Source organism: Terrabacter sp. MAHUQ-38, assembly GCF_014518425.1.
In the GTDB taxonomy this organism is placed as follows: domain Bacteria; phylum Actinomycetota; class Actinomycetes; order Actinomycetales; family Dermatophilaceae; genus Terrabacter.
On sequence record NZ_JACVCU010000003.1, the window covers coordinates 629874 to 687544 of the forward strand.

Annotated in this window: 48 protein-coding genes (3 of these 48 running past the window's edge); 16 read left to right on the plus strand and 32 right to left on the minus strand. The window is 71.3% G+C overall.

What is annotated here, in order from left to right; all coding sequences use genetic code 11:
* The 6 genes from H9I49_RS13960 to H9I49_RS13985 all read right to left on the minus strand — a co-directional run.
* Positions 1-158, minus strand: partial view of an alpha/beta hydrolase gene (locus H9I49_RS13960; RefSeq protein ID WP_188030953.1) — the 5' portion only. The gene continues 1576 nt to the left of window position 1, outside the view; the window shows 158 of its 1734 coding nt (coding positions 1-158); its start codon is at positions 156-158; the stop codon falls past the left edge of the window.
* Positions 152-1708, minus strand: a complete 1557-nt coding sequence (locus H9I49_RS13965) for an alpha/beta hydrolase (RefSeq protein ID WP_188030954.1) — start codon at positions 1706-1708, stop codon at positions 152-154. Before H9I49_RS13965 ends, H9I49_RS13960 begins: the two co-directional genes overlap by 7 nt.
* 130 nt (positions 1709-1838) lie before the next feature.
* Positions 1839-2999, minus strand: a complete 1161-nt coding sequence (locus H9I49_RS13970) for a DNA polymerase III subunit delta' (protein WP_188030955.1) — start codon at positions 2997-2999, stop codon at positions 1839-1841.
* Positions 2996-3655, minus strand: a complete 660-nt coding sequence (tmk, locus tag H9I49_RS13975; protein ID WP_188030956.1) for a dTMP kinase — start codon at positions 3653-3655, stop codon at positions 2996-2998. The genes H9I49_RS13970 and tmk overlap by 4 nt, the downstream gene beginning before the upstream one ends.
* Positions 3656-3801: 146 nt before the next feature.
* Complete coding sequence (locus tag H9I49_RS13980; RefSeq protein WP_188030957.1) at positions 3802-4836, minus strand: aspartate-semialdehyde dehydrogenase; 1035 nt, start codon at positions 4834-4836, stop codon at positions 3802-3804.
* Between the two features lie 70 nt (positions 4837-4906).
* Positions 4907-5668 (minus strand): MerR family transcriptional regulator, encoded by a 762-nt coding sequence (locus H9I49_RS13985; protein ID WP_188030958.1) that lies wholly within the window; start codon positions 5666-5668, stop codon positions 4907-4909.
* A 146-nt stretch (positions 5669-5814) separates the two neighbouring features.
* On the opposite strand from H9I49_RS13985, the gene ddaH reads away from it, so the two are divergent.
* The gene (gene ddaH, locus H9I49_RS13990; protein ID WP_188030959.1) at positions 5815-6585 is read left to right on the plus strand and encodes a dimethylargininase; all 771 of its coding nucleotides are present in this window, start codon (positions 5815-5817) and stop codon (positions 6583-6585) included.
* Positions 6586-6739: 154 nt separating this feature from the next.
* The gene (locus H9I49_RS13995; protein WP_188030960.1) at positions 6740-7987 is read left to right on the plus strand and encodes an NAD(P)/FAD-dependent oxidoreductase; all 1248 of its coding nucleotides are present in this window, start codon (positions 6740-6742) and stop codon (positions 7985-7987) included.
* Positions 7988-8023: 36 nt separating this feature from the next.
* Here H9I49_RS13995 and H9I49_RS14000 read toward each other — a convergent pair whose 3' ends face one another.
* Positions 8024-9583, minus strand: coding sequence for an MFS transporter (locus H9I49_RS14000; RefSeq protein ID WP_188030961.1), 1560 nt, complete (start codon positions 9581-9583; stop codon positions 8024-8026).
* Positions 9584-9686: 103 nt separating this feature from the next.
* Here H9I49_RS14000 and H9I49_RS14005 point away from each other — a divergent pair, with 103 nt between their 5' ends.
* The gene (locus tag H9I49_RS14005; protein WP_188030962.1) at positions 9687-10472 is read left to right on the plus strand and encodes a TetR/AcrR family transcriptional regulator; all 786 of its coding nucleotides are present in this window, start codon (positions 9687-9689) and stop codon (positions 10470-10472) included.
* Here the strand turns inward: H9I49_RS14005 and H9I49_RS14010 are convergent.
* On the minus strand, positions 10396-11184 hold the full coding sequence (locus tag H9I49_RS14010; protein ID WP_188030963.1) for a TetR/AcrR family transcriptional regulator: 789 nt from the start codon (positions 11182-11184) through the stop codon (positions 10396-10398). The two genes, H9I49_RS14005 and H9I49_RS14010, sit on opposite strands and share 77 nt — an antisense overlap.
* A 123-nt stretch (positions 11185-11307) precedes the next feature.
* Between H9I49_RS14010 and H9I49_RS14015 the strand changes: the two genes are divergently transcribed.
* Positions 11308-12768 carry an MFS transporter gene (locus H9I49_RS14015; RefSeq protein WP_188030964.1) on the plus strand — a complete coding sequence of 487 codons (1461 nt, stop codon included), beginning with the start codon at positions 11308-11310 and terminating at the stop codon, positions 12766-12768.
* Positions 12769-12898: 130 nt separating this feature from the next.
* On the opposite strand, the gene H9I49_RS14020 is transcribed toward H9I49_RS14015, so the two are convergent.
* A complete protein-coding gene (locus H9I49_RS14020) occupies positions 12899-13495 on the minus strand; it encodes a GNAT family N-acetyltransferase (protein WP_188030965.1) in 597 nt (198 codons plus the stop codon).
* The gene (locus H9I49_RS14025; protein WP_188030966.1) at positions 13495-14868 is read right to left on the minus strand and encodes a serine hydrolase; all 1374 of its coding nucleotides are present in this window, start codon (positions 14866-14868) and stop codon (positions 13495-13497) included. Before H9I49_RS14025 ends, H9I49_RS14020 begins: the two co-directional genes overlap by 1 nt.
* A gap of 141 nt (positions 14869-15009) precedes the next feature.
* On the opposite strand from H9I49_RS14025, the gene H9I49_RS24480 reads away from it, so the two are divergent.
* Positions 15010-16593 carry a Rieske 2Fe-2S domain-containing protein gene (locus H9I49_RS24480; RefSeq protein ID WP_188030967.1) on the plus strand — a complete coding sequence of 528 codons (1584 nt, stop codon included), beginning with the start codon at positions 15010-15012 and terminating at the stop codon, positions 16591-16593.
* On the opposite strand, the gene H9I49_RS14035 is transcribed toward H9I49_RS24480, so the two are convergent.
* From H9I49_RS14035 to H9I49_RS14110, 16 genes are all read right to left on the minus strand, one after another.
* Complete coding sequence (locus H9I49_RS14035) at positions 16559-17227, minus strand: sugar transferase (RefSeq protein ID WP_223128677.1); 669 nt, start codon at positions 17225-17227, stop codon at positions 16559-16561. The genes H9I49_RS24480 and H9I49_RS14035 overlap by 35 nt on opposite strands.
* 4 nt (positions 17228-17231) lie before the next feature.
* Positions 17232-18260: a hypothetical protein gene (locus tag H9I49_RS14040; protein ID WP_188030968.1), complete on the minus strand. Its 1029-nt coding sequence runs from the start codon at positions 18258-18260 to the stop codon at positions 17232-17234.
* Entirely contained in the window at positions 18260-19675 is a 1416-nt protein-coding gene (locus tag H9I49_RS14045) for a lipopolysaccharide biosynthesis protein (RefSeq protein ID WP_188030969.1), read from the minus strand. The genes H9I49_RS14040 and H9I49_RS14045 overlap by 1 nt, the downstream gene beginning before the upstream one ends.
* Positions 19663-20988, minus strand: coding sequence for an O-antigen ligase family protein (locus H9I49_RS14050; RefSeq protein ID WP_223128678.1), 1326 nt, complete (start codon positions 20986-20988; stop codon positions 19663-19665). Before H9I49_RS14050 ends, H9I49_RS14045 begins: the two co-directional genes overlap by 13 nt.
* Positions 20985-22046 (minus strand): phosphotransferase family protein, encoded by a 1062-nt coding sequence (locus tag H9I49_RS14055; RefSeq protein WP_188030971.1) that lies wholly within the window; start codon positions 22044-22046, stop codon positions 20985-20987. Before H9I49_RS14055 ends, H9I49_RS14050 begins: the two co-directional genes overlap by 4 nt.
* Entirely contained in the window at positions 22043-22483 is a 441-nt protein-coding gene (locus H9I49_RS14060; RefSeq protein WP_188030972.1) for a hypothetical protein, read from the minus strand. The genes H9I49_RS14055 and H9I49_RS14060 overlap by 4 nt, the downstream gene beginning before the upstream one ends.
* Positions 22480-23655: a glycosyltransferase gene (locus tag H9I49_RS14065; RefSeq protein WP_188030973.1), complete on the minus strand. Its 1176-nt coding sequence runs from the start codon at positions 23653-23655 to the stop codon at positions 22480-22482. Before H9I49_RS14065 ends, H9I49_RS14060 begins: the two co-directional genes overlap by 4 nt.
* Positions 23652-24659 carry a hypothetical protein gene (locus tag H9I49_RS14070; RefSeq protein WP_188030974.1) on the minus strand — a complete coding sequence of 336 codons (1008 nt, stop codon included), beginning with the start codon at positions 24657-24659 and terminating at the stop codon, positions 23652-23654. The genes H9I49_RS14065 and H9I49_RS14070 overlap by 4 nt, the downstream gene beginning before the upstream one ends.
* Positions 24656-26089: a hypothetical protein gene (locus H9I49_RS14075; protein ID WP_188030975.1), complete on the minus strand. Its 1434-nt coding sequence runs from the start codon at positions 26087-26089 to the stop codon at positions 24656-24658. The genes H9I49_RS14070 and H9I49_RS14075 overlap by 4 nt, the downstream gene beginning before the upstream one ends.
* 269 nt (positions 26090-26358) lie before the next feature.
* Entirely contained in the window at positions 26359-31122 is a 4764-nt protein-coding gene (locus tag H9I49_RS14080; RefSeq protein ID WP_188030976.1) for a PKD domain-containing protein, read from the minus strand.
* Between the two features lie 117 nt (positions 31123-31239).
* Positions 31240-32700, minus strand: a complete 1461-nt coding sequence (locus tag H9I49_RS14085) for an RtcB family protein (protein ID WP_370587575.1) — start codon at positions 32698-32700, stop codon at positions 31240-31242.
* Between the two features lie 82 nt (positions 32701-32782).
* Positions 32783-34291 (minus strand): polysaccharide biosynthesis protein, encoded by a 1509-nt coding sequence (locus H9I49_RS14090; protein ID WP_188030977.1) that lies wholly within the window; start codon positions 34289-34291, stop codon positions 32783-32785.
* Positions 34288-35499 carry a DegT/DnrJ/EryC1/StrS aminotransferase family protein gene (locus H9I49_RS14095; RefSeq protein ID WP_188030978.1) on the minus strand — a complete coding sequence of 404 codons (1212 nt, stop codon included), beginning with the start codon at positions 35497-35499 and terminating at the stop codon, positions 34288-34290. The genes H9I49_RS14090 and H9I49_RS14095 overlap by 4 nt, the downstream gene beginning before the upstream one ends.
* Entirely contained in the window at positions 35492-36139 is a 648-nt protein-coding gene (locus tag H9I49_RS14100) for a DNA-binding response regulator (RefSeq protein ID WP_188030979.1), read from the minus strand. The genes H9I49_RS14095 and H9I49_RS14100 overlap by 8 nt, the downstream gene beginning before the upstream one ends.
* A 63-nt stretch (positions 36140-36202) precedes the next feature.
* Positions 36203-36862, minus strand: a complete 660-nt coding sequence (locus H9I49_RS14105; RefSeq protein WP_188030980.1) for a response regulator transcription factor — start codon at positions 36860-36862, stop codon at positions 36203-36205.
* 11 nt (positions 36863-36873) lie between these two features.
* Positions 36874-37479: a sensor histidine kinase KdpD gene (locus H9I49_RS14110; RefSeq protein WP_188030981.1), complete on the minus strand. Its 606-nt coding sequence runs from the start codon at positions 37477-37479 to the stop codon at positions 36874-36876.
* A 386-nt stretch (positions 37480-37865) separates the two neighbouring features.
* On the opposite strand from H9I49_RS14110, the gene H9I49_RS14115 reads away from it, so the two are divergent.
* On the plus strand, positions 37866-40088 hold the full coding sequence (locus H9I49_RS14115) for an NADP-dependent isocitrate dehydrogenase (RefSeq protein WP_188030982.1): 2223 nt from the start codon (positions 37866-37868) through the stop codon (positions 40086-40088).
* 128 nt (positions 40089-40216) lie between these two features.
* Here H9I49_RS14115 and H9I49_RS14120 read toward each other — a convergent pair whose 3' ends face one another.
* Entirely contained in the window at positions 40217-40957 is a 741-nt protein-coding gene (locus H9I49_RS14120; RefSeq protein WP_188030983.1) for a FadR/GntR family transcriptional regulator, read from the minus strand.
* 157 nt (positions 40958-41114) lie between these two features.
* Between H9I49_RS14120 and H9I49_RS14125 the strand changes: the two genes are divergently transcribed.
* Both H9I49_RS14125 and H9I49_RS14130 read left to right on the plus strand, forming a co-directional pair.
* Positions 41115-41675 (plus strand): gluconokinase, encoded by a 561-nt coding sequence (locus H9I49_RS14125; protein ID WP_188030984.1) that lies wholly within the window; start codon positions 41115-41117, stop codon positions 41673-41675.
* Entirely contained in the window at positions 41672-43081 is a 1410-nt protein-coding gene (locus H9I49_RS14130) for a GntP family permease (protein ID WP_188030985.1), read from the plus strand. Before H9I49_RS14125 ends, H9I49_RS14130 begins: the two co-directional genes overlap by 4 nt.
* 93 nt (positions 43082-43174) lie before the next feature.
* Here the strand turns inward: H9I49_RS14130 and H9I49_RS14135 are convergent, their stop codons facing one another.
* From H9I49_RS14135 to topA, 5 genes are all read right to left on the minus strand, one after another.
* Positions 43175-44389, minus strand: a complete 1215-nt coding sequence (locus H9I49_RS14135; protein WP_188030986.1) for an acyl-CoA dehydrogenase family protein — start codon at positions 44387-44389, stop codon at positions 43175-43177.
* Between the two features lie 10 nt (positions 44390-44399).
* Positions 44400-44867, minus strand: a complete 468-nt coding sequence (locus H9I49_RS14140) for an SCP2 sterol-binding domain-containing protein (protein ID WP_188030987.1) — start codon at positions 44865-44867, stop codon at positions 44400-44402.
* Between the two features lie 51 nt (positions 44868-44918).
* Positions 44919-45710, minus strand: coding sequence for a PIG-L family deacetylase (locus tag H9I49_RS14145; protein ID WP_188030988.1), 792 nt, complete (start codon positions 45708-45710; stop codon positions 44919-44921).
* A gap of 29 nt (positions 45711-45739) precedes the next feature.
* Entirely contained in the window at positions 45740-46174 is a 435-nt protein-coding gene (locus H9I49_RS14150) for a GNAT family N-acetyltransferase (protein WP_188030989.1), read from the minus strand.
* Positions 46175-46312: 138 nt separating this feature from the next.
* Complete coding sequence (gene topA, locus H9I49_RS14155; RefSeq protein WP_188030990.1) at positions 46313-49099, minus strand: type I DNA topoisomerase; 2787 nt, start codon at positions 49097-49099, stop codon at positions 46313-46315.
* 215 nt (positions 49100-49314) lie between these two features.
* Between topA and H9I49_RS14160 the strand changes: the two genes are divergently transcribed.
* Positions 49315-50094, plus strand: a complete 780-nt coding sequence (locus H9I49_RS14160) for a class III extradiol ring-cleavage dioxygenase (protein ID WP_188030991.1) — start codon at positions 49315-49317, stop codon at positions 50092-50094.
* A gap of 387 nt (positions 50095-50481) precedes the next feature.
* Positions 50482-51753: a toxic anion resistance protein gene (locus H9I49_RS14165; protein ID WP_188030992.1), complete on the plus strand. Its 1272-nt coding sequence runs from the start codon at positions 50482-50484 to the stop codon at positions 51751-51753.
* Positions 51754-51911: 158 nt separating this feature from the next.
* The gene (locus H9I49_RS14170; protein WP_370587576.1) at positions 51912-52508 is read left to right on the plus strand and encodes a hypothetical protein; all 597 of its coding nucleotides are present in this window, start codon (positions 51912-51914) and stop codon (positions 52506-52508) included.
* A 15-nt stretch (positions 52509-52523) separates the two neighbouring features.
* Positions 52524-54134, plus strand: a complete 1611-nt coding sequence (locus H9I49_RS14175; RefSeq protein WP_188030993.1) for an AAA family ATPase — start codon at positions 52524-52526, stop codon at positions 54132-54134.
* Positions 54131-55462, plus strand: coding sequence for a hypothetical protein (locus tag H9I49_RS14180; protein ID WP_188030994.1), 1332 nt, complete (start codon positions 54131-54133; stop codon positions 55460-55462). Before H9I49_RS14175 ends, H9I49_RS14180 begins: the two co-directional genes overlap by 4 nt.
* Entirely contained in the window at positions 55459-56451 is a 993-nt protein-coding gene (locus tag H9I49_RS14185; RefSeq protein ID WP_188030995.1) for a glutamate ABC transporter substrate-binding protein, read from the plus strand. The genes H9I49_RS14180 and H9I49_RS14185 overlap by 4 nt, the downstream gene beginning before the upstream one ends.
* Positions 56448-57671: the 5' portion of a hypothetical protein gene (locus H9I49_RS14190; protein WP_223128680.1), read on the plus strand. The gene runs 3 nt beyond the window's last position; only the first 1224 of its 1227 coding nucleotides appear in the window; it begins with the start codon at positions 56448-56450; the stop codon falls past the right edge of the window. Before H9I49_RS14185 ends, H9I49_RS14190 begins: the two co-directional genes overlap by 4 nt.
* A protein-coding gene (locus H9I49_RS14195; protein WP_188030996.1) for a serine/threonine-protein kinase crosses the window boundary here: on the plus strand, position 57671 shows a 1-nt sliver of it. The gene runs 2450 nt beyond the window's last position; just 1 of its 2451 coding nucleotides falls inside the window; its start codon straddles the right edge of the window (only 1 of its three bases is visible, at position 57671); its stop codon lies off the right edge, out of view. Before H9I49_RS14190 ends, H9I49_RS14195 begins: the two co-directional genes overlap by 4 nt.

Consider the following 57671-nt stretch of genomic DNA (forward strand, 5'->3'; position numbering starts at 1 on the left):
GCGAGCACCGTACGCAGCGGCGACCGCGGTCGCGCGGCATACGCGCCCGGATGGGGCGGCTGCGCGCCCGGGGCCGGCGGCGGGTAGTCCGACGGCAGGGCGGCATACCCTGTTGGGCCGTCAGGGAGGTCCTCGGGCCGTGGGGGGTCGTTCAGCACTTGAGGCCGTCCTTGGGCACGCGACCCTGCACGTAGTAGGCGTCGATGGCGCTGTTGACGCACGTGTTGCTCCGACCGTATGCCGTGTGCCCGTCGCCGTCGAAGGACACGAGGACCGCGTTGTCGAGCTGGTCGCGCAGGCGCACGGACCACTCGTAGATCGTCGCGGGGTCACGGGTCGTGCCGACGACGACGATCGGGTCGCTGCCGGCCGCTTTGACGGTGTGCGGCCCGACGGCCGATTTCACCGGCCACACGCCGCATGGAAGAGCACTCCAGGCGAGGTTCGCACCCCATGTCGGCGCCTTGGTGGAGAAGTCCTTGGCGTACCTCTCGTATGCCGAAAGGTCGGGGCTGTCGGGTCGGTCGAGGCAGTTGACGGCGAAGATCGACTCCAGGAGGTTGCCGTCGTACCCGCCGCCGGGACGGCGGTGGGCGTAGGAGTCGGCCAGCGCCATGAGGGCCTGTCCGTTGCCCGACTGCGCCTCCTTGAGCGCGTCGGTGAGGAACCCCCATGCCGCTTGGTCGTAGAGGGCGATGGCGACGCCCAGGCGGGCCCAGCCCTCGGTCAGCCTCGGCGCGCTCGGGTCGCCGGTGGGGAGGGGGTTGCGGTCGACCTGCCGGAAGAACTCGTCGAGTCTCTTGCGCGCCTCGTCAGGCGTGCTGCCGAGCGGACACGTCGCCTCGGTGACGCAGTCCTCGAGGTAGGCCTGCGTCGCGATCTGGAAGCCGCGGGCCTGGCCCTCCCCCAGCTCGGCGCTCGTCAGGTCGGGAGGCACGACCCCGTCGAGGACGACTCGCCCGACGCGCTGCGGGAAGAGGTCGGCGTAGGTGGACCCGAGGAACGTGCCGTAGGACTTGCCGAGGTAGTTGAGCTGGGAGTCGCCGAGCGCGGCGCGCAGGATGTCCATGTCGCGGGCGGCGTCGGTGGTCGAGAGGTGCTTGACGAGGTCGGGGTTGTCGGCCTCGCAGCCGGCCGCCATCGCCTTGGCCTGCGTCAGCAGGGCCTGCTCCTCGCTCGGGTCGTCAGGTGTCGGGTCGGTCGACAGGAACCGGTCGAGAGCCCGGTCGTCGAGGCAGTCGATCGGGTCGGAGCTCGCAACACCGCGCGGGTCGAAGCCGACCAGGTCGTAGTAGCGGCGCACCTCCGGGCCGCCGATGGTCTCGGCACCGCCGCGGACGTAGTCGATGCCGGACGCGCCGGGCCCGCCGGGGTTGACGAGGAGCGAGCCCAGGCGCTTCGACTGGTCGCGCGCCTTGACCCGCGCGACCTTGATCGTGAGGTCCTTCGACGGGTCGGGGGCGGCGTGGTCGAGCGGGACGCGGAGGCCGGCGCACTCGAGGTTGCCGCACTTCTTCCACTCGAGCTTCTGGGCGTAGTAGGGCGCAAGGGCCTGTGTGGGCGGCGCCGTCACCGGAGGAAGGCCCGTCTTCGAGGCCGGCGCGACGGGGGGCTCGGAGGTCGTGCACGCCGCGGTGGCCAGCACCAGAGCCGTCATCGCCAGGGTCGCGGTGAGGGCACGGGCGATGGCGGCAGGGCGTGTCGTCATGTCCGAAACCGTAGCTGGTCGACCTGTATGCGACGGCGCCCGAGTCCGGGTCGTGACCGCATCGAGCCCGGGCTCGGGGTCTGGACCCTTGGACGGGGGGACGTCCGGAACCGGCCGAGGGCGCGTGCCCTCAGACGCCGAGGTCGCGCGGCACCCGCAGCTGCAGCGCCATCGCCTCGAGGGCCAGCAGCGGTGACACGTTGGCGTTGATGCGCTCACGCGCCTCGTTGATGGCGTCCATGGCCGCGAGCAGCTGTTCGGGGGCGAAGACGCCGGCGAGAGCGCGCACCTTGTCGACGGCGTCGGGGTTGACGAGGTCGACGTCGGAGCGCAGCCGAAGGACGAGTGCGTCGCGGTAGACCGACGTGAGGTCGACGAGCGCCCGGTCGACGACGTCACGGGCGTAGCGCGTGGCCCGCGTCTTCTGCTCGCGCTCGAGGGCGGCCAGCTGCGAGCGGATGTGTGGCGGCTGGGTGCGGGCCGTCGGGTCGGCACCGAGCGTCTCCATGAGTCGGGCGCGCTCGGCGGCGTCGCGTTCGGCACCGGACGCGCTCGACTCCTCGTCGGCGATCTGGGCGAGGTCGGCGGCCGCGCCGATGGCGTCACCGACGCCGAGGATCTTCGTCGCCATGGCGATGACGTCGCGCCGGCGGATGCGGGCCTGCTCGTCGCGGGCCAGGCGGCGGGCCAGGCCGACGTGAGACTGTGCGGCGCGGGCGGCATACAACGCCATGGCGGGGTCGATCCCGTCGCGGCGCTGGAGCAGCTCGGCGACGGCCTCGACCGGCGGCGTGCGCAGACGCACGTGGCGCGAGCGCGAACGGATCGTGACGATGACGTCCTCGAGGCTCGGCGCGCACAGCATCCAGACGGTGCGCGGCGTGGGCTCCTCGAGCGCCTTGAGCAGGGCGTCGGCGGGGGCGTCGGTGTAGGCGGTGAGGCGGTCGGCGTCCTCGATGATGATGATGCGCCAGCGGCCCACCGACGGGCGCAGGGCAGCCTCCTGCACCAGAGCCCGGGCCTCGGCGACCTTGATCGACAGCCCCTCGGTGGCCACGACCTTGACGTCGGCGTGGCTGCCGTCGAGGGCCGTGCGGCACTCGCGGCACTCGCCGCACCCGCCGTCAGGGCACTGCAGCGCGGCGGCGAACGCGCGGGCCGCCGTCGAGCGGCCGGAGCCGGGCGGTCCGGTGAAGAGCCAGGCGTGGGTCATGGCGGACTCGTCGCGCACCGCGCGCGAGAGCGTCTCGATGGTGGGCTCCTGCCCGACGAGGTCGTCCCAGACGGTCATGCCCGGCCCGTCGTCACGCGGTCGACGCCGTCGACGACGGCGGCGTGGAGGTGCTCGACGGACCTGCTGGCGTCGAGGACGAGGTAGCGCTCGGGGTCCTGCGCGGCGAGCTCGAGGTAGCCGCGGCGGACGGCGGCGTGGAAGGCGTCGGCCTCGGACTCGAGCCGGTCGTGCACGTCGCCGCGACGCTCGCGACCGACCTCGGGCGTGACGTCGAGGACGATCGTCAGGTCCGGGAGGAGGCCCCCGACGGCCCAGTGCTGGAGGTCGGTGATCTCACTCGGGCCGAGCTCGCGGCCGGCGCCCTGGTAGGTGATCGAGCTGTCGACGTAGCGGTCGGTGATGACCACCTTGCCCTCGGCCAGCGCCGGGCGGATGAGCTGGTCGACGTGGTGGGCCTTGTCGGCCGCGAAGAGCAGGGCCTCGGCCCGCGCCGACACGTGGTCGCCGTGCAGCACGAGCTCGCGGATCTGTGCGCCCAGGGGTGTGCCGCCAGGCTGGCGGGTCACGACCACCTCGCGCCCGCGTTGCTCGAGCGCGTCGGTGAGCAGGCGCACCTGGGTCGACTTGCCCGCGCCGTCACCGCCCTCGAAGCACACGAAGAGCCCGGGGGCGGTGTCGACTCGGGGGGTCGCGGCCGCGAGGTTCTCCGTCACGCCCCGAGCCTATGCCAGCATCCCGACACGAGCCCCCGCACCGCCCCTCCCGCAACACACCGAGAAAGGTCACAGCGCACCGGGATCGGACCGCGGTGAGCTGTGACCTTCTCGGTCTGTTTCCAGGAAAGGCGGAAGGGGTCGGATCAGCGGCGAGCGATGAGCTCCTCGGCGATCTGGACCGCGTTGAGGGCGGCACCCTTGCGCAGGTTGTCGCCGACGACGAAGAGCACGAGGCCCTTGCCCTCCGGGGCGGCCTGGTCGGCACGGACCCGACCGACGTAGACGTCGTCGCGGCCCGTCGCCTCGAGCGGGTTGGGCACGTCGGTGACGACCACTCCGGGGGCGTTCTTCAGCAGGTCGAGCGCCTCGTCCGGCGTGATGTCGCCCTCGAACTCGGCGTGGATCGCGAGGCTGTGGCCGGTGAAGACGGGGACGCGCACGCACGTGCCCGACACCCGCAGCTCGGGGATGTGCAGGATCTTGCGCGACTCGTTGCGCAGCTTCTGCTCCTCGTCGGTCTCGAGCGATCCGTCGTCAACGAGGGAGCCGGCGAGGGGCACGACGTTGAAGGCCACCGGCACGGCATACACGGCGGGGTCGGGCACGGTGACCGCGCGCCCGTCGAGCGCGAGACCAGCGGGGTCACCAGCGGCATACGTGCCGCGCAGCTGGCCGTCGAGCTCTTGGACGCCCTTGCCGCCGGAGCCGCTCACGGCCTGGTAGCTCGAGACGTGCAGCCGGACGAGGCCGGCCTTGTCGTGCAGCGGCTTGAGCACCGGCATGGCGGCCATCGTCGTGCAGTTGGGGTTGGCGACGATGCCCTTGGGGATGTCGTCGAGGTCGGCCGCGTTGACCTCGGAGACGACGAGCGGGACCTCGGAGTCCTTGCGCCAGGCGCTGGAGTTGTCGATGACGGTCGCGCCCGCCGCGGCGACCTTCGGCGCGAGCTCCTTGGAAGCCGCACCGCCGTTGGAGAAGAGGGCGATGTCGATGCCGGAGAAGTCGGCAGTGGCCGAGTCCTCGACCGTGACGTCCTTGCCCTTGAACGGCAGCGTCGTGCCCGCCGAGCGCGCCGACGCGAAGAACCGCACCTCGTCGACCGGGAAGTCGCGCTCCTCGAGGAGGGCACGCATGACCCCGCCGACCTGACCCGTTGCTCCGAAGACTCCAACTCGCATGTCACAAGGTTACGGCCCGGGGCAGGGTGCCCCGGGCCGCGTTCATTCCTCGGTCAGGCGGGTCAGCTGCTCACTCGGCGTGCCGGTCGGCGTTGGCGTGGATGGCGTCGCGGACGTATGCCGCGAGCCCCGGCTCCTGGTCGTCGTACGTCTTCGTGAACCGCGGGTCTGCGACGTACATGTCGGCGAGCCCGCGGTGGAAGTCGTGGTCGATGTCGTAGAAGCGGTCGTTGATGTGCCGGCGGTGCTGCTCGGCGGCATCCATCGCAGCCTCGCTCGTCGCGGGCTCACCGGACCGTTTGGCCGCGACGAAGGCCGCTCCGACCGCCTCCATCTCGGCCTTGACCTCGGCCCAGTCGGCCTTGGTGTAGCGCTTGACGCGCGCGGCCGACTGCTTCCACGCGTCGGTGTGACCCCAGCGCTCGTGGGCCTCCTGCTGGTACTCGTCCTCGAAGCCGTCGCCGAAGAGCTCCTTGAGGTCTTCGGGGGTGGCGGGTTCGTTGCTCATCTCTCTCTCCAGTGCTCGGTCGATGGCCACGACGATGTCGGTGAGCTCGTCGAGCCGGGTCATGACCGCTTCACGTTGCCGACGCAGGTGGGCCACCGCGTCCTCGCCGTTGTCGAGCAGCGTCGCGATCTCCTCCAGCGGCATCTCGAGCCGCCGGTAGACCACGATCTGCTGCAACCGCGTGAGGTCCTCGTCGGTGTAGAGCCGATAGCCCGCCCGCGAGCGCTCGCTCGGGGTGAGCAGGCCGATCTCGTCGTAGTGGTGCAACGTGCGCACCGTCACGCCGAACACGTCGGCCACCTGCCCCACCGTCCAGGTGGTCATCTCCTGCGTCCTTCCGGTCATGCCACGAGGTTCACGCCTCACGTCGCGTGAGGGTCAAGTCCCTTTCGCAGAGGGCGTCCCCGGAGCCCGCGAGGGCGGTCGACACCGAGCCCTCCCAGCGTATGCCGGGCGCCTAGAGTGAGCGCGTGCACCGTCGCCTCGCGCTCGTCCGCCGACCCTCCCCCCGGCTCGCGGACGGGCTCGTGACGCACATCGAGCGCTCGCGCTCCGTCGACGCCGGGCTGGCCCTGCGTCAGTGGCAGGAGTACGTCGACGTGCTACGGCGGCGCGGCTGGTCGGTGGTCGAGGCGCCGCCGGTCGACGACTGTCCCGACGGCGTCTTCATCGAGGACCAGGTCGTCGTGCACGGCGACGTGGCAGTGCTGTGCCGGTCCGGTGCGCCGGAGCGCCGCGGCGAGGCGGTGGGGGTCCGGGAGGCCGTCGAGGCGCTCGGCTACCGAACGGTCGAGGTCGAGGCCCCCGGGACGCTCGACGGCGGCGACGTCCTCAAGCACGGCCGCTTCGTGTGGGTCGGGGTCGGCGGCCGCACCAACCCGTCTGGCGTCGAGCAGCTGCGCCAGGCGTTCGTCGGGCACCGCGTCGAGGTCGTCCCGGTGCCGGTGTCGAAGGTGCTGCACCTGAAGTCGGCCGTGACGGCGCTGCCCGACGGCACCGTCATCGGCCACCCACCCCTCGTCGACGACCCCAGCGTCTGGGACCAGTTCCTCGCTGTTCCAGAAGATTCCGGCGCTCACGTCGTGCTGCTCGGCGGCACGTCGGTGCTCATGTCGGCCGCTGCGCCGCGCACGGCCCACCTGCTGACCATGCGCGGGCTCGACGTGACGGTGGTCGACATCTCCGAGTTCGAGAAGCTCGAGGGCTGCGTCACCTGCCTGTCGGTCCGACTGCGCGGCTGACGGCGCGGCTGACGGCGCGGCTGACGGCGCGGCTGACGGCGCGGCTGATGGGTCGGTCGTACCGCGAGATGACTCGTCGTCGGCCGCAGCGGATGGTCTCGGCGAGGTCTAGGCTCGCGACGGGGCCGAGTCGATCAGTGGGGTGAAACCTCTCGTGGACGCTGACGTCGTCATCGTGGGTGCTGGGCTGGCAGGACTGAGGTGTGCGAGGCGCCTGACCGAGCTCGGTCACGAGGTGCTCGTCCTCGAGTCCTCCGACGGGGTCGGGGGGCGCATCCGCACCGACGTCGTCGACGGGTTCCGTTGTGACCGTGGCTTCCAGGTGCTCAACCCGGCCTATCCGGCGGTCCGGCGCTGGGTCGACATCGGCAGGCTCGACCTCAAGCCGTTCGGCTCCGGAGTCCTGGTGCGCCGCTCCGACGGCCTCCAGGTCCTCGCAGACCCGGTGCGCGAGCCCCGGCTGCTGGCGCGGACGATGCGCAGCGGCTACCTCCACCCACGCGAGCTCGCCGGCGTCACACGATGGACGGCTCGCGCGATCGCCGACCCGAAAACCATTCTGGGCCAACCGGACTCGAAGCTCTCACAGTCGTTCGACGACGCCGGCGTCACGGGTCGGCTGAGACGTGAGGTGCTCGACCCGCTCCTCGCGGGCGTGCTCGTGGACAGCCACGGCCAGTCGTCGGCCAACTTCACGAAGCTGCTCGTGCGGATGTTCGCCCTCGGTCGGCCGGCCGTGCCGGCGACCGGCATGCAGGCCCTGCCCGAGCAGGTGGCCGGCCCCCTCGGTGACCGGGTGCGGCTGGGCAGCCGCGTCGAGTCGATCACGCCTGACGGCAAGGCCGTCCACGTGGGCGTCGACGGTCAGCGGGTCACGGCCAGGGCCGTGGTCGTCGCCACCGACCCGGTCGGCGCCGCGCACCTCACCCCCCTTCCGGAACCTCCGACCCGGGGGCTGGTCACGTGGTGGTTCGACGCCCCCGAGCCCCCGCACACGCTGCCCCTCGTCGCGGTGGACGGGCGGCGCCACGACTCGACGCCACCCGGGCCAGTCTGGAACACCGCGGTGATGACGGCCGCCGCACCGAGCTACGCGCCCCCGACCAAGCACCTCGTCGAGGCGACCTGCCTGCTCGACCGTCCCGATGGCGACGCGTCCGAGGCGGACGTGCTGCGGCACGTGGGCGAGATCTACGGGCGCGACACGTCGACGTGGCAGGTCGTGACCCGACACCGTGTCGAGGCGGCCCTGCCCGCCATGACGCCGCCCCTCGAGGTCCGGGCGCCCGTCAGCCTGGGAGACGGCGTCTTCGTGTGCGGAGACCACCGTGACACCGCCTCGATCCAGGGGGCGCTCGTCTCCGGACAACGCGCGGCCGAGGCCGTCAACGCCCACCTCTGACCACCGCTGCCGGGCCCACACGGGTGCCGGCCCGGCTCACCGGCTCGAGAGCACCGCCTGGTCTGCGGACCGGTGCCCTGCCGAGCGGTGCCGTGGCAGTGCGACGAGCGCCACGGCGGCACCGACGAGGAGCAGCGCGGCGGCCGCGAGGTCGCTCACGTGCATCCCGTCGACGTATGCCGTCCGCGCCGCCTCGAGCACCGCCTCGCCACGGGCGCCGCCGAGCCGGCCCGCGACGACGACGGCCTCTCCGAGTGTCTGCGTCGCAGCCTCGTGCACCTTCGCCGGCAGCCCTGCCGGCAGCAGGGCGTCGAGCCGAGCCGCGTAGACGGCGCCGAGGATGCTGCCGAGGACGGCCATGCCGAGCGCCCCACCGAGCTCGCCGGCCGTCTCGACGAGGGCCGACACGGAGCCCGCACGGTCTGCCGGGGCCACGCCGATGGCGTACTCCGTGACGAGCGTTGCGACGGAGACCAGACCGATGGCCACGAAGGATGCGCACGCGAGGGCGACCCAGATCGTCGAGTCGGCCCCGGCCAAGCGCATGGACGCGAATCCTGCTGCGGCCACGACGAATCCGGAGGCCATGACGACGGGCCGGCCGATGCGGAGCGACAGTGCGGCTGCCGTCGGTGCTGCGGCCCCGACCGCGACGGACGGCAGCAGGCTCCACAGCGCGGACGCGAGCGGGCTGTACCCGAGCACCGACTGGAGGTACTGCGTCATGAGGATCGCGTTGCCCATGACCCCGAACATCCCGATCACCTGGACGACGACGGAGCCGCCGAAACCGCGCACCGCGAAGAGGGCCGGGTCGACCATGGGAGAGGAGATGCGCGACTGGCGGCGCGCGAAGGCCACGGACGCGCCGGCTCCGACGACGGCATACGGCAGGAGGGACAGAGAGCACCCGTCAGCAGCCAGTGACTTGAGGACGTGGATGACGGGCAGGATCGCGAGGAGCGACAGCGCGGAGCTCAGCAGGTCGACCCGGCTCATGACCGACCGCGACTCGGGCAGCAGGAAGGGGGCGACGGCGAGCAGCGCGAGCATGACGGGCACGTTGATGAGGAACACCGAACCCCACCAGAAGTGCTCGAGGAGCACGCCGGAGATGACCGGGCCGATGCCGACGCCGCCGGCCATGACGGCCGACCAGACGCCGACCGCCTTCGCGCGTTCACCGTCGTCGCTGAAGAGGTTGCGCACGATGGCGAGGGTGCTGGGCATGAGGGTCGCCCCGCCGATCCCGAGCAGTGCGCGCGCCGTGATGAGCCAGCCCGCGCTCGGGGCGTAGGCCGCCAACCCGGAGGCGAGCCCGAACGCGACTGCGCCGAGGAGCAGGAGCCGACGTCGCCCGATGCGGTCGGCGACGCCGCCCATGGTGAGGAGCAGGCCGGCCAGCACGAAGCCGTAGACGTCGAACATCCACAGCTGCTGGGTCGCGGTGGGAGCGAGCGACTCGGCGATGTGCGGCACGGCGAAGAAGAGGACGGAGACGTCCATGGAGACGACGAGCAGCGGCAGGCAGAGGACCGCAAGCGCAGTCCACTCGCGGCGGCCCGCGGTCCGCGGACGGGTGGAGGTCTGGGACATCATGACGGCCTTTCGATCTGTGTACGCAACATAGTGTTTATCTCGTACACGGAAGGTACGCCACATCTGCGTATGGCGCAAGCAGTTGGCTAGGATGAGCGCCATGACCGAGCTTCCGCGCTACCTCCAGCTCCTCTGGGACCGCGAGCCGGAGGGGCGTCGAGGCCCGAAGCCGGGACGGAACATCCAGGAGATCGGCGCCGCGGCCGTCGCCATCGCCGACGCCGAGGGACTCGACGCCGTCTCGATGAAGAGCGTCGCGGGAGCGATCGGCCTCACGACGATGTCGCTGTACCGCTACGTCGACAGCAAGGACGAGCTGCATGCCGTCATGCTGGACGTGGCCTACGGCCCACCGGGCCTCGCCTACGGCGACGACGAGGGGTGGCGCGAGCGCATCACGCGATGGTCCCGGACCATCACCGAGCGCCGGGTCAGCCACCCGTGGACCACCGAGACGCCCCAGGTCTCACCGCCGCTCACCCCGAACGCGATCGCCTGGATGGAGTCCGGGCTCGAGGCGCTCGAGGGCGCTCCGCTGACCAACCAGCAGCGCCTCTCGTCCATGCTCGCCATCGACGGCTGGGCGCAGAACCATGTGCGACAGGCCCAGCAGATGGGGCTCGTCGGCCCCGTCGACCCCGACGGGCCGCAGGGCACCTACCTGCAGATCATCGGCCAGCTCATCGACCCGGCGAGCTTCCCCCACCTGGCGAGCGCCGGCCCCGAGGCGCTCGACGACGACGACGAGGACTTCTTCGCCGAGGAGTTCGCCCGCGGCCTCGACCTGCTGCTCGACGGCATCGAGGCGCTCATCGAGCGCTCCGGCTCGGACGGCCCGGCCGCTGGTGCGGCTGGCTCGGCACCTGGCTCGCGATCCCCGCGATGAACATGTCGATGCCGAAGAGGAAGCGTTCCTCGCCGTCGCCCTCCATCATCTCCGTGAGGTGCGAGGTCATGGTCGGGAAGCGGTCCCTGGGCAGCGAGGCGAAGAACTCGCCGACCTGGTCGAAGTAGGCACGACCGAGCTCCTCGGACTCCTCGGGCGTCGAGCCGCCGAAGCGCTGCTGCATGATCCAGCCCTCGTAGGCGTCGGCGGCGATGTAGAGCGAGAGCCGGTCGAGCGCCCAGGCAGCGACGTGCACCGGCACGCCCCCTTGCAGCATCGCCGCGAGCATGGCCTCGGCGCCCGCCAGGGAGGGCTCGGTCGTCGGGATGTCGGCGAAGCTCAGCAGGGCGATGTCGGCGTGCCGGCGGTAGACCTCATGGCAGCTGAGGGCGAACTGCCGCACGCCCTCCTCCCACCCAAGGTCGGCGAAGTCGGGGAACGCGACCTCCGCGATGACGCGCTCGTGCACGCGCTGGAGCAGCTCCTCGCGCGAGTCCACGTACGCGTAGAGCGAGGCAGGGCCGGTACCCAGCTCGCTCGCGACGCGCCGCATGGTGACGCCGTCCGTCCCTTCGACATCGATGATGGCGAGCGCCACGTCGACGATGCGCTCCAGCGAGATCGGGGTGCGCGCGCGGATCTCCCGTGGCTGGGGTCGCCACGGGGGCACCGGGATCGGGCCCGCCGCCCCTGCGGCTTCCGGGTTCGTCATGCCTGCCTCCTCGTCGCCGTCCGTTGACGAACATCGTACTTGACGCGAACGTTGTTCGTGAGTAGAACAGTGTTCGTCAACCCTGTCGAACACTGTTCGCCACCGACCGGATGGAGTCCGCGAATGTCCACCCAGCTCTCCCCCAGCCCGTCCCGGGCCACGACCCCGCACCCCTGGCGCTGGGCCGCTCTCTTCGTCATCCTCGCCGCCGAGGTGATGGACCTGCTCGACGCGCTCGTCACCGTCATCGCCGGCCCCTCCGTGGTCCGCGACATCGGCGGCACGTCGACCTCGATCCAGTGGTTCACCGCCGCCTACACCGTCGCCATGGCGGCCGGCCTGCTCCTCGGCGGGCGTCTCGGCGACATCCACGGCCGCCGCCGGATGTTCCTCGTCGGCATGGCCGGCTTCACCATCGCATCGCTCGTGTGCGCCGCCGCACAGTCACCCGAGATGCTCCTCGCGACGCGCGTCGTCCAGGGCTTCTTCGGGGCCGCGATGATCCCCCAGGGCCTCGGCATGATCAAGGAGATGTTCCCGCCCGAGGAGCTGGGCCGGGCCTTCGGCGCCTTCGGACCCGTCATGGGCCTGTCGTCGGTGGGCGGTCCCGTTCTCGCCGGCTGGCTCGTCTCGTCCGACTTCTTCGGGCTCGGCTGGAGGATGATCTTCGCCATCAACGTGCCGATCGGCGTCGCCGGCCTCGTCGCGGGCCTCCGGTACCTGCCCGCCTCGGCACCGCGCCGCGACCTGCACGTCGACGTCCCGGGTTCGCTGCTCGCCACCCTCGGCATGACTTCGCTCATCGTCCCCCTCATCCAGGGACGCGAGCTCGGTTGGCCCGCTTGGTGTCTCGCTCTGCTGGCACTCTCGCTCGGGGCGTTCACGTCCTTCGCCGTCGTCGAGCGCCGCCGCGACCGGTCCGGCCTGCCCACCCTCGTCGTGCCCTCCCTCTTCGGCCGACGCGCCTTCACCTCGGGCCTGCTCACCGGCCTGGCGTTCTTCGGGTCGCTCATGGGCAGCTCGCTCGTCTTCACCCTCTTCGTCCAGCTCGGCCTCGGTTTCGACGCCCTCCACGCCGGTCTCGCCGGCCTGCCCCAGGCCCTGGGCATGACGGTCGGCTTCGGTCTCGCCCAGGCGTTCAACGCGCGCCTCGGTCGCCGCCTCATGCACATCGGCGGGGCGCTGGTCGTCGCCGGCATGGCCGGGCTCGTCGCGACCATCGGGGCTGCCGGCGCCTCGGTCGGCATCTGGACCATGGCACCGGCGCTCCTCGTCATGGGTGCGGGCATGGGTCTGACGATGGCGCCGTTCTTCGACATCGTGCTCGCGGGCGTCTCACCCGAGGAGTCGGGCTCTGCCTCCGGCACGCTGACGTCGGTCCAGCAGGTCGGTGGCGCCCTCGGCATCGCGATCCTCGGAACGGTGTTCTTCAGCCAGGTCGAGGCGGACGCGGGCCCGCCGCGCCCCGGCGCGTTCGAGTCGGCCACGCAGTCGAGCCTCTGGGTCGCTGCCGGGATGGTCGCCGTCGGCTGGTTGCTCACCTTCCTCCTGCCGAGGAGGGCCGAGCACTACGACGCACCCTGACCCTGGGCAACCACCTACCCACCCTTCGGCACCGAACGCCGCGTTCGAGCTCGAAATCACCGGTACACCACCGCGTTCGGCAGCGAACGCGGCGTTCGACGGGAAGGGGCGGAACGGCATACGCGGTCGGTCAGCCGGGCCACTCCTCGCGGAGCAGGGCCCACGTGTTGTCGTCGAGCCAGGTGCCCTCCTTGCCCAGAGACTTCGCCCGGATCGTTGCCTCGTGGCGCATGCCGATGCGGCGCAGGACGCGGTTGGAGGCGATGTTGTCGGCGTACGCGTCAGCGGCGATCCGCCGCAGACCGAGGTCGCGGAAGCCGATGACGAGCAGCTCGGCCGCGGCCTCGGCCGCGAGGCCGCGGCCGTGCACGTCGGGGTGCAGCGCGTAGCCGATCGTGCCCTCCCACTCGTCGGTCGGCGTGCGCGCGATGCTGTGGCAGGGCTCGAGCCGGAGCATCACGTCACCGACGACGCGGCCCGTGCCGGCCTCCTCGACGGCGAGGCCGAGCAGGGGCTCGGTCGCCCCCGGCAGTCCGCGCGCCATGCGGTCGCGGATCCGGGCCTCGACCTCGCCACGCGTCAGCACGTCGTGGCTGAGGTGGGCGACGACCTCGGGAAGGCTGCGAAAGGCGAGGATCGCGCCGACGTCGTCGAGGCGCAGCGGCCGCAGCACCAGCCGGGCGGTCCGCCTCGGCCACGGCAGCCGTGCGAGGTCTGGACGGGGCACTAGCGCCAGCCGCCCTCGTCGACACCGCCCGGGACGTCGGCCTCGGGGTCGTAGGGCGTGCGGGTGAACCGGAACGACGCGAGGTCGAGGTGCGAGGCGGTGCCGTCGGGGCGCCGGACCACGCGCAGCGGCTCGCCCGTGAAGTAGCCGTCGAGCCCGACCCATTCGTCCTCACCGGCCGGGGCGAAGCGTGAGCCGCGCGCCTGGCCCGGCTCGCCGAGGACGAGGTGGTCCCCGACGGCCTTGGCCACGGTGACCGACGGGCCCCAGTGCCACGTGCCGACGAGCTCGAGCACGCCGGTGTCGCCGTCTGCGTGCCACGGCTCGGGCGTACGCGGCTCCCTCTCCAGGAAGGCCTTGAGCAGCTCGGGCGCGACCAGACCCATCCCGCTCGTCGTGTTGGTGAGGATGACGACGCCGTCGCCCGTCTCCACGCCGACCCGCAGCCCCGCGAGGAAGCCGGGCATCGAACCACCGTGCCCGGCATACCTCGTGCCCTCGACGTTCCACACCTGCCAGCCGAGGCCGTGCGCCGTCGTCCACGGCTGGCCGGGGTTGTCGGCGATGGTGTGCGGCTCGTACATCTCCGCGAGGGTGTCGGCCGAGAGCACGCCGGCCGTGTCCCCGCCGGCGAAGGCGGCCCACCGAGCCAGGTCCTGCACCGTGGTCCACAGCTGGCCCGCGGGCGCCATGGCCCCGGCGTCGTGCTCGGGCTCGGGCAGCAGGACGTCGGCGAACGGGTGGACGGCCAGGCCCTGCGCCGCCTTGCCGTCGGGACGCATCGTCGTGCGCCCCATGCCGAGCGGTTCGAGCAGGTCACGGCGCAGGACGTCGAACCAGTGAACGCCGTGGGCGCGGGCCACGAGCTCGCCCAGCGCCGCGAAGCCGACGTTCGTGTAGTGGAAGCGGCGGCCGGCCCGGAAGCGTTGTCCCACCGGCGATGCGGCGAGCGCATCCCAGTCGCCCCCCGGCGTGCGCTCCCACCACGGGCCGTTCGTCTCCGCCTGGACTCCGGCACCGTGCGAGAGGAGCTGCGCGATCGTCGACGCACCGAGCCGAGAGCCGGGCACGTGCATGTCGAGCTGGTCGAGCAGGTCGAGCCGGCCGGCATCGCGCAGCCGCATCACGGCGACCGCCACGAACGTCTTCGTGATCGAGCCCATCCGGTACTGCGTGTCGATGTCGGCGACGACGCCGTCAGCCCGGCCGTCGAGGGTGCCGATGGCGTCGGACCACGCGAGCCCGCCGTCGCGCACGATGCCCGCCGCGACCGACGGCAGGCGTCCGCGACGCTGCTCCGTCGCGAGCAGGTGGTGCAGGTGACGGGCCGTCGTGGCGTCGGCGGACGAGCCGCGAGGTGCGGTGCTGGGCATGCCGCCAGAGTAGTGAGCGGACCGGCAGAGCCACCCGGCGAGCCTGCGTCGGACGACGCGTCTCACGTACAGCATCTGTTGTAGGCAGGACTCCGCCCTGCGCCGGTGGCCGGGCCCGAGGGCGGCGCGGATGCTGAGGGAGTGAACACGCCCATCGTCACCTCGCTCGGACACGCCGGCCTTCGCATCGACGCACCGGGACTTGCCATGCTCTGCGACCCGTGGATGTCTCCCGGCGGGGCGTTCATGGGGTCGTGGTTCCCCTTCCCCGACAACTCGCACCTCCGGACGGCCCACGTCCTCGACGCCGACTGGGTCGCCATCTCCCACGAGCACCTCGACCACCTCGACCTCCAGCTGCTGCGTGGGCTGCCGGAGCGCGTACGGATCATCATCCCGAGGTACCCGGCGCCGGAGATGTACAACCGCATCCGCGAGGGGGGCATCCACAACGTCGTCATCGAGCTCGACAGCTGGGAGCGGTTCCCGCTCAACGACCACGGCGACTGGGTCACCGTGGTCCAGGAGCAGTCGCCCATGTGCCACGACTCCGCCATCCTCATCGTGGCGGCGGGACACAGCATCCTGCACACGAACGACGCCCGCCTCTCGGTCGCGCAGCTGCGGCGCGTGGCAGCCGAGGCCGGGCGCCCGCCCGACCTGATGGGGGTGCAGATGTCAGGCGCCTCGTGGCACCCCATCTGTTACACCTACCCGCCCGACGTCATGCAGTCGATGAGCGCTGACAAGCGCATCGGCAAGTTCAAGGCCGTCAGCCGTCTGCTGCGGTCCGCGCCGCCCCGGATCGCCATGCCGTATGCCGGACCGCCGTGCTTCCTGGACCCCTCGCTGCAGCGGCACAACGTCCACCTGCGACCGCCCGGCATCTTCCCGGACCAGGCGCAGGCGACCGCGTTCCTGCGTGAGCGGCTGCCGAACCAGGAGGTGGCCATGCTGCTTCCCGGTGACCGGATCCACGTCGGCACCGGACTGGTCGAACGCGACCACCGTTGGGACGGCTTCTCGTTCGACAACGCGGACGGTTACCTGGCGGACTACGCAGACCGCCGACGTCACGAGATCGCGGCCGTCTACGAGGCGTACCCCGACCCGCCCCGCGGCAGCGGCCTGGCGACGCGGTTCAGCGACCACTTCGCCGCCCTGGGCGCCATGTCCGACTACTTCCTGCACCGGATCGACATGATCGTGCGGTTCGTCGTCGACGGCGCCGACGGCGGGGTGTGGGACGTGGAGCTGGGCCCGTCACGATGCCGGATCGACCTCACGGGCAGCTCGGCCCACCCCGGGTACGAGCTGCGCGTCGAGGCCCGCTGGCTCGACGCGGTGCTCACCGGGAGGATGCGGTGGGAGGACCTCTTCCTGTCGCTGCGCATCAGCGCCTCTCGCGATCCCGACCGCTACAACGACTACCTCGTCGGCCTGCTCAAGCACGCCGACGCCGGGGCGCTGGAGGCCGTCGAGAGGTACGAGACCGAACGGGATCCTCACGACACGGTCATGGTGACTGGCGAGGACGGCGCGTGGGAGGTGAGCCGTTACTGTCCCCACGCCGGTGAGGACCTGTCCCACGGAGCGATCATCCGCGACGGCGTGCTGCGCTGCCTCGGGCACAACTTCGACTTCGACCTCGCGACCGGCGAGTGCCTGAACGCGCGCTGCGACCCTCTGGTCAGCCGCCCTGTGGCACCCATCGTCGTCCCGTGACCAGGTAGCGGACGGTCCGGGCGAGCACGAGGACCGTCGCCCGGACCGAGGGGTCCGCCAGGAACATCTGGTCGACGGCGATGCGGCGCGGGACGAGGTTCTCGACGTACCACCGCTCGATGTCGACCGCCGAGTCCTCGAGGCTCACGTCGTCGCGCAGGCTGATCTGTGCGGGCCCGGTCAGGCCCGGCGTCTGGTCCAGGATCCACCTCAGCTCGTTCGGGTAGTAGGCCGCGAGCGCCGGAGTCTCCGGTCGGGGACCGACGAGCGTCATGTCGCCGCGCAGCACGTTGAGCAGCTGGGGCAGCTCGTCCAGGCTCGTCCGGCGCAGCACCCGACCGGGGCCCGTCACCCGCGCGTCACCGGACCGGGTCAGGTCGGGCCCCTCGCGGTCGGTGCGCATCGTCCGGAACTTGTACATGGTGAACTCGCGGCGCCCCGTCGTGATCCGGCGCTGCCGGAAGATGACAGGTCCGGGGCTGGTCAGGCGTATGAGCACCGCCACCACGAGCAGGACGGGCGAGAGCAGAAGCAGCGCCGTGCCGGCGACGAGGACGTCGATCGCCCGTCGCCCCTGCGACACCCCACGGGGGGTCGAGGAGCCTCCGTTGGTCGGGTAGGTCTGCGGCATCATGAGGTCATCCGGCTCCCGAGGCGACGAAGATCGTCGAGAAGATGGCAGTGGCGGCGGCGACGTCGGGGGCCAGGCCCACCTGGAGGGCGGACGGCGTCATGTGGGTCCACAGGTCGACGTCCTTGGAACGCCGCTCCCGCAGCTGCTGGACGAGCGCGTTCGACGTGAGCCCGGGGTCGGTCAGGGTGTAGGTCCCGCCTTTGTACGGCTGGCCCCACGTCCAGATGTCGACGGCCTGTGCGCCGTGCGAGAGGGGGATGTCGACGAATGTCTCGACGTCCGCGGCCGCCGACGCGTCGGTGCCCTGGTACTTGCCGGGGTGGGCCAGCGCCTTCCGGGCCTGCAGCCGGACCTTGTTACCCCAGCGGCGGTCGGCCTCCTGCCAGATGACCGCCATCGCAGCATTCCTCGAGGTTCCCCAGCCTGAGTAGTCGCTCCCCTTGCGCAGCCCGGGGCTGAGGTCGATGACGTCGACGCCCCCGGCGTTGATGTAGCCGTCGACAGCGGCCAGGCTCGTCGCCGGGTCGCGGGTGCGCTCGGCCTCCGCACAGGCCGCGCGACTCGCGGACGAGGGCCCCTCCGCGTCCCACCACGAGACGCAGCCGAGCTCCGGCACGATGAAGTCGACGAGGACCTTGCGCCCGGGCAGCCGCTCGTGGATGGCCTTCGTGGTCTGCGCGAGGAAGTCACGCGCCTGCTCGGGTGACGCTCCGTCGCGGTACCCGAGCTCGTCCGCGATCTTGATGCCGTCGACCCCGGGCCGGTCGGCGAGCGCGAGGACCCGGGCGAGCACGTCCTCGTAGCGCTCCGCTCCTGCGAGCCAGGCCTTGAGCAGGTCGGTCTCGATCCAGACCCTGCCACCCTGGGCCACCACGGCGTCCACGAGAGCGGCGTACTGCGGGCGCACCTCCGCCTTCGTGCTCCCCCCGTCAGGGCCCGGGGTGCCGTTGGTGCACGACCCGCCCAGCAGCACGAGCGCCACCGCCACGCCCAGCGTGGCGGTACGGAGCCGGAGCCGTCCCTTGGCAGCCATCACTCGTCCTTCCGCAGCCTGTACCAGGCCCACACGAGGAGGACGTCGGTGACGAGGTAGGCGGCCGCACTCGCCCAGGCAGCGCCGTTGGACCCGTGCGCGGGTATGAGTGCGATGTCGAGGGCCAGCGTGACGACGAAACCGGCCCCGAGGATGGCCGAGTTCAGACCGGGCCTGCCGGTGCCCAGCAGGAAGCCGGACCCCACGCCGGCAGCGGGCTCGGCGAGCAGGCCGAGCGCTATCCACGCCGCGGGCCACCGCGCTGACTCGAACCCGTCCCCGTAGAGGAACGGGAGCACGACGAAGCCGCTCGCGGCGACGACCGCCGCCAGGATGGCCCCCAACGCGAGGAGCTTCGGCAGGCTGGGGAGCCCCTCCAGCGTTGCGATGGCTCCGGTACGTGCAGATGCGGGCGCCCGTGCAGCAGCGGTTGCGCGGTCGGCTCGGGCTCCCGGGACGTCGGTACCGTCGGGAGCCCGCTCGCCGGACACGGCAGCCTCGGCAGCAGGTACGTCCGTGCCGGCCGCGCTCCGGGCGAACTGCGGGTAGGTGACCCAGGTCAGTGCGAGCGCGGGGAGCCGCAGCAGCTCGGCCAGCTTCGAGGCGACGACGTAGACGCCGACCTGAGCCGGCCCGGCGAGTGCACCGAGGATGATCACGTCGAGGCGCAGGTTGAGCAGGCTCAGGACTCCTCCGACCTGCGCCCGCATCCCGAAGGCCGTCATCCGACGGGCCAGGGCGAGGTCGTACCGTCCGACCAGCGCGTGTCCGCGGGTCCCTCTGGCGAGACGGTGCCAGGCGAGCGCCGCGACAAGCACGTCTGCGACGAGGAGGGAGACGACGAGCAGCACGCCGCTGCGGGCGCCCGCCCACCACAGGAGCAGGTACACCGGAACGAAGGCCGCCTCCTCCGCAGCGGTCACTACGTTCGAGCCGCGCGTGTCGCCGAGGGCCTGCAGACTCGCCTTGCCGACCGCCACCGGCAGCTGGGTGGCCACCGTGACACCGGTCAGGACCACGACTGCGAACGTCGTCGTCGTCATCAGGTGCTCGTGGATGACGACGCTGAAGAGCATCCACACCGCGGTGCCGAGCAAGCCTCCGAGCACCATGAGGGTGTGCACCGTGGGCCAGAGTCGGGGGTGGTCGCCGTCGCTGCCACCGATGAAGAAGCCCATGGCACCGGGCAGACCGCAGGCGGACACGACTCCCACGACGCCCGGGAGCACTCTCATGAGGGCGAGGAGCCCGACGTCCTCGGCGCCGCCCGAGCGGGCGACGAGAACGGTGACCAGGGCTACGGACACCAGGGCGACGAGGCGGGCGCCGAGGTTGCCGAACACGTGTCGCGTGGCCGACGGGCGCCGTCTCGCTGCCCGGGCGGCGCCCGGACGCGTACGGCTCAGCGGTTCCATCGCCGCCTCGCTGACGCGACCATCCAGGCCCCCGGGTCCAGTCCTGCGACGAGCCCGAGGAACGCCCACAGGTGCCGGAAGTGCAGGACCTCGTAGAAGAACGCGGACACGACGAAGCCGCACCCGAGCGCGAGCAGGATCTCGGGGCGGGGGACGAGGTGACGCACCCAGTCCGTCTGCGGCTTCGTCCCGGTCCGTCCGAGGCGGACCGCGACGGCCGCGATGAGCACCGTCAGTCCGGCGCCGCCCAGCGCACCGCGTTCGACGATGGTGGCGAGGTAGTCGTTGTGGGCTTCCTTGACGTAGGGCGCCGCGGTTCCCTTGAGGGTCGCCTTGGTGCGCCCGGGACCCACGCCGACGAGGTCTCCCTGCAGGTACAGGCTCAGGGTCTCGGATGCCAGCACCTGTCTGGACCCGCTGGACTCGTCCGTGCGCCCGAGCGAGTCCCGGAGCAGCTGGGCACTGTCAGCCGCGCTGGCCCGGATGTCGGAGAGACTGACGTAGGGCGCCAGCAGGGCGAGCGCGACGGCGCTCAGCGTCGCCAGGGCGGCCGCCGCGAGCACCCCTCGACGGCGCCGGACGAGCAGCAGCACGCCGACGACGCCCATCGTGCCGAGCGCGAGCGCTGCTCCGTTGGACCCCGTGAACAGGATGGCCAGCAGCAGGATCGCGATGGTGGCGAACCGGGTGACGCCGTGACGCACGACAGACGTGGCGAGGACCAGGCCGATGATGACGAGGAAGTAGTTCGCGGCCAGGTTGGGGTCATCGAAGGTCAGGGAGGCGCGACCACCGTCCTCGGCGGTGATGCCGGCGAGCCAGTTGATGCCCGCGATCCAGCCGAAGCACATCGCCGCGGCCCAGGCGACACCGGACCACACCCAGGCGCGCAGCACCAGTTCGAGGAGCCAGCGGCGGTGTCGCACCGCGTTGGCGACGGCCGCCCCCCAGAGCAGCAGGAACAGGTCCTGGACGACGGCCAGGGCCGCGCTCTCGGCCGAGGCGAGGTACGCGGCCACCGCGCCGGCGACCATGAGCAGGCCCATCGGCAGCAGGTAGGGCACCGTGACGTCCAGGCGCTGGGCACGCAGCCACACGAAGACCCCGATGACCGCCGCGATGATGCCGACGTCGGCCAGTCCGGTGTTGCCCGGCCCGCTCGGGACCAGCATCGGCAGCAACACGAAGGACGCAACGAGGAGGTAGCCCACGCGTCGCGGCCCGGGTTCGAAGTAGGGGTGCTCGAGGGTCCTGCGGTCGAAGGGGGCCGGGATCCGGGTGACGAGGGGGGCCCGATCGACGGGACCGGTCACGGCCACGAGAGCAGCTCCGCACCGAGCGACAGGTGGTGGTGCGCGAAGTCGCCGTGGTCACTGGTCGCGGCGATCTCCGCCAGACCGAGCAGCAGGACCTCCCGCCACAGCCCCGGGTCCCGTCCGGTGGCCTGCAGTCCGTCCGAGACGAAACGCCGCATAAGGTCCGGGAGCCAGCCCGAACCGGCGAACGCGTAGCGGACGCCTTCACCCCACGGACCGGCCACCAGGCCCCGGTGCCCGGCGACCCGACGACCGGGTGTCGTGTGGCGGTCGAGGTACAGGGCGTAGCTCAGCGCGAACCGGGCGCGGTCGCGGAGCGGGTCGTCGATGAAGGTCGCGTGCTCCCAGTCGATCACCCCGGCGACAGCACCGTCACGGCGCAGGATGTTGCCGCACCAGAAGTCGCCGTGCACCACGGACGCGGGGCGGTCCGCGGACAGGTCGGACGCGATCGAGGTGACGTGCTCTGCGAGGGCGTGCGCCGACGCATCGGACGGCCAGCGCGCGACCAGCGCCCGCGCGATGCTGCCGGCGGTGCCGCAGCCGGTGCCGACGGCGTTGCCGATGGCGGTGGGGCTCTGGACGTGACCGGGCGGCAGGCCGGCGTCGGCGAGCGAGTCGAGCCACGTCCCAGCGCACTCGAAGTCGTGCTGGACGGCTCGGGCGCTCGAGGTGTGTCGCCACCGGTGGTAGTCGATCGACATCGGCACGCCCTCGTGCGCCGTCGTCACCATCACCGCTCCTGCCGCGTCGTGGCGCACGTCGAGGAGCCGAGGCACCGTGCCGCCGACGAGGGTGGGGTCGCCTTCGGCCAGCTGCTGCAGCGCCCGGGCCTCGGCGGCAACGGCTGCGCGAGCCCCGGTAGTCAGCGCGACCTTGACCGCGAGAAGCGGCGTTCGCCCCTTAGGAGGGAAGGCGATGATCGTCGCCTTGGGATTCTCGTCCTTCGACATGGCGAGCACCACGAGACGGCCCCGGTGCGGCCCCAGGTGGTCACGCAGCACAGCATCCAGCAGGTCGCCGAGTCCGGCATCCAGGACGGCAGGGTTCGTCATCCTCGCCTCCCGATGACCAGGCGTCCCGGAACGACGAGGACGAGCAGGCGCGCGGCGAGACCCGCACCCGGCCGACCCGCTGCAGCCAGGGAGAGCCAGAGCCGCAGCGCGACGTCGACGGCCAGGCGTCCCCGGCTCAGGTCGGGCGGTGTGGTGGCCAGGGTCGACATGAGCCAGCGCAGGCTGGCGGGGTCGTCGTTCGCCACGAAGGTGGCGCGGTCCCAGGTCGGGAGGACGACGTACTCGGCGTCGACCACGACTCCCAGCCGGGCTGCGTGCCGGCGTAGGCGAGCCCGGCTGCCGAGGCGACGGTCGGCGAGTGCGACCGGTGCGCCCGGTGGCAGCGCCAAGACGCGGTCCGCGTCGCCCGAGCTGCCCGGCCACGCAAGGGCCGCGCTCTGCGGCAGAAGGACTCGGGCGGCGGCCGGGATGCTCACCGACGCCTCCCGGAGTCGGCGCCGACGAGGCGGCGGCGCGGTTCCCCGACCTTCAGTGAGTAGACGTCGTCGAGCACGCTCCCCCCGGTCTCGACGTCGTAGCGGCTGCCGAGGTGCTCCCGGGCGCGGGCCGCCCAGCGTTCGGCCTTGTCCGGGTGACGCAGGGTGTAGTCGAGGGCGCCCGCGAGCAGGTCGGGTCTCATCGGAGGAACGAGCAGGCCGGTCTCACCGGGGATCACGACGTCCGGCACGGCATTCACCGCGGTGGCAACGACCGGCACACCGCACTGCTGGGCCTCGACGATGACGCAGGGCAGACCCTCGTACCGGCTGGCGAGCGCGAAGACGTCGAACGCCGGCAGCAGCTCGGCGACGTCGGCGCGGTTCCCGAGTAGCCTCACCCGGTGGCTCAGGCCCATCGCGCGCACCTGTTCGGCGGTCTGCTCGGCGAGCTCGCCGTCGCCGGCCCACACGAGGACGGCGGGCACCTCCATCCGGCGGAGCGCGGCCAGCATGACCTCAGGCGCCTTCTGGAAGTCGAGCCGGCCGACGGTGCCGATGACGAACGCGGCGTCGGGCAGCGCGAGCCGCGCCCTGGCCCGCGCCCGGGACTCGGGAGTGAGGACGACGTCCGACGCGTCCACGGCCGGGCCCACGGTGTACAGCTGCTCCGGCCGGGCCAGGCCACGACGCAGCGCCTCGACGGCGACGCCGGTGCCGACCGCGAGATACGCGTCGGTGATCCGCGAGAGTCGCCGCTCGATGCCGACGTACGCCGCGTGTACGGCGGGGTTCTGGAAGTCGTGGAAGGGGAACCCGTGGAGGGTGTGCACGATGAGGTCCACGCCGGCACGGTGTGCGGCGAGCCGGCCCAGGGCTCCCGCCTTCGCACTGTGCGTGTGGACGATGTCGACCTCCCGCGCCCGCACGAGGGCTGTCAGACGGGTCAGTGCGCTCAGGTCCTGGCGAGGGCTGATCGGCGACACGAGCTCGGGCAGGACGACGACCTCGACGCCGTTCTCGCGGGCACGGTCGAGCAAGGGTCCGTACCGTGTGCCGGTCACCAGAACGCTCTCGTATCGCGATGGGTCGAGTGCCACGGCACCGCGCACCGCCACTCCCCCGGCGCCCGCGATGCACCTGGTGATCACATGCATGACACGTCGCCTCATGACTGCCACACCTCCTGCGGCTGGTTCCCGACGGGTCCCAGCAGGTCGACCACCTGGCGCAGCCCCAGCGACGGGGTGGGCGGCAGGTGGAGCTCGAACGCGCGCGCACTGCTGGCGAGCTCGTCGCACACCGCGGCCACCGGAGGGTGCACCGGACCCAACCCGGTGCCGAGCGCGGCGGTGGCGGCGAAGGTCCAGTACCGGCGGAGCTCGCCCGCAGAGTAGGTGCCCCCGACGAGCTCACGCGCCGCTGCCGCCGGCGGGATGCTGTGCATCACGGCTTCGGCCTGCTGCCCACGCCGCAGCACGATGATCGCCGTGGGCTCCACCGACTCGGCCAACCCCGACCAGATGCCCTCTCGGCGGCCGTGCGGCATCCTGCGGCCCGTTCCCTCGTCTCGTCGCGGCGGTTCGAGCACACCGTGCACGGTCCGTCCGTCGGTGACGCAGAGGTTGTCGCTGACGGGGACCCCACCGGCTGCGTCCACGGTGGCGAGCAAGGTCGACTTGCCCACCCCGCCGGGCCCCGCGAACACGAGCGCGCTGCTCCCCACGGTGGCCGCGGACGTGTGCAGTGGTACGTGTCCCCTGACACCCGCCCACCACAGCGCGGGGTACTGGAGGACCGCAGCGCGGTGCAGGAGCACGCGGCGGTCGGGCGCGGCGAGGCCGAGGAGGTGGTGTCGCCACGTGGGACGGGGGAACACGACGACCTGGAGGTGGTCGCCCTGCGGTGAGAGCTCGAGGTCGAGCCCGCTGGAGCAGGCGTCGGCCATGACCACGGTGGTCCCGTCGGACCACGCACCACGGGTGAGGGGGCGCAGTGCGGCGCGGGGACTCGGGGGCCTGCTGTCGTGACGCGCGACCCGGACGCGCACGTCCGGGCTCGCAGCGCCGGCCCCGGCGAGCTCCTGACCGGCGCAGGCCTCTCGGGCCAGGTCAGCCCACGGACCGTAGGCGTCGACCTCGACGACCAGCCCGGCGCTGCGCATTCGCACCTTCATCGGTGGAACACCTCCTGCTGGCTGTCGAAGTGCTGCCGGTCGCCACCGACAGGGGCATCGGTGCCGGCACCTGCCCCGGCGGGACGACCGGACTCGACCGTGTCGGGAGACCCGGGCCCCTCCGTGGCGTCCATCCGGCGGTCGAGAGCAGGTGTGACCTGCTCGGGCGCCTCGGCCGTCGACGCGGCGGAACGGTGGCTCTTGACGGCGTCGTGATGCGGGGCCTCGGCCCGGCCACGACGCCGGAGCCAACGTGGCCACTTGTACGTCACGACCCCGACCAGGGGCCAGCCGAGTCCGTCGAGAAGAGCTGTCACCGGTTCCAGGTCGCGCGCGAGCACCTTCAAGGGCACCAGCAGCACGGCGACCGGCCTGCCGCTGGGGTCGACCCACTGGCCGCCGAGGACCGCGCCGGGCAGCCGGTGGGGGTTCTCGATCGGATCCGGACCGAGGCGATGTGCCAACCCCCGAGCCCACGAGTCATCGGCGTGCCTCACCGGAAGCAGGAACAGGCTCTCCGCTTCGTAGCGCTGGCCGAGAAGGGCGATGCGGTCGGCGATGAGGCCCGCCGCCTCCTTGACCCTCTCGTCCGTCAGGTCGTGTCCGGAGATGTGGCCGAGGTGCGGGGTGTCGAGGGCGTACGCGATGGCCCGCGGACGGCGAAGCCGGGGGCGTATGGCCTCTCGCGCTGCGGCGAGACCCAGCCCGAGCAGGGTGCCGATGAACAACGCGAGGACGGCCTTCTGAGCGGTGTCCTTCGGCAGCGGCGCCAGCGGTTCACGCGCAGGGTCGAGGAGCACTGCCTTGGCCCGTGACAGCTCGGCCAGGTCGAGCTCGGACAGCTGCCGCTCGAACTCCGTCTGGCTGGCCATGAGCGCACTCAGCTGTGCCTGGATGGCAAGGACGTCGCCGGGTTGCGCCCGGGACAGCTTGCCCACCAAGGCCTTTCGCTGCCTGCCGATCTCGACCAGCTTCTGGTTGACCTTGGCGCGCCCCTCCTCGACGGTCTGCTGGTCACCGAGGTTCGAGAACTGCAGCACACTCTTCGTGATCGAAGATGCGATCGCGGCTGCTCGACGCGGCTCCGTGTCGGTCACCGCGATCTCGACCACGGACGACACGCCGACACGGCGAACGGCGATGTGCTCCTCCGCGAAGGTCGCGGGGTCGACGGCCAGGTTGACGTCGTCCAGTGCCGAGCGGACGACGGAGACGCTCGTGGCGATGCCGAGCACCCGCTCGCTCGTCGCGTCGGCCTGCACGTTCGAGGCCGCGGGGTCGCGCCCCATCTGCACCCGCGCCAGGGCCTCGTAGAGGGGTGGAGTCCTGTCCCCGATGACGATCGAGCCGACCACCGGCAGCAGCATGCAGATCAGGATCAGCAGCCAGTGGCCGCGGACCACCCGATGCACCGCTTCGTCGATCGTCATGCGTCCCACCCCCTTCTTGACCTCTTGAGCCGACGGTAGGTCGCGTCCCCGCGACGGACATCACCCGCCGGGACGACGTTGGAGTACGTCAAACGACTGACTCCCGCGTCCAGCCGGCGGGCGGTGGCAGGCCGCCGGCGCTCCGGTGGCGCGCTCCGGGGGCAGGCCGGCGGCCGGGACGACTTCACCCGGGGGGGTCGGTGGGGTCGTCCCGGCCTGTCCCGCGGCGCCAGGCAGCGGGGGTAGGTGGCCGGCGGGGAGAGGAGGCCCTAGAGCCGGAGCGTCGTCGACGTGGTGTCCGAGAGGCCGGCCCCGTCGGTGACCTTGAGGGTGACCGTGTAGCGACCGCCCGTGGAGTAGCTGCAGGTCGCCTTCGATGTCGTCGTCGGCCCTACAACGGTCCCGTTGCCACAGGTGTAGGTGTACGTGAGCGCCGTGCCTTCGGGGTCGGAGGACTTCGATGCATCGAGCGTCGCCACGGTCGGCGCCTTGGTGGCCGACAGGGTCACGGTGAGACTCGCGACCGGCGCCTTGTTCGAGCCGATGACGAGCTTGATGTTCGGGCTCGACGCCTGCTGCCCCGCGTCGTCGGTGACCGTGAGCTTCGCGTTGAACGTGCCGCCCGCCGAGTAGCTGCACGTGGCCACCGCCGAGGTCTGGGGCCCGACCTTGGTGCCGTTGCCGCAGGTGAACGTGTAGCTCAAGGGGCGACCCTCGGGGTCCGACGACGCCGAGGCGTCGAAGGTGGCCGTCGTGGGGGCGACCGCAGCCGGCGCCGACGTCATCTTCATGCTCGCCTTGGGGGCCTGGTTGGCATTTGCCGTCACCGTGGCCGTGGCCTGTGCCGTGCTGCCGCCGTCGCTCACGGTGACCGAGGCCGTGAAGGTGCCCGCGGTGGAGTACGTGCAGCTGGCGGTGCGGGCGGACTGGGGCCCGATGGCCGCCGCCCCGTTGCCGCAGCTGAAGGTGTAGGTGAGTGCCGCTCCCTCGGGATCGGACGACCCTGTGGCGTCGAGGGCCACGACGAACGGGACCACACCGGTCGCCGGGCTGACCGCGAGCCGGGCGGTGGGCGGCAGGTTCGCCGAGACGGTGACGGTAGCGGTGGCACTCGCGGTGGCACCCGCGTCATCGGTCACCGTGACCGACGCCGTGAACGTCCCGGCCGAGGGGTAGGTGCAGCTCGTGCTGCCGGCCGACTGGGGCCCGATGGCCGCGGAGCCGCTGCTGCACGTGAAGGTGTAGGTCAGGCTGCGCCCCTCCGGGTCGCTCGAGCCGGTGGCGTCCAGCGTCACGGTGAGCGGGGCCTTACCGCTGGACGGCGAGGCTGTCAGGCTGGCGACCGGCGCCTGGTTGCCGGCGACGGTGACCGTCGCGGTGGCGGAGGACGTGAAGCCGTTCGCGTCCGTGACGTCGACAGAGGCCGTGAAGACGCCCACAGCGGCATACGCACACGCCGCCGTGGCCCCCGTCTGCGGACCGACCGTTGTCCCGTTGCCGCACCGGAAGGTGTAGCCGGTGACCGGGCTGCCTCCGGGCGTCGTGCCCGCCGCCGAGAGCGTCACGGACAGGGGCGCCACGCCGCTGGCGGGGCTGGCGGAGAGCGCGGCGACCGGACCCTCGGTGGACTGGGCCGAACCGTTGTACTCCAGGGCGCCGCGGTCACCGTAGGCCGGGCTGCCGGCTCCCGTGTCGGCGACCGCCACGACGTCCACCGGAGCGACGCCGTCGTGGTCGTCCACCGAAGCGCCCGCGATGCCGAGGTGGGCCGAGTCGACTGCAGGAGAGGTGACCTGGAGGCGGAGGTCGAAGGCCGCGGGGTCGACGAACCGCGGGTCCTCGCCGATGTCAGCCGCACCCTGCCCGCTGGCGGCACGGAACGCGTCGACGGTGTCGTACGGGGCCGAGTTCCACTCGTAGAGCGGGCCGCCCGCCGTCATGAACACCACGTTGCGGGTGACGACGGATCCGGGGGTCGAGATCTCGTCGAGGCGGATGTCGCCGATGGTCCGGTCGCTGCCGACGGCGTTGTCGACACTGATGTTGTTGGCCACGACGGCTCCGGAGCAGCCGCCCTCGAGGTTGATCCCGGCGGCGCTGTTGCCCACCACCGTGTTGCCGATGACGCGGTCGCCCGCCGACCTGAGGCAGTCGAGTCCGTGGTCACCGTTGTCATAGGCGAGGTTGCGCCGAACCGTCGCGTTGGTGGAGTCGGTGTAGATCTCGATGCCCGAGTCCTGGTTGGAGTAGGACGTGTTGTCCTCGACCGTCGCACCGGTCGAACCGAGGCTGAGGTCGATGCCGGCGGCCAGGCGCTGGGTCGGGTGCGCGTTGTCGTGGGCCACGTTTCCCGCCACGCTGGCTCCCGTGCTGCCCTGGATGCTGATCCCGTGGTAGCCGTTGGTGGACACCGTGTTCCCTGCGATGACGGCGCCCGAGCCGCTGGACACGCGGATGCCGATGGACCCGTTTCCGGTGCTCGTCGACCCGGACACCCGGGTTCCTGTCGAGCGGTCGGACGAGATGCCGTAGCTCGAGGCGCTCGTGACCCGGACCGACGAGACCACCATGCCGGCCGAGTCCTGGATGCTCACACCGACGCCGTTCTGGCCGACGAAGGAGAACCCGTCGACCACGACCGAGTCCGAGCTCCACAGCTTGAACCCGTACGTCCGCGTCGAAGCCTCGATCGCGACCGAGCTGCCGGGGTTGGAGCCGCCGAGGTCGACGTAGAGGGTGGAGCCCGCGGCGTCGAAGAAGAACGAGCCGGCCGTCGTCGTCGTGGCGCTGGATGCCGCCGCGAGGCGGGCGCCGTCGCGCAGCACCTGCGTGACCGGTGAGGCGGACGTCAGGGGCGTGCGCCAGGCCGATGTAGACGTCGCGGTCCACAGGGCGGGGTTCGAGAGGTTCGTCGTGCCGATGACGCGTGCCACGCCGTTGGCGCGGAAGGTCAGGGGCGCGGTCGCCATGCCGTCGTTCGTCGGCGTGACCTGCTCCCGGTAGTCGCCCGCCTCGACGACGACGGAGTCCCCGGCGAGGGCCAGGCTCGCGGCGCGGCTGATCGTGCAGAACGGCGTCGTCGTGCCGTTGCCGGAGTCGGAGCACGAGGGCGATGCGCCGTCGACGTGGTAGGTGACCAGGGGTCGGTCGGTGAGCGCCACGGGGACCTCGCCGGTCGAGGTGAGCCCACCCGCGTCAGTGACCGTGACGGTCACGACGTGCGTACCGCTCGTGACATAGTCGTGCGAGGCGATACCGGAGGCCTGCGGCCCCACGACGGTGCCGTCCCCGAAGTTGAACGTGTATGCCGTGATGCCCGCGCCGTCCACGTCGCTCGATCCCGTCGCGTCGGCCGTGACGTGCACCGCCGGTGGGACCTGCCCGGTCGTCGTGGAGACCACGAGCGCTGCGTGCGGAGCGTTGGTCGCCGAGTCGCCCGCCTGCGGGAGCCGCTCGAGGGCGCCACGGTCCGCGTAGGCCGGCGTGCCGGCCCCACGGTCGACCACGGTCGGGTCGTCGGTGACGCTGGTGCCGACACGGTCCACGGGCTCGAAACCTGCTGCGCCTGCGTCGGCGGAGTCGATCGCCGCGGACTGCGCCGAGAGCCGGAGGTCGCCTGCGGCTGCGTCGACGAACTGCGGGTCCTGGCCGAGCCCCGACGGCTCCTGACCGGTGCCCTGCGTGAACTCCGCCATCGTGCGGTACCGAGTGAGGCCGATGCGGATCGCCGGCACCCAGCTGCTGTTCCAGAAGAGGTCGCTGTCGGCGGAGAAGCCGGTCATCGACGTCTGCTCGACATAGAGGTCGTTCTCGCCCGTGGCCAGGCCGTTGTCGACGCCGATGTTGTTGCGCAGGGTTGCCCCGGTGCTCACGCCCTCGACGGAGAAGCCGTCCTTCCGGTTTCCGTAGGCGGTGTTCGAGATGTACCTCGTGTTGACGGCGGCCTGGGTGTCGAAGCCGTGGTCGCCGTTGCGGTAGCTGACGTTGCGCACGACGAGCGCCCGCGCGGACCCGTTGTAGACCTGGATGCCGGAGTCCTGGTTGTCGTGCACGACGTTGCCGCGCACCACCGTGTCCGGAGATGTCGAGTTGACGTCGATACCCGCGGCCGTGTTGCTACCCGAGGGCACGACGTTGCCGAACGACTCGTTGCCCTCGATGGTGTTCCCCGAGGCGCCCTGGAGCGAGATGCCGTGGAGCCCCGACGCGCTGACCGTGCTGCCGGAGACCCGCGACCCCGTCGTCGCGGTGAGCTTGATGCCGATGGAGGCGCTCCGGCTGACCGTCAGTGACGACAGCACGACGTTCGAGCTCGTCCCCTCGACGAGCACGCCGTTGATGCCGCTCTCGGTGCTCGAGACGTGGTCCACCGCGACGCCGCTGCTGCCGGTGATGCGCACGCCGGCGTTGTTCTGGCCACGCGTTTCGAAGCCGGAGATCTCGATGTTCGATCTGCTCGCGACGTTGAACCCGTAGGTCTGCGCGCCAGCGACGACGGTGCTGCCGCTCGGGGACGCTCCGCCGACGTTGAGGTAGAGCACCTTGGTAGTGGCGTCGTGGAAGAAGGACCCGCTCGTCATGGCGGACTGGGAGGCTGCCAGTGTCAGGCGGGTGCCGTCGACGAACACCTGGCGGAGAGTGCTGGCGGGGGCATAGGGCGTACTCCAGACACCCCCACCGGCGTCCGTCCACGGACCCGCTGACACGTCCTTCGAGCCGAGGACGAGGACGCCGGGGCCGGTGGCCACGAAGCGGATCGGCGAGCCGGCAGCGCCGGAACCGTTGACCGTCACCTGCTCCGCGTACGTGCCGGGTCGCACGTTGACGACGTCACCGGCAGCCGTCGCTCTGGTGGCGGCCGCACTGATGGTGCAGAAGGGCGTCGTCTCGGTGCCGGTCCCCGTGTTGCTGCAGGAGACGGTGTTGTCCACCCAGTACGCCGTCGCGGCGGCCGCGGGGCCTGCGGAGACGAGGGTGGTGCCCAGCGCGAGCGCGAACACGGCGAGGGTGCCAGTCAGGCCTCGACGGTGCATGGGGTCCTCCATCTGGTGCCGCACTCGGACGAGTTCGCGACGGTCGGTCTTGTGGTTGTTGTCGGGTGAAGGAGTCGAGGTCCGACGGCACGACGCCGTCCGACCTCGGCGTCCGGGTCAGTGCAGGACGGCGAACGGGCGCATCCGCGCCACGGGGCGCACGATGCGGTGGTCGGACAGGACGCTCATGGCGGCGTTGACGCCGTTGTCGTCGAGGTGATGGGCCTGGGTCGGGGCCTCGTCGGTGTAACGGAAGCGGAGGGTGTGACGGCCCGACGGGTCCAGGACGGAACGGCCGTCCTTCTCGAACTGGTCGATGACCGTGCCTGCGCCGTGGCACGCCGAGTGCAGGCTGTCGGCGCTGCGGTCGCCGGCGACGGCGAGGTACGAGGACGTGCGGTGGGTTCCGGGGAGGAGCACGGCCTGCCCGGTGCGTGCGAACACGGTGCCCTCGGGCATCTGGCTGGCGGGGAAGGCCCGGCACGAGTTGTGCCGGTGCACGACCGCCCGTCGGCCGTCGACCTGCTCCTCGTAGATGGAGTTGTGCGGCGAGTCCACGACGAGACGTCCCGTCTCGCCGCCGAAGACCCGCTGGGCGATGGAGCGCAGCGCTCCGTACGTCGCGAGCCGGAACGCATACCCGTAGTTCATCGCCGCGGCGTTCGCGAGCATGAGCCGTTGGCCCTCGTCGCTGTCGAGCTCGACCGGCGCGCACCCCTTGGCGAAGTACAGCCGCATCCTCTCCCGCATCTGGGCCGCGGACCGCGAGGTGGCGAGGTGGAACAGCGGCTTCTGCACGGCCATGGCGGCCCGCATGACGCGTGCCGTGTCACGCCGGCGCTGGAAGAGGTGGCCGATCTCCCCCGTGAGCACACCCCCACCGGCGTGGTACTGCAGCGTCACCTGGCCCTCGCGCACCCCGAGCAGCTCGGCCATCTCGGGATCGAGGATCTCCTCGACCTCCTGCAGCTCGACGAAGTGGTTCGACGGGCCGATGGTGCCGAACCGGAGCCGCGCCAGCTGCCAGGTCAGCGCGGGCATCTCACGGCGCAGCCGGGTGCCGCCGCCCCACTGCTCGAGGTCGACGCGGCCACCCTCCTCGATCCGTTCCAGCTCGCGCGAGTCGACGCCCCACCGCTCGGCGGCGAACATGGCGCCGTCGACCGCGGACGCCACGACCTCGTCGCGCGTGAGCTCGCGACCCCCTCTTGTCGGGTAGGGGTAGCGCTCCTTGACCGCGCGGTAGAACTCGCCGATCGCGCGCTCTGCGGGTCGGTCGCAGTCGAGGGCGATGAGCGCCATCCCGCAGTTCACGGACGAGCTCGTGAAGGTGGGGCGGATCGTGCCAACAGTCGCGACGGCAATGCTCGACGGCATCTCCATCGCACGCTTGTGATGGAAGTCCGGCAGGACCACCGGTGGTGCTGCGAGGTCGAGCCCGACCGCCCCCAGCTCGAGCCGCCGGAGCACGGCCTCGTCGGCGGCCATGCCCGGCCCGTCGAAGACACGTGCGGTCGGCGTGGCAGCGGCATCCGGGTGTACGCCCTCGCCGCGTGCGCTGATGACGGTCAGGTCCACGGTGTGTCCTCTTTCCTCGTCTGGCTTGGTCGTGCGGTGATGGTGGTCCGGTGTGGTCGTGCGGTGTCGGCCGCGGTGTCGGTCAGAAGTCGTCCGGGTAGAGCACGGCCGACTGCCGTGGCGCCTCGTCCACGGGTCGCTCGTAGTTGCCGAGGATCGTTCCGAGCTGGCGCTTCACGTCCTCCACGGCGTTGCGCGAGGCCGTCTGGAAGAGCACCTCCAGGTGGTCCGTGAAGTCCGGGTCGGGGTCGGTCGACGAGGTGCTGAAGATGCGCGGGTGCGCGGTGGGGACCGGTTGCTCGTGCGAGGCGAAGAGAGCCTCGTGCAGCTTCTCTCCAGGGCGCAGTCCCGTGAACCGGATGTCGGGGCCGGCGAAGCCGATCTGACGCGCGTAGCTCTCGACGAGGTCGATGATCCGCACCGGCTTGCCCATGTCGAGCACGAACGTCTCCCCGCCCCGGGCCAGGTGCGCGGCCTCGAGCACGAGGCCCACTGCCTCCTCGATCGTCATGAAGAAGCGGGTGACGTCAGGATGCGTGACGGTGATCGGCTCGTCGTTGCGCATCTGCTCGGCCAGCACGGACAGCAGCGACCCGCGACTGCCCAGCACGTTCCCGAAGCGCACGGCAGCCACGATGGTCCTGCCGCCGGACGGCGCCGCCTGCTTGACCACGCGTTCGGCCAGCTGCTTGGTGGCGCCCAGGACGGACGTCGGGTCAGCAGCCTTGTCGGTCGAGATGAGGATGAACCGCTTGACGTCGGCCGCGACGGCGGCGCGCACCACGTTCAGCGTGCCGAGCACGTTGGACTTCACGCCCTCGCACGGATGACGCTCGAGCATCGGGAGGTGCTTGAGCGCCGCCGCGTGGAAGATCACGTCAGGGCGCAGGTCCGCGATGATCTGGCTCATCCGCTCGGCGTCCCGGATGTCGGCCACGACGACGTCGTCGGAGTCGAGCAGCCCTTCGCCGGTCAGCTCGAGCTGCAGCCGGTGCAGGTTGGACTCGTCGTGGTCGAGCATCATGAGCCGCTCCGGCCCGAAGCCGCCGACCTGCCTGCAGAGCTCACTGCCGATCGACCCGCCGGCACCCGTCACCAGCACGCGCGCTCCCCTGATGGTGCCCTCGACCTCGGGCGAAACCACGTGCATCTCGGGTCGGCCGATGAGCGCGCCCACCTCGAGCGAGCGCAGGTCGGTGCCCGCCGCGTCGCGCTGGAGCACGGACACGAACGAGGGCAGGTGGCGCACGCTCGCCCCGACCCGCGCTGCCGTCATGGCGAGCAGCCGGACCTGCGCGGTCGGCAGGCCCGGTATCGCCAGCAGCACGACGTCCACGCGCTGGACCGTCGCCACGGCGAGCAGGTCAGCCAGGGTGCCGAGCACGGGAAGCCGGCGCACGACCCGCTTGTCGGTGTCGTCGTCGAGGAAACCGATGGGTGCGAGGCCGAAGTCGGGAACCTTCTGCAGGTCCCGCGCCAGGGCGCGGCCTGCCTCGCCGGCGCCGACGATGAGCGTGCGAAGGCCCTTCTGCAGCGTCGGTATGAACCCGAGCTCCGCCGGGGTCCACTGGTACTGGAGTGCTGTGGTCACGAGGCTTCTCCCTCCTCGGCGAGCGCGGCACACACCGCGTCCACCTCTGCGTTCGTGATGATGGCGTCCATGGGCAGGGACAACGTTCGGTCGAAGACGGCATCCACCCCGGGGAGCCCGCCCGCCGGAAGTACGCACTGACGCTTGAACCACGTCAGGTGGTGCACCGGGATGAAGTGCACGGACGTCCCGATGCCGCGCTCGCGGAGCCGGTCGATGAGCTGGTCCCGACCGATCCCGTACTCGGGCATCACGCGCACGGCATACAGGTGCCACGCGTGCGTCCCGGTCGCGGGGCGAGCCGGCAGGCGCAGACCCGCCACCTGGGCCAGCGCGGCGTCATAGCGGTCGGCCACGACGCGCCGGCGGGCCTGCATCTCGTCGAAGCAGCGCAGCTGCGCCCGGCCCATCGCCGCCTGCACGTCGGTCATGTTCGCCTTGATGCCGTCGACGGTCACGTCGTAGCGCCAGCCCCCACCGGGTAGATAGCGGCGCCACGCATCCTTGGACATGCCGTGCAGGCGCATCTCCCGCACCCGGGCGGCCAGCACCGGGTCGTTGGTGGTGACCATGCCGCCCTCGCCGATCGGCAGGTTCTTCGTCGCGTAGAAGCTGAAGCACGTGGCGTGGGAGATGGTCCCCACGGGCGTCTCGCCGACCCAGGTCCCCAACGCGTGCGCGGCGTCCTCGACGACGTGCGTCAGGGCGACTCCGGCGGCCTCGGCGAGGGCCTGCACCTCGGTCGGCAGGCCGCCGAGGTGGACGACGACGAGCGCGTCGACACCGCCGCACTCGGCGGCGGCGGCCGCGACCGTGCTAGGGCTCGGCATGCCCGTGACCTCGTCCACGTCGGCCAGCACGGCGACGTGCCCGGCGTGCGCAATGGCCGCTGCGGCGCCACAGAAGGTCATGGCCGACATCAGCACCTTGGACCGCGGTGGGAGCTGCAGGGCTCGCAGGGACAGCTCGATGGCCGCGGTGCACGAGCTCACGGCCACGGCGTCGTCGGCCCCGAGGTAGCGGGCGAACTCGGTCTCGAACTCGACGACCTGCTGCCCGGAGGTGATCCAGCCCGTGGCGAGCACGTCGAGCACGGCCTGGCCCGCCTCCGGCGAGATGTACGTGCGTGTGAAGGGCACCGTGCGAGACGGTGCCTCGGCAACGCCCTCGGCGGATGCCGTCGGTGCCCGGCGGGCCAGCTCAACCATGGGTCTTCTCCAGACCCGCGCTCAACGCGATCGCGGCCGGGGCGGAACGGACGTGAAGCTTGCGGAGGATGCGCCGCACGTAGGTGCGCACGGTGTTGTCGGAGAGATCCAGGGCCTCGCCCACCTGGCGTCGACTCATGCCGGCCGCGAGACAGGACAACACGTCCGACTCGCGCCGGGTCAGCGGGTGGGTGGCGAGGGTGGCTGCCCGGCCCTGGCCATCGAGGCGTGACACGAGGAGCGCTCGCAACGGCTCGGTCGGGTAGTACGACTCGCCCCTTCCCACGTCGCGCACAGCGGCCAGGAGCTCGTTCAGCCCGTCCTGCCGGGTGAGCCACCCCCTGGCGCCGGACGCGATGGCGTCGAGGAGCAGGGGCTCGTCGTCGGCATCCGCGATGAGGACGATCCCGAGCAGCGGGTGGGCCGCCGACAGGTCGAGCAGCCGCGCCATGGGCGTGTTCTCGTCGAGTCCCAGCATGAGGACGTCACAGGCACCGAAGAGGCCGCACTCGGCGGCGAGGTCGAGGGAAGGGGCCGTCCCCACCACGACGAGGTCGGTGGCCTCAGAGAGGCAGCGGCACAGCGCGTCGACGAAACCCTGTCTGCTGTCGACCATCCCGACGCGCGTCGCACTGTCCATGTGAAGCAGCGTGCCGCCTGTGCTGCGTGAGCGAACCCACCGCGCGCGGGACCTCGTAGTACGTCAAAAGGATGACGCCCGGACGTGGGCAGGCCATGCCACGTCCTTGGCGTGCGCTGCCACGAGCGCAGACGCCTGGAGCCGCGAGTGGACCCCGAGCTTGGCCAGCACGTTCTGCACGTGGGTGCGGGCCGTGCTCGGCCGCACCTGGAGGGCCGCCGCGATCTGGATCGTGCTCAGTCCGTCCACGACACAGCGCAGGACCTGCCATTCACGGTCGGTGAGGAAGGTCAGCATCCACAGCTGGTCGTCGCCGCGGTCACGCGCCCTGAGGGCGCTCTGGAGCAGGGTCGGCTCGATGGCGAGGTGACCTCTGGCCGCCATGGCGATCGCTTCGAGCAGGTCGCTCAGCGGCCGGTCCTTGCGCATGAATCCCGCCGCGCCGGCGGCGATCGCCCGGGCGACCATCTGGACGGACGCGTCGCCCGAGAACATCACGACCTTCGTCTCACTGGAGGCCGCCCTGATGTCCGCGATCACGTCGATGCCGGACCCCTCCGGAAAGCTGGCGTCGAGCAGGCACACATGCGGCTGGTGCGTACGCGCGGCCTCGACCGCTTCCTCGGGGCAGTGCGCCTTCACGACGTCGTGCCCCTCGCCGCCGAGTGCCATGCACAGGGCGTCGAGGATCAGCGCGTGGTCATCGCAGACGACCAGTCTCATGACGTGCCCACTCACGACACTGCGCGGTGGGTGCTGCTCGTGGGCAGCGCGATCTCGGCGACGGCTCCGCCGCCCTCGGCTGCCGCCAGGCGGAAGGCGCCGTTGCACGCAGCGACCATGGCCCGCACGGTCGTGAGCCCGAGCGACGTCCGGTGCCCGATGCGGCCGAGGCCGGGTCCGTCGTCCTGCACCGTGACGTGCATGGTGGTTCCGCGATCCGCCACGGTGACCACCACGTGCCCGTCCGGTCCGGCCGCGCGAACCGCGTTGTCCACCAAGCACCCGAGGGCCCTGCTCAGGGCGACGGGCCGAGCCCACACCCAGCCTTCGCCCTGTGCGGTGACCTCGATGCTCGCGGTCGTCGTGGACCGCGCCCGCGCCGCCACGCACTCTGCGATCTCACGAGCCTCGACCCACTGCAGCCAGTCGTTCGCTGCATCGTCGAGGCTCGAGTCGACCAGCTGTGCCAACCACTGCGCCTGCTCACTGATGGCGTGCAGCTTGCCGTCCACGTCACCCTTGGGCGACGACGACAGGAGCATGATGGCCGCCAGCGGCTCCCGCAGGTCGTGGAACAGCGCGCGGATGGTGTCGATCTCCCGGTTCCCCCCAGGCACATCTCGACTGTGCTCGTACATTCTCGATGCCTTCCGATCCCCCCGGCAGCCAACCGTGGCCGCCTATAACACTTGTACGAATCCCCCTCGAGCCACCGAACCCCCGTCAGCGTGAAATCGCCCGACGCGTTCAGGTTAGGACGCGGTTCAGCGGTTGGAAGCCGATCGCCCAATCTGCTGGAACAACAGCCGCATAGGGGTTTGAAGGGGCCCAATCTCCCGAAATCCGCAGATGGGTACGCGTCTGGCGTGGCGCAGAGCACCCCGGCAGGATGGGACGGCGGCCCCACGGCCGCTCTGCATCGGATATCTTGACGTCAAGATTTATTCGAGGATCCTCTATTTCCGGATCTCGGCACCACCAGCAACCGAACGGAGCACCTGCGTTGGACTCGACAATCATCTACACGCACACGGACGAGGCGCCCGCCCTGGCCACGGCCTCGCTGCTGCCCATCGTCTCGGCCTTCGCCAAGCAGGCCGACGTCGAGGTCGAGACGCGTGACATCTCGTTGTCGGGTCGCATCATCGCCAGCTTCCCCGACGCACTGACTCCCGAGCAGCGCATCGGGGATGCCCTGGCCGAGCTCGGCCAGCTCGCCAAGACGCCCGAGGCCAACATCATCAAGCTGCCCAACATCTCGGCCTCGATCCCGCAGCTCAAGGCCGCGATCGCCGAGCTCCAGGCCGCCGGCTACGCCCTGCCCGACTACCCCGACAACCCGAGCACCGACGAGGAGAAGGCGGCCCGGGCGGCATACGACAAGATCAAGGGTTCCGCCGTGAACCCGGTTCTGCGCGAAGGTAACTCGGACCGCCGCGCACCGGCGTCGGTGAAGGGCTATGCCCGCAAGCACCCGCACTCGATGGGGGCGTGGAGCTCCGACTCGCGGACGAACGTCGCGACGATGGGCGAGCACGACTTCCGTCACAACGAGAAGTCGGTCGTCGTCCAGGCCGACGACACGCTGCGCGTCGAGCTCGTGGGCGCCGACGGCACGACGACCGTCCTCAAGGAGTCGATCCCCGTGCTCGCCGGCGAGGTCGTCGACGCGACGTTCATGGACGTCGCCAAGCTGCGCGAGTTCCTGTCGGCGCAGGTCACGCGCGCGAAGGAGGAGGGCGTCCTCTTCTCGGTGCACCTCAAGGCCACGATGATGAAGGTCTCCGACCCCATCGTCTTCGGCCACGTCGTGCGCGCGTTCTTCCCCGAGGCGTTCGAGAGGTATGCCGCCGAGCTGGCGTCCGTCGGGGCGTCCCCCAACGACGGGCTCGGGGCCGTGCTCAAGGCCGTCGAGGGCCTGCCGGCCGACCAGCGCGCCGAGGTCGAGGCCGCGGTGAAGCAGGGTTTCGAGGACGGACCGGCCATCGCGATGGTCGACTCCGACAAGGGCATCACCAACCTCCACGTGCCGAGCGACGTCATCGTCGACGCGTCGATGCCCGCGATGATCCGCACGTCCGGTCACATGTGGGACGCCGAGGGCAACGAGGCCGACACGCTCGCCGTGCTGCCCGACAGCTCGTACGCCGGCATCTACCAGGTCGTCATCGACGACTGCCGCGCCAACGGCGCCTACGACCCGGCGACGATGGGCTCGGTGCCCAACGTCGGACTGATGGCGCAGGCGGCCGAGGAGTACGGCAGCCATGACAAGACGTTCGAGATCCCGACAGACGGGGCCGTCCGCGTCGTCGACGGCTCGGGAGCGGTGCTGCTCGAGCACGCGGTCTCGGCCGGCGACATCTGGCGCGCCTGCCAGACCAAGGACGTGCCCATCCGTGACTGGGTCAAGCTCGCGGTGACCCGCGCCCGCGCGACCGGCGCGCCGGCCGTGTTCTGGCTCGACGCCGACCGCGCCCACGACGCGAACCTCATCGCGAAGGTCGAGGAGTACCTCCAGGAGCACGACACCGAGGGCCTGGACATCCAGATCCTCAAGCCGACCGATGCAATCGCCTTCTCGCTGGAGCGGATCCGCAAGGGTGAGGACACCATCTCGGTCACCGGCAACGTGCTGCGCGACTACCTCACCGACCTCTTCCCGATCCTCGAGCTCGGCACGTCGGCGAAGATGCTCTCCGTCGTGCCGCTCATCAACGGCGGCGGCCTCTTCGAGACCGGGGCAGGCGGCTCGGCCCCGAAGCACGTGCAGCAGCTCGTCCAGGAGAACTACCTGCGCTGGGACAGCCTCGGCGAGTTCCTCGCACTCGCGGTGAGCTTCGAGCACCTCGCTGGTGCCACGGGCAATGCACGGGCCAGGGTCCTCGGCGAGACGCTCGACCGCGCGACGGGCACGCTGCTCGACGAGAACAAGGGCCCGGCCCGCAAGGTCGGCCAGATCGACAACCGCGGCAGCCACGTCTGGCTCGCGCTCTACTGGGCGCAGGAGCTCGCCGCACAGTCGGACGACGCCGCGCTGGCCGAGACGTTCGCTCCCGTGGCGAAGGCCCTGTCCGACAGCATCGACACGATCAGCCAGGAGCTCGTCGACGCCCAGGGCCACCCGGTCGACATCGGTGGCTACTACCGCCCGGACTCCGACAAGGTGGCCTCCGTCATGCGCCCGTCGAAGACCTTCAACGAGATCATCGACGCGCTGGCCTGAGCACCGCGCGGCCGAAAGTGCCCACTCGACTCTCGGAGTCGGGTGGGCACTCTGCTGCCCTGACGACCTCCGCCCGTCGAGAGGCCACCATCGGCGGGCCCTCGATCGTCCGGGTGAGATCGCTCGGCTCAGGAGGGGTCGCGCTCACGGAGAGCGTCGCTGGCCTCGGTGATGATTGCCTGCATGGCGGCGGACGCGGCCGGGCCGTCGCCTGACTGGATGGCCTGGGCGACGTCACCGTGCAGCCGGACGGCGACGGGGTTGGGTGTCGCCGGCATGAGGTCGTGATGCGTGCGGCCGGCCAGCACCTCGCCGACGACGTCCTTCAGGGCCGCGAGCATCTCGTTGCCGGACGCGTCCAGCATCGTGGCGTGAAAGAGCTGGTCCGCCTTCAGGTAGGCATCGAGGTCGCCCGACTTGGCGTGCACCGCCATCTGCATCACGGCGCCCACCATGGCGCCGCACTGCTCGGGCGTCGCATGCTCGGCGGCGAGCTCGGCAGCCACGGGCTCGAACCCGCGGCGCAGCTCACCGAGGGACAGCAGCTGCTGCTCACGGCCGGGGCCGTCAAGGCGCCACCGGATGACCCGCGGGTCGAAGACGTTCCATGACGAGCTGGGCAGGACCCGCACGCCGAGGCGCTTGCGGGCTTCGACGAGTCCCATCGAGCCGAGCACACGTACGGCCTCGCGCACGACCGAGCGTGAGACCCCGTAGCGCTCGTCGAGCTGGTCGATGCGCAGGACGGTGTGCACGGGCAGGTCACCCGAGACGATCTGCTGCCCGAGCGCGTCGAGCACGCTCGCGTGCAGGGCGGGACGGGTGCCTCCCGCGGCGGCACCCTGACGGTGGTCTCGGTCGACGGGCATGGCGCCAGCCTGACACATAGCCGCCATAGCCCAAGACGGGCCTCCTTAAATCAGTTTTATTTGTCACTCCATCTTGAAAAGACTGCCTTCTATGCTCCACTCTTGGTCGAGGCGACTCGACGATGAGCGTTCGAGCCGGACGAAGGAGTCACGGAACATGCAGCAGCACCCACCACCCCTGGTCGTCGTGATGGGGGTGTCCGGCTCGGGCAAGACCACGGTCGGCGCCGCCCTGGCGCAGCGACTGAGCGTGCCCTTCGCGGACGCCGACGACTTCCACCCACGAGCCAACATCCACAAGATGTCGGCAGGCGTCCCCCTCGACGACCACGACCGACGCCCGTGGCTCGCGGCCATCGCCGGGTGGCTCGCCGAGCACCGGTCGACGGGCGGCGTCATGAGCTGCTCGGCTCTGCGTCGCGGCTACCGCTCCGTGCTCGCGGATGCGGCGCCGCACGTCGTGTTCCTGCACCTGCACGGAGCGCCCGAGGTCATCGCGGCCCGGGTCGCCGGCCGCCCCGGTCACTTCATGCCGGCCGCCCTCGTCGCGTCGCAGTTCGCCACCCTCGAGCCACTCGAGCCCGACGAGCGCGGCGCCGTCCTCGAGGTCGACCAGCCGGTCGACGACCTCGTCCGACAGTCACTGGCGCGTCTCGCCGCCCAGTCCACTACTCCCCGGCCGAACGCCTGGCCTGACCTGGAAGCGACCGCCCGATGACGACCACCGACCTGCTCCCCCTCCTCCACACCACGATCCAGACGTCGGCCGGCGCGGCCGACGAGCTGCCTGCCATCCCGGCGGCGCGTCTCATCCCGGCCGCCCTGCTCGGCATCGCGCTGCTCGTGGTGCTCATCGTGCGCTTCAAGCTGCACCCGTTCCTCGCGCTGACGTTCGGTTCACTCACCGTGGGCGCGGTGTCCGGGGTCCCCATGTCAGACGTCATGGACAGCTTCACGAAGGGTTTCGGCAGCACCGCGGCCGGCGTCGGCATCCTCATCGCCCTCGGTGCGATGTTCGGCAAGCTCCTTGCCGACTCGGGAGGAGCCGACGAGATCGTGGACACGATCATCGGGCGCAGCTCCCCGCGCACGCTTCCGTGGGCCATGGCCGCGGTCGGCGCGCTCATCGGCCTGCCGATGTTCTTCGAGATCGGCCTCGTGCTCCTGATGCCGGTGATCTTCCTCGTGGCGCGCCGGTCCGAGCTCTCACTCGTCCGCGTCGGCATCCCGGCCCTCGCCGGCCTGTCCGCCATGCACGGCCTCGTGCCGCCGCACCCGGGGCCGCTCGTCGCGATCGACGCCCTCAAGGCCGACCTCGGCATCACGCTCGGCCTCGGCATCCTCGTCGCCATCCCGACGATCGCGGTCGCCGGACCGTGGTTCGCGCGTCTCGCGGGCCGCTGGGTCGATGTGCCCGCGCCGGAGCTCTTCGAGCCCCACGAGTCGCAGGACGGCGCGCGCCCCTCGTTCGGCACGACCCTCTTCAGCGTCCTCACCCCGGTCGTCCTCATGATGGGTAAGGCACTGGCCGACATCCTCGCCGCCGAGGACACCCCGGTGAGGCAGGTTCTCGACTTCCTCGGGACACCGCTCATCGCCCTGCTCATCGCCGTCATCGTCGCCATGTTCACCCTCGGCCGCGGCGCCGGCATGGGCATCAAGCAGGTCGCGGCCTCGCTCGAGCAGTCGCTGCCCCCGATTGCCGGCATCATCCTCATCGTCGCCGCCGGTGGCGGTTTCAAGCAGACGCTCGTCGACACCGGCATCGGCCGGCTCGTCGCGGACTGGATCGACAGCAGCGGGTTGTCGGTCCTGCTCCTCGCCTGGCTGGTCGCCGTACTGATCCGCCTCGCGACCGGCTCGGCCACCGTGGCCACCGTGACCGCCTCCGGCATCCTGGCGCCGTTGGCCGCGAGCATGACGACGACCGAGGTGTCGCTCATGGTGCTCGCCATCGGCGCGGGCTCGGTCTTCTTCTCGCACGTCAACGACGCCGGCTTCTGGCTCGTCAAGGAGTACTTCGGCCTCAAGGTCGGCGAGACGATCAAGACCTGGTCGGCCATGGAGACCGTGCTGTCGGTCACGGGGCTCGGCCTCGTGCTGCTCCTCGACCTCGTCGTCTAGCGCGGACCACCAGACCGACCGGGTCTGCCTGTGCACAGTGCCCCACTCGACTCAGCGCACAGTCGAGTGGGCACTGTGCGCGGGTCGCACCCGCTACTGGATACGGACGCCGCTGATGGCCCGGGCGATGACGAGGCGCTGGATCTCCGAGGTGCCCTCGAAGATCGTGTAGATCTTCGCGTCGCGCGACCACCGCTCGACCGGGTGGTCCGTGACGTAGCCGGCGCCGCCGAGGATCTGGACCGCCTTGTCGGTCACCGCCACCGCGACCTCGCCCGCCTTGAGCTTGCTCATCGAGCCCTCGGCCGCGGAGAACGGCTGGTTGGTGCGGCCCATCCAGGACGCCCGCCAGACGAGCAGGCGAGCGGCGTCGATCTCGGTGCGCATGTCGGCGAGCGCGAAGGCGATCGCCTGGTTCTCGATGATGGGCCGGCCGAAGGCGACGCGGTCCTTGGCGTAGTCGAGGGCGTACTCGTACGCCGCGCGCGCGATCCCGATGGCCTGCGCGCCGACCGTGGGGCGCGAGATCTCGAACGTCCGCATCGCGGCCTGGCCGCTCGCAGCGGTCCCCTCGCGAGCTCGGGCCAGCCGCTCGTCGAGCCGGTCCTTGCCGCCGAGCAGGCACGAACCGGGCACCCGGACGTCGTCGAGGTAGACGTCCGCCGTGTGCGAGGCGCGCAGCCCGAGCTTGCGCAGCTTCCTGCCGCCCTCGAGTCCCGGAGTGCCCGGCGGGACGACGAACGCCGCCTGACCGCGAGAGCCGAGCTCGGGGTCGACGACGGCGGTCACGACGTGGACGTTGGCGATGCCGCCGTTGGTGATGTAGGCCTTCTGGCCGTTGATGACCCACTCGTCGCTGGCCTCGTCGTAGCGGGCCCGGGTGCGCATCGCGCCGACGTCGGACCCCGCCTGCGGCTCGGTGGTGGCGAATGCACCGAGCTTGGGGTCGTCGGCGTCGCCGTAGCACTGGGGCAACCACTCGACCAGCTGGTCGGGCGTGCCGGAGCCGTAGATCGCCGCTACGGCGAGGGTCGTGCCGAAGATCGACATGCCGATGCCGGCGTCACCCCAGAACAGCTCCTCGTTGGCGAGGTTGAGCGAGATGCCGGTCGGGTCGGCCCAGCACTGGGCCAGGAACTCGAAGCCGTAGAGACCGTGCTTCGCCGCCTCCCGGATGATCGGCCACGGCGTCTCCTCACGGGCGTCCCACTCCGCCGCGGCCGGGCGGACGCGGTCGGCCGCGAATCCGTGAACCCAGTCGCGCAGCTCGACCTGGTCGTCATCCAGGGCGAGCGAGAACTCGGCCACGACTCGCGCCTCAGGCCTTGGGGATGTCGAAGAAGTTCGCGATGTTGGCGGCGAGGCCGAGGTCGCCCTTGGCCTTGATCTTGCCGGTCATGAACATCATGACGGGGTTGCCGCTCTTGGTGATGACCTTCGTGAAGTCGACCGGCGACATCGCGAGCGAGAGCGTCGCGTCGCCGTCGTGGCCGGGCACCGACGTGCACGTGCCGTCGGCAAAGCGCACGGTCCACTCGTCGGCCCTGCCGTCGGGCCGACCGGTGATGCTCCAATGGGTCGTGGCGGTCGTCGAGCCGGCCCGGTCGGCCCGGAAGAGCTCGGGCATGCGCCGGAAGATCGCGCCGATGATCGGCTCGCGGTTCGCGCTTTCCATGACCTCCTTGACGTCCTTGTCGGACATCTCCTTGACGATCCTGATGAACTCACCCGGCTCGACGGCGGCGAGCTGCTCGGGGGTGGCGGTCGTGAAGTCGATCTCGGTCATCGGGTCCTCCGGAGGAACGGCATTGTTACCGCGAGTAGGTTACCGGACGGTTCAGCCGTCGAGGAACCATCCCACGACCATCCCCTCGGGGCGGCCCGGCTCGAGGTAGTGCTCGAACGAGAAGGCCCCGGCGAACATCTCGGCCGGCATCTGGAGCATGCCCTGCGCGTCGGACTGGCTCGCGTGCGCCTTGAGCGCCGACCTCTTCACCTCGAGGAAGTCGCTGACGTCGCACGCCCAGTGGAGCTCCTCCTCGAGGCTGCCGAGAGGGTTGCCGTCGTCCATGGGGGCACTCGGGTCCCACTCGCCCACGTCGTGGCCGGCGGCCATGGCCGCCTCGTGGGAGCGGATCATCGCGGTGCGGTTCATCGAGCCCTCGAGGTAGCGCGGCGTCCCCGCGATCTCGGCCGCGCGCTTGGTCACCGCGTGCACCTTGACGTGGTCGGGGTGCCCGTAGCCACCGTGCCAGTCGTAGCCGACGACGACGTCGGCGTCCTCCTCACGCAGGACGGCCGCCAGGCGCTGCGCCGCCTCCTCCGTGTCGGCCCGCGCGAAGCTCGCCTCGTGGTCGTTCTGCGCCCACCCGGTCATGCCGGAGTCGGCGTAGCCGAGGAACTCGACGCGGTGCGTGCCGATGACGGCGCCCGCCGCGGCGGCCTCGGCGCGACGACGGTCGACGACGCTCTCACCCTCCGCGAGGTCGTCGGGTGCGTCGCCGTGGTCGCCGTTGGTCGCGACGACGAGGACGACACGGTGGCCCTCGCTCACGGCGCGCGCCATCGAGCCCGCGGACTGCGAGGCCTCATCGTCGGGGTGGGCGTGGACGAAGACAACTGTTGCCATGGCGTCAGCCTCTCACCGCCCGCCGACGCTCACAGCGGCAGCCGGTAGACGAGGAAGCCGTCACGCACCGCCACCTCGTCGTAGAGGCGTCGCGCCGTCGCGTTCGTCTCGTGGGTCTGCCAGTAGACGCGGCTGCAGCCCCGCTCCCTGGCCCATTCCGCCACGGCCTCGATGAGAGCCCGCCCGACGCCCCTCCCCCGCGCCTCGGACGCGGTGAAGAGGTCCTGCAGGTAGCAGACGTCCGGCCCCGAGGTGCTCGGGTGCACGAGGAAGTGCGTGATGCCGACCAGCGTGTCGTCCAACCAGGCGCCGCGCGCGTGCATCCTTGTGCCGGAAGCGAACTCGCCCCACGCCCTGTCGTATGCCGCCTGCTCCAGGTCGCGCTCGTAGAAGGCGATGTACGCGCGGAAGAGCTCTTCCCATCGCTCACGGTCGTCGGCTTGAAGAGCTCGGGTCTCGATCACGTGCCGACGCTAGCGGGACCGGAGGCCGGCCGGGAGGGCCACCCGGCGGCATTCGCAATGGGCCACTGGCCGGCGCGGCGGCCGGCGGGCATGCGACGGGGAGGCCACTCGATGCCCGACTGGCCTCCCCGCCAGGAGTCACGCCTTCTTGGCCGCGCTCTTGCGCGCCGTCGTCTTCTTCGCCGTCTTCTTGGCGGTCTTCTTCACGGCGCGCTTGCGGGTCGTCGGGCCCTTGGCGCGCTTCTCGGCGAGCAGCTCGTAGCCGCGCTCCGGCGTGATGCTCGCCGGGTCGTCGTCCTTGCGGAGAGTCGCGTTGGTCTCACCGTCGGTGACATAGGGACCGAAGCGACCGTCCTTGACGACGACGGGTTTGCCGCTCACGGGGTCGGCGCCGAGCTCCTTGAGCGGCGCGGACGCGGCGGCCCGGCCGCGCTGCTTGGGCTGCGCGTAGATCGCGAGGGCCTCCTCGAGCGTGATGTCGAAGAGCTGCTGCTCGTTGGCCAGCGAGCGCGAGTCCGTCCCCTTCTTGAGGTACGGGCCGTAGCGACCGTTCTGCGCCGTGATCTCCACGCCCTCGGCGTCCGTGCCGACGACACGCGGCAGCGACAGGAGCTTGAGGGCCGCCTCGAGGTCGAGCGTCGCGAGCTCCATGTCCTTGAACAGCGAGGCGGTGCGCGGCTTGGCCTTGGCGGCCTTCGCGGTGCGCTTCTTCGGGCCACCCGCGCCGTTCACCTCGGCCGCGGCGTCGTCCTCGATGACCTCGGTGACGTAGGGGCCGTAGCGGCCGGCCCTGGCGATGATCTCGCGGCCGGTCTCGGGGTCGCGGCCGAGCACCTTGCCGTCATCGGCGGCGACCTCGAGCAGCTCCCGGGCCTTGGCGGGCGTCATCTCGTCGGGCGCGATGTCGTCGGTGATCGTGGCGCGGCGGGGGGTCGCAGGCACGTCGGCTCCCTCGGCCACCTCGCCGGTGGCGAGGTCGACACCGGCCGGCACGACCTCCTCGACGTACGGGCCGTAGCGGCCGACGCGCACCACCATGCCGTCGCCGAGCGGGATCGTCGAGATCTCCTTCGCGTCGATCTCACCGAGGTCGTCGACGAGGTGCTTGAGCCCCTCCGCGGAGGTCGCCTCCTCGCCGAAGTAGAACCGCCTGAGCCAGTCGACCCGGCGCTCGTCGCCGTTGGCGATGCGGTCGAGGTCCTCCTCCATCGAGGCGGTGAACTCGTAGTCGACGAGGTTGCCGAAGTGCTCCTCGAGCAGCCTGGTCACCGCGAACGCGAGCCACGTCGGGACGAGCGCCTGGCCCTTGGTGAAGACGTAGCCGCGGTCCTGGATCGTGCCGAGCGTCGCGGCATACGTGGACGGGCGGCCGATGCCGCGCTCCTCCATCGCCTTGACGAGCGTTGCCTCGGTGTAGCGCGCGGGAGGGCTCGTCTCGTGCCCGTCGGCCTCGGCGCGCACCACCTCGAGCGGGACGCCGGCGCTCAGCTTGGGCAGGCGGCGCTCCTCCTCGGCGGCCTCCGCCCGGGCGGTCGCCTCGTCGTCACGGCCCTCCTCGTATGCCGCGAGGAAGCCCTTGAAGGTGATGACGGTGCCGCTCGCGCTGAACTCGACGCTCTGCGCACCCTCGACGGCGGTGTCGACGGCGAGCTTGACGGTGGCGGTGGAGCCGCGGGCGTCGGCCATCTGCGAGGCGACCGTCCGCTTCCAGATCAGCTCGTAGAGCGCGAACTCCTCGCCGCGCAGCTCTCCGGCGACCTGGGCCGGCGAGCGGAACCGGTCGCCCGCCGGGCGGATGGCCTCGTGCGCCTCCTGGGCGTTCTTGACCTTCTTCTCGTAGCGGCGCGGGCTGTCGGGCACGTACTCGGCGCCGTACATGTCGCGCGCCTGGCTCCGGGCGGCCGTCAGGGCGGCGTCCGACAGCGTCGTGCTGTCGGTACGCATGTAGGTGATGTAGCCGTTCTCATAGAGTCGCTGGGCCACGCGCATCGCGTTCTTCGAGCTGAGGCGCAGCTTGCGCGACGCCTCCTGCTGGAGCGTCGAGGTCGTGAACGGCGCCGACGGCCGACGGGTGTACGGCTTCTCCTGGACGTCGGTGACGCGGGCCGTGAGCGGCAGGCAGGCCTGCGCGATCCGGGTGGCGAGTGCCTCGTCCAGGTGTACGACGCCCTTGCCGGCCTGTGTCGTGAGGCGGCCGTCGTCGCCGAAGTCCCGGCCCGAGGCCACCCGTGCGCCGTCGACCGAGGAGAGGCGCGCGGTGAACTGCTGGCCGGCCCCGTCGGGGGTGAAGTCGCCCTCGACGTCCCAGTAGGACGCGCGCACGAACGCCATGCGCTCGCGCTCGCGCTCGACGACCATGCGGGTCGCGACGGACTGGACGCGGCCGGCCGACAGGCCCTGGCGCACCTTGCGCCACAGGACCGGGCTGACCTCGTAGCCGTAGAGGCGGTCGAGGATGCGCCGCGTCTCCTGCGCGTCGACCATCGCGGTGTCGATCTCGCGGGTGTCGTTGACGGCGCGCTGGATCGCCTCGCGGGTGATCTCGTGGAACACCATGCGCTTGACGGGAACCCGCGGCTTCAGTGCCTCCAGGAGGTGCCACGCGATGGCCTCGCCCTCGCGGTCCTCATCGGTGGCGAGGTAGAGCTCGCTCGAGTCCTTGAGCAGCCGCTTGAGCTCCGCGACCTTCTTCTTCTTGTCCGGGTCGACGACGTAGTAGGGGTCGAAGCCGTTCTCGACGTCCACGGCGAACTTGCCGTAGGGGCCCTTCTTCATGTCGGCGGGCAGCTCGGACGGGTTGGGCAGGTCACGGATGTGACCCACGGACGCCTCGACCTCGAAGTCGCCCCCGAGGTATCCGGCGATCGTCTTCGCCTTGGCTGGCGACTCGACGATGACGAGCTTGCGGCCCTTGCCTGCAGCCATGGTGCACCTTCAACTTCCCGCATTCACGTGCAGCGGATTCGTCGCTGCGTGGGCGTGAACGCGCCCCGACCGTAACAGCCCGCGTCAAGAGCGGGCTCCCGACATCCGCAAACCGTCCGGAGGTGCCGGTCGCCGGGATGAGGGTGAGGAATTCACCGGGCGGCGCCGGCGTTCCCGTGGTAGTTTATTCTTCAATGACATCGGAAGGAACCCAGATGGCCGCCCCCGTCCTCTACCTCAGCCATGGCGCCCCGCCGCTCGCCGACGACGAGCGCTGGACGGCCGAGCTCGCGGGATGGTCCGCCGACCTGCCGACGCCGAAGGACGTCCTCATCGTCTCGGCCCACTGGGAGGACGCCCCGACGACCCTCGGGTCGACCACGGGCGCCCCTCTGACCTACGACTTCTGGGGCTTCCCGCAGCACTACTACGAGGTGACCTACGACGCGCCGCCCGCCCCGAGCCTGGCCGACGACGTGACGCGGCTGCTCACCTGGCCCGGCCACGAGGTCCACCGCGACGAGGCGCGCGGGCTCGACCACGGCGCGTACGTGCCCCTCAAGGAGATGTTCCCCGACGCGGACGTGCCGGTGCTGCAGATGTCGATGCCGACGCTCGACCCGCGTGGCCTCTTCGAGATCGGCCGACGACTCGCGCCGCTGCGGGAGCAGGGCACGATGATCGTCGGCTCCGGCTTCACGACCCACAACCTGCGCTGGTTCAACCCACGCGCCGGTTCCGACGCGCCGCCACCGCAGGCGAGCGCCGAGTTCGACCACTGGGCCCAGGAGGCCATGCGCGCCCAGGACGTCGACGGGCTCCTCGACTTCCTCGACAAGGCTCCCGCCGCCCACGAGGCACACCCGCGCACCGAGCACTTCGCGCCGCTCTTCGTCACGCTCGGCGCCGCCTACGAGTCCGGCGGCCTCGACAACAAGAGCGTCATCGACGGGTTCTGGTTCGGCCTGTCCAAGCGGTCCTGGCAGTTCGACTGACGTCGGTCGCCGACGTCCCTCCGACGTCCGTACCGGCGACGGGAACCCGCGCGTCAGGCCCCTCGTTCTGCTTGGTGTGGGTTCCCACTCACGCGGCCGCGGCTCGGAACCTCCCCTGACACCGAGCCGCGGCCGCCCCGTCTCCGGGAGGGCCCCGACCCGGGTCCGTGACGACCCTGGTCCCTCCCGGAAACGTGCGGGGAACCCTGACATTCGTCATCCCGTCGCAGGCGCACGGCCCGTACAGTGGCCGTACGCCCGGCTGGACACGCAAGGCGCCTGAGGTATGCCGCCACGGCCCACCGCGAGCAGGTGCCGTCCCGACGGGCGAGGGACTTCGGTCGCGTCGCCGACGCGACCGGCACGCGAGGGAAGGACCCGTTCGAGATGACTGACCAGCCCGCCCCCCAGGCCGCTGCCCAGGCGGCCGCGCCCACCCAGGTGGCCCCCCTCGAGCCGCCGCCCGGTGAGGCGTTCATCCTCACCGCGCCCGCCCCGACGGCCGCGGTGGCCGAGACCGCCGCCCCCAAGATGGCGCCGGCGGTGCCCGAGGCCGCCCTGCCCGGCCTCGATGCCAAGGTCGACACCTACCTCGACTCCCTCACGAAGGCCGCCGCCAAGTCTCCCGAGTGGGAGCACAAGGCCGCCGATGTGCGCTCCATGGGCAACGACGAGGTGCGGTTCGCCGCCGAGTCGTCCAACCGGATGCTGCAGATGCCGGTCAAGGCGCTCAACGAGGGCGGACTCTCCGGCAACTCGAAGGTCGGCAAGACGCTGCTCGACCTGCGCCGCACCGTCGAGGACCTCGACCCGGGACAGGCGACGGGCGCCAAGAAGTTCCTCGGCATGATCCCCTTCGGCGACAAGGTCACCGACTACTTCCGCAAGTACCAGTCGGCGCAGAGCCACCTCAACGGCATCCTGCACTCCCTCCAGTCCGGGCAGGACGAGCTGGTCAAGGACAACGTCGCCCTCAACCTCGAGAAGAAGAACCTCTGGGAGTCGATGGGCCGGCTCAACCAGTACGTCTACGTGGCCGAGCGGCTCGACGCCAAGCTCGCCGCCCAGGTCGCGACGCTGGAGACGACCGACCCCGAGCGCGCCAAGGCGCTGCGCGAGGACGTCCTCTTCTACGTCCGCCAGAAGCACCAGGACCTGCTGACCCAGCTCGCGGTCTCGATCCAGAACTACCTCGCGATCGACATCATCATCAAGAACAACATCGAGCTGATCAAGGGCGTGGACCGTGCCACGACGACCACCGTCTCGGCGCTGCGCACGGCCGTCATCGTGGCCCAGGCGCTGAACAACCAGCAGCTCGTCCTCGACCAGATCACCGCGCTCAACACGACGACATCGGGCATCATCGAGCGCACGTCCGAGGCGCTCAAGCAGAACTCCGCCCGCATCCAGGAGCAGTCGGCCAGCGCGACCCTCTCGATCGAGTCGCTGCAGAAGGCGTTCGCCAACATCTACGAGACGATGGATGCCATCGACCAGTTCAAGGTGCGGGCGCTCGACAACATGGCGGCGACGATCGGCACCCTCGAGTCCGAGGTCGCCAAGTCGCGCACCTATCTCGACCGCGTCTCCAAGCAGGACGCCCGCCGTGCCGACAACGTCGCACCCGGCCTGCTCGACATCGGCTCCGGCCGGTGACGGGTCGCGCGACGAGGGCGTGCGGAACGCCTGGCAAGCGGTGACGGGGCGCGTGACGCGCCGGTGAGGTGAGCGGGCTGCGCCGACGCGCGAGCGTGCAGCAGGATGTGCATGGCCGACCAGCGGTCGGCGCGTGGGTGACCAGAGGGGACAACGCAGTGGGAATCCGGTCGTGGTTCGGGTTGGACAAGCCCGAGGCACCCGAGCCCGTGCGCGCCGGGCCGCCGACGACGGAGCAGCTGCTCGGGGCGCTCGACGCCATCGAGCAGCAGGCCCGCGACGGCAAGGTGCCCGGGGTCGTCCTGTCCCGGCTGCTCCGCGTCACCCGCATCGTGCGCCAGACCCTCCCGCGCCTCGCCAACCTCGGCCTCGGCAGCCGCCAGGGCTACAACGTCATGGCGACCGTGACCGACTACCTCCCGGTCGCCATCGGCAACTACCTGCGGCTGCCGCGCGACTGGGCCGACACCCGGCCGATCGCGGCCGGAAAGAGCTCGGTGATGCTCCTCGTCGACCAGCTCGACCTGCTCGGCTCGACGATGGACAAGGTCTACGACGCCGTCAACCGCGCCGACGCCGAGGCGATCATCGTGCACGGCGCGTTCCTCGAGGAGAAGTTCGGGCACGCCTCCGCCGGAGGCGTCCTCGGCCTCGGGCCCGACCCCGTCCAGTCCGCACCGCCGCCCGCCACCGGCACCGCCGGAGCGACCGGCACCGCGGCCACGTCCCCCGACCCGCTGGCACCGCCCGAGTGAGGATCCCCGACGCCCATGAGCAGTGACGAGTCCCGCCTCGCCGAGAGCCTGGAGCAGCTGAGCGACGTCGCCGCAGAGGCGGGGCTCGACCCGTCCGCGGCCCGGGCCGAGGGGCTGCGCGTCGCCGCCGCACTGGCGGAGGCCGTGCCCGGCGCCGCTCCCGCGTGGGCCGAGGTGGCCCACCCGGGCCTGACCGACCTCGGCCGCATCCACGAGGCGTTCTTCGACGCCGCCTCTCGCGGCAGGCGCTGGCGCGGAGCCCCGACCGACCTGCTCGAGGCTCTCGTCGCGTCCCGCCACTCGCTCGCGGGCGAGTACGCCGAGGCGCTGACCGAGGTCGCGTCGTCGGCCGTCATGCTCGGCACGGCACCCATCTGGGTCATCGCCAACGCGTCGGCGGCCTCCGGGGCCTACCTCGCTGCGGCGCGCTCCGCGTCGCAGCGCGTGCCGGCGTTCCCCGGGACCGAGCTCGGCGGCATACCCGGGATGGGCCTCGGGTCCCCCGACGTCATGCGCCCGAGCTTCCCGGGCCCGATGGACGCCACGTTCGTCGATCCGCTTGGCACCCAAGGCGGCTGGCCTCAGCCCCCGGGACACCCGGCCAACGGTGCGGCCGCGGGTGCCGAGCCCACCGAGCCCGCAGCCGCGCCCGAGGAGCCGGCGGTGCCGGAGAGGTCGGTCGAGGAGCTGCTCGGCGAGCTCGACGCGATGATCGGCCTGGGACGGGTGAAGAAGGAGATCCACCGTCAGGTCGCGCTGCTCACCGTCGAGAAGATGCGCACCCAGGCGGGCCTCAAGGCGCCGAAGATGAGCCGGCACCTGGTCTTCGTCGGCAACCCCGGCACCGGCAAGACGACGGTCGCGCGGCTGGTCGGCGCCATCTACAAGGCGCTCGAGCTGCTGCCGAAGGGCCAGCTCGTCGAGGTGGACCGCAGCGAGCTCGTCGCCGGCTACGTCGGGCAGACGGCCATGAAGACCGCCGAGGTCTGCGCCAAGGCCGTCGGCGGCGTGCTCTTCATCGACGAGGCCTACTCGCTGACCGGCGACCAGTACGCCCAGGAGGCGGTCAACACCCTCGTCAAGGAGATGGAGGACCACCGCGAGGACCTCGTCGTCATCGTCGCCGGCTACCCCGACCCCATGGTCGCCTTCATTGCCCAGAACCCCGGGCTGGCGAGCCGGTTCACGACGACGATCGAGTTCGACGACTACTCCGACGACGAGCTGCTCGCCATCCTCGACGCGATCGCCGGGGCCAGCGACTACGAGGTCACCGACGAGGCGCGCGAGCGGGTGGCGCACATCCTCCAGGCGACGCCACGCACCCCCGCCTTCGGCAACGGCCGGTTCTCCCGCAACCTCTTCGAGCACGCTGTCGGTCGGCACGCGTGGCGTCTCAAGGACGCCACGGAGCCGACGCGCGACGAGCTGCGTCTACTCACCGCAGACGACTTCACCGAGCAACCCGACGAGGCAGAGACGCCCGAGACCCTGGAACCACCGACGGCGGCTCCCACCGAGTCGGTTCAGGATCCGGAGAGGGTCAGGGCAGACCCTGATGGTCCGACCGGCCCCGATGGGGCAGTCTCGGACGAGCAGCACCCGACCAACGAGGACACCGCATGAGCGCACCGACGACGAACGTCCCCGTCGCCGTCCCGGCCGGGACGCCGTCCGGCGCGCCCACCGGGCCCCCGGCGCATCCGCGCACGATCGCCGGCAGCATCCCCGGCGCCCGCACCGTCGCGAGCCGGCTGCTCCACGGCACGCCGGGGCGCATGCGGCTCTACGGCCTCCTCGGGGTCATCGCCGCAGTGCTGCTCGGTGCCGCGAGCGCCAACGCCCTGCTCGCCTCGCAGGCCGCCGTCGAGCGCGCCGCCAACAACACGGCGCAGGTGGTGCGTGCCCAGTCGATCCACGTCGACCTGCTCCGTGCCGACGCCGTCGCGACCAACGCCTTCCTGGTCGGGGGCCTCGAGTCGGCCGACTCACGCGCGAAGTACCAGGACGCCATGAGTCGCGTCGCCTCAGGTCTGGCCGAGGCCGCCGCGGCCCAGCCCGCCGACGGCAAGGCCCTCGGCCAGCTCTCCATCCATGTCCAGACCTATGCCGCGCTCGTCGAGCAGGCCCGGTCCAACAACAGGCTCGGACTGCCCGTCGGGGCCCAGTACCTCAAACAGGCGAGCGCCGGGCTGCGCAGCGAAGCGATCCCGATCATCGCGCAGGTGGTCGAGTCCAACGAGGGCCGCTCTCAGGCGGAGTTCGACCGCAGCAACTCGAGCCTCCAGCTGCTCGTCGGCGTCGCCGCACTGCTCGGCCTTGCCGCGCTCGCGGTGTGGTTGGCGAAGCGGACGCACCGTTACCTGAACCCGTCGCTGACCGGCGCGATCGCGTTGCTGCTCGTCACGCTCTTCGTCGCCGCCACGCAGATCACCTCCGTCGGGACGGCCACCCGCGACGTGGCCCGGGGCACCTACCAGCGCGCCGTGACGCTCGCCGACGTGACCACGGCCGCCAACGACGCGCGGGCCAACGAGAGCCTGACCCTCATCAGCCGAGGTTCGGGCAAGGCCAACGAGGACGCCTGGGGCGCCAACCGCAAGCAGGTCGACGCCAGCCTGGTCGACCTGAGCACCAGCTCGGAGCTGCGGGCCCTGTGGGGTCGCTATGTCGACGCCCACGTGTCGGTGCGCGGCCTCGACGACCACGGCAGGTGGGACGGGGCCGTCAAGCTGTCGACGAGCACCGCCACCAACGGCGCGGCCAACACGTTCAACGCGTTCGACACGCGCGTCACCCAGCTGCGCAACGACGCGAGCGAGAAGACGGTCAGCACGCTCCAGGGGCTCGCGGGCAACGCCGGCCTCTTCGCCGCCCTCACGGCCCTCGCGGCGCTCCTCGCCGCCTGGCTCGTCGTCCGAGGTGTCGGCCAGCGGATCGAGGAGTACCGATGAGCACCCGCGCCGTCCGCCGGCCCGTGGGACGCCGCCTCGCGGCGTTCGCGACAGCGGCCGGCCTCCTCGCCCTCGCGGGCTGCTCGAGCGTCACGTACGCCGAGACCCCGCTGCCGACGACGACGCCTCCGAAGCCGACGACCAGCACGTCGGCCGCGCCCGCCCCGACGTGCGACAACGCGACGCAGTCCTATGACCCCCTGCCCAGCCTGCCGAGCCGGGGCGAGATCACCGACGGCACGATGCGCAACATCATCACCAAGGGCTACATCACCGTCGGCGTCTCCGCCGACACGTATCTCTTCGGCGCCCGCGACCCCTTCACCGGCGGCCTCGAAGGCTTCGACATCGACATCGCCCGGGCCGTCGCCAAGGCGATCTTCGGCGACCCGAGCAAGATCCAGTTCCGGGTCATCACCGCGAACGACCGCATCCCGCTCCTCCAGGACCGGTCTGTCGACATGGTTGCCCGCAACATGTCGATGACGTGCGGTCGCTGGAAGGACATCGGCTTCTCCGCCGAGTACTACCGCTCCGGCCAGAAGGTCCTCGTCGGCAAGAACCTCCCCGACGCCGAGAACCTCGCGCTCGCGGACCTCAAGGGCAAGCGCGTCTGCGCGCCCACCGGCACCACCTCCCTCACGAAGCTGCGGAGCATCAACGGGCCGACCGTCGTGACCGCGGCCAACCACACCGGGTGCCTCGTGCTCTTCCAGCAGGGGAAGGCCGATGCCATCACCGGCGACGACACCGTGCTCGCCGGACTTGCGGCGCAGGACCCGAACACCGTCATCACGAAGGCGAAGGCGATCACGACCGAGCCCTACGGCCTGGGCCTGAACAAGGCCGACGTCTACCTGGCCCGCTACGTCAACCGGGTCATCGCGGACCTCGAGGCGGACGGCGAGTGGAAGGCGATCTACAACAAGTGGCTCGCGGGCCCGCTCGGGCCGGCGCCGGCTCCCCCGACCCCGGTCTACGGGCGATGACCGCGGTGCCGCAGAGCCGTCCCGACCCGGGCACCGTCGCACCGACAGCGCCCGGGCGGCTGGGCGTGCCGGTCCAGGCCGCCGAGGCCCAGACGTACCTGAATGCGTTGCGCGAGTGGGTGGCCCAGCGCCGCGCCGACCTCGGCGAGGTCGACCGCGCCGTGCTCAAGCTGTCGCAGGCCGAGCAGGTCGCGATCACGAACGACCTCACCGTCGCGCTGACCTTCTGGAAGGCCGTGAGCGACCGGCTCACCCTCCTCGAGACGACCTTCGACGGGGGCCGCGTCGGGCCGGTCGAGGCGGAGCGACTCTCCACCCTCATCCACGGGCGCCTCGACTCCAACACGACCGAGCACCTGTCGCTGCCGTCGAGCGGCTCACTCGCCGTGAGCCTCCCCGAGGCCTGCCGCCTGCTCGACTCCCTGACCCGCACCCTCCAGGCGCGTGCCTCGCTCGCCCCCGGTGCCGCGGAGGCGACGCAGCGGATCACCGTGGTGCGCGCCGGGATCGAGCGCACGCGCGACCAGCTGCCGCTCGTGCCCGCCGGCGGGCAGCGCGACGAGGCGACAGAGAAGCTGAGCCGGCTCGACCGACGGATGACCGACCTCGTCGAGCGGGCCCGCCGGGGTGCCGACATCGGCGGCATCATCGGCCCCCTCGAGATCGAGGTCTCCGTCCTCGAGCGCGACCTCATCGTCGCCGCCGCCGAGCGCGCCTCCGCCGCCCGCAGCCGGGTCCGCACCCAGCAGCAGGTCGAGGAGCTCGACGCCCGCGCCGCAGCCATCCGTGCCCTCGAACGCGCCTGTCTCGAGGCCATCACGCCCGCGCCGCACCTCGCGATCCCCAACGTCCGCGCGCTGGGACCGGTGCCGCAGGCGGCAGCCGAGCTCGCGGCATACCGCGACAAGCTCGAGAGGGTGTCACGCGCGCTCGACCTGGCCCACGAGACGTATGCCGCCGGGCTCGCCGAGCGCGACGAGGTCGTCGGGCTGGCCGGCGCCGTCGGAGCGATGGCCGCCTCGGCCACGCTCACGCCCGAGGCCGCCGCCGACGTGGCCGAGCTGCGCCGCCGCCTCGACGATGCCCTCGCCGCGAAGCCGCTGCCGATCGGCCGGGCGCGCGCGCTCGCGAGCGCCTTCCAGGCGTACGTCGACGCGGCGACCCGGCCGCAGTCCCGCACGTCCCGTCCGTCCGCACCCCGACCCCAGAGGCCCCGTCCA

Coding starts and splice junctions, on each gene's coding strand:
- H9I49_RS13965 (WP_188030954.1), bottom strand. CDS start 1,708: ATGACGACACGCCCTGCCGCCATCGCCCGTGCCCTCACCGCGACCCTG.
- H9I49_RS13970 (WP_188030955.1), bottom strand. CDS start 2,999: ATGACCGTCTGGGACGACCTCGTCGGGCAGGAGCCCACCATCGAGACG.
- H9I49_RS13980 (WP_188030957.1), bottom strand. CDS start 4,836: ATGCGAGTTGGAGTCTTCGGAGCAACGGGTCAGGTCGGCGGGGTCATG.
- H9I49_RS13985 (WP_188030958.1), bottom strand. CDS start 5,668: ATGACCACCTGGACGGTGGGGCAGGTGGCCGACGTGTTCGGCGTGACG.
- H9I49_RS14000 (WP_188030961.1), bottom strand. CDS start 9,583: ATGTCCCAGACCTCCACCCGTCCGCGGACCGCGGGCCGCCGCGAGTGG.
- H9I49_RS14005 (WP_188030962.1), top strand. CDS start 9,687: ATGACCGAGCTTCCGCGCTACCTCCAGCTCCTCTGGGACCGCGAGCCG.
- H9I49_RS14010 (WP_188030963.1), bottom strand. CDS start 11,184: ATGACGAACCCGGAAGCCGCAGGGGCGGCGGGCCCGATCCCGGTGCCC.
- H9I49_RS14015 (WP_188030964.1), top strand. CDS start 11,308: ATGTCCACCCAGCTCTCCCCCAGCCCGTCCCGGGCCACGACCCCGCAC.
- H9I49_RS14025 (WP_188030966.1), bottom strand. CDS start 14,868: ATGCCCAGCACCGCACCTCGCGGCTCGTCCGCCGACGCCACGACGGCC.
- H9I49_RS14035 (WP_223128677.1), bottom strand. CDS start 17,227: ATGATGCCGCAGACCTACCCGACCAACGGAGGCTCCTCGACCCCCCGT.
- H9I49_RS14040 (WP_188030968.1), bottom strand. CDS start 18,260: ATGGCTGCCAAGGGACGGCTCCGGCTCCGTACCGCCACGCTGGGCGTG.
- H9I49_RS14045 (WP_188030969.1), bottom strand. CDS start 19,675: ATGGAACCGCTGAGCCGTACGCGTCCGGGCGCCGCCCGGGCAGCGAGA.
- H9I49_RS14055 (WP_188030971.1), bottom strand. CDS start 22,046: ATGACGAACCCTGCCGTCCTGGATGCCGGACTCGGCGACCTGCTGGAT.
- H9I49_RS14065 (WP_188030973.1), bottom strand. CDS start 23,655: ATGAGGCGACGTGTCATGCATGTGATCACCAGGTGCATCGCGGGCGCC.
- H9I49_RS14070 (WP_188030974.1), bottom strand. CDS start 24,659: ATGAAGGTGCGAATGCGCAGCGCCGGGCTGGTCGTCGAGGTCGACGCC.
- H9I49_RS14075 (WP_188030975.1), bottom strand. CDS start 26,089: ATGACGATCGACGAAGCGGTGCATCGGGTGGTCCGCGGCCACTGGCTG.
- H9I49_RS14080 (WP_188030976.1), bottom strand. CDS start 31,122: ATGCACCGTCGAGGCCTGACTGGCACCCTCGCCGTGTTCGCGCTCGCG.
- H9I49_RS14095 (WP_188030978.1), bottom strand. CDS start 35,499: ATGGTTGAGCTGGCCCGCCGGGCACCGACGGCATCCGCCGAGGGCGTT.
- H9I49_RS14100 (WP_188030979.1), bottom strand. CDS start 36,139: ATGGACAGTGCGACGCGCGTCGGGATGGTCGACAGCAGACAGGGTTTC.
- H9I49_RS14105 (WP_188030980.1), bottom strand. CDS start 36,862: ATGAGACTGGTCGTCTGCGATGACCACGCGCTGATCCTCGACGCCCTG.
- H9I49_RS14120 (WP_188030983.1), bottom strand. CDS start 40,957: ATGCCCGTCGACCGAGACCACCGTCAGGGTGCCGCCGCGGGAGGCACC.
- H9I49_RS14125 (WP_188030984.1), top strand. CDS start 41,115: ATGCAGCAGCACCCACCACCCCTGGTCGTCGTGATGGGGGTGTCCGGC.
- H9I49_RS14130 (WP_188030985.1), top strand. CDS start 41,672: ATGACGACCACCGACCTGCTCCCCCTCCTCCACACCACGATCCAGACG.
- H9I49_RS14140 (WP_188030987.1), bottom strand. CDS start 44,867: ATGACCGAGATCGACTTCACGACCGCCACCCCCGAGCAGCTCGCCGCC.
- H9I49_RS14145 (WP_188030988.1), bottom strand. CDS start 45,710: ATGGCAACAGTTGTCTTCGTCCACGCCCACCCCGACGATGAGGCCTCG.
- topA (WP_188030990.1), bottom strand. CDS start 49,099: ATGGCTGCAGGCAAGGGCCGCAAGCTCGTCATCGTCGAGTCGCCAGCC.
- H9I49_RS14160 (WP_188030991.1), top strand. CDS start 49,315: ATGGCCGCCCCCGTCCTCTACCTCAGCCATGGCGCCCCGCCGCTCGCC.
- H9I49_RS14165 (WP_188030992.1), top strand. CDS start 50,482: ATGACTGACCAGCCCGCCCCCCAGGCCGCTGCCCAGGCGGCCGCGCCC.
- H9I49_RS14175 (WP_188030993.1), top strand. CDS start 52,524: ATGAGCAGTGACGAGTCCCGCCTCGCCGAGAGCCTGGAGCAGCTGAGC.
- H9I49_RS14180 (WP_188030994.1), top strand. CDS start 54,131: ATGAGCGCACCGACGACGAACGTCCCCGTCGCCGTCCCGGCCGGGACG.
- H9I49_RS14185 (WP_188030995.1), top strand. CDS start 55,459: ATGAGCACCCGCGCCGTCCGCCGGCCCGTGGGACGCCGCCTCGCGGCG.